54 protein-coding genes (2 of these 54 cut by a window edge) are annotated in these 56,409 nt (G+C 70.7%); 37 read left to right on the top strand and 17 right to left on the bottom strand.

Annotation, left to right across the window (positions count from 1 at the left end; translation table 11 throughout):
* Nucleotides 1-42 carry the 5' end (the start) of a TetR/AcrR family transcriptional regulator gene (locus tag OWR29_RS15635; protein ID WP_267563549.1) on the bottom strand. 714 nt of this gene lie to the left of the window's left edge, so 42 of the gene's 756 nt are visible here — the first part of the coding sequence; its start codon is at nt 40-42; the stop codon falls past the left edge of the window.
* A 72-nt stretch (nt 43-114) separates the two neighbouring features.
* Here OWR29_RS15635 and OWR29_RS15630 point away from each other — a divergent pair, with 72 nt between their 5' ends.
* The 9 genes from OWR29_RS15630 to OWR29_RS15590 all read left to right on the top strand — a co-directional run bounded on the left by OWR29_RS15630 (nt 115) and on the right by OWR29_RS15590 (nt 11,824).
* Nucleotides 115-1,221, top strand: coding sequence for an FAD-dependent oxidoreductase (locus OWR29_RS15630; RefSeq protein WP_267563548.1), 1,107 nt, complete (start codon nt 115-117; stop codon nt 1,219-1,221).
* A gap of 129 nt (nt 1,222-1,350) precedes the next feature.
* Nucleotides 1,351-2,292 (top strand): sulfite exporter TauE/SafE family protein, encoded by a 942-nt coding sequence (locus OWR29_RS15625; protein WP_267563547.1) that lies wholly within the window; start codon nt 1,351-1,353, stop codon nt 2,290-2,292.
* Between the two features lie 394 nt (nt 2,293-2,686).
* Nucleotides 2,687-3,277, top strand: a complete 591-nt coding sequence (locus OWR29_RS15620) for a TetR/AcrR family transcriptional regulator (RefSeq protein ID WP_267563546.1) — start codon at nt 2,687-2,689, stop codon at nt 3,275-3,277.
* Nucleotides 3,278-3,287: 10 nt separating this feature from the next.
* A complete protein-coding gene (locus OWR29_RS15615; RefSeq protein ID WP_267563545.1) occupies nt 3,288-3,485 on the top strand; it encodes a hypothetical protein in 198 nt (65 codons plus the stop codon).
* A 5-nt stretch (nt 3,486-3,490) separates the two neighbouring features.
* On the top strand, nt 3,491-6,193 hold the full coding sequence (locus tag OWR29_RS15610; protein ID WP_267563543.1) for an AAA family ATPase: 2,703 nt from the start codon (nt 3,491-3,493) through the stop codon (nt 6,191-6,193).
* 38 nt (nt 6,194-6,231) lie between these two features.
* Nucleotides 6,232-7,287, top strand: coding sequence for a M48 family metalloprotease (locus OWR29_RS15605; protein ID WP_267563542.1), 1,056 nt, complete (start codon nt 6,232-6,234; stop codon nt 7,285-7,287).
* A 47-nt stretch (nt 7,288-7,334) separates the two neighbouring features.
* Nucleotides 7,335-7,766, top strand: a complete 432-nt coding sequence (locus tag OWR29_RS15600) for a hypothetical protein (protein ID WP_267563541.1) — start codon at nt 7,335-7,337, stop codon at nt 7,764-7,766.
* Nucleotides 7,763-8,623, top strand: coding sequence for a tetratricopeptide repeat protein (locus tag OWR29_RS15595; protein ID WP_267563540.1), 861 nt, complete (start codon nt 7,763-7,765; stop codon nt 8,621-8,623). The genes OWR29_RS15600 and OWR29_RS15595 overlap by 4 nt, the downstream gene beginning before the upstream one ends.
* Nucleotides 8,624-8,680: 57 nt before the next feature.
* Nucleotides 8,681-11,824, top strand: a complete 3,144-nt coding sequence (locus OWR29_RS15590; protein ID WP_267563539.1) for a chemotaxis protein CheB — start codon at nt 8,681-8,683, stop codon at nt 11,822-11,824.
* Nucleotides 11,825-11,844: 20 nt separating this feature from the next.
* Here OWR29_RS15590 and OWR29_RS15585 read toward each other — a convergent pair whose 3' ends face one another.
* Complete coding sequence (locus OWR29_RS15585; RefSeq protein WP_267563538.1) at nt 11,845-12,801, bottom strand: alpha/beta hydrolase; 957 nt, start codon at nt 12,799-12,801, stop codon at nt 11,845-11,847.
* A 134-nt stretch (nt 12,802-12,935) separates the two neighbouring features.
* Between OWR29_RS15585 and OWR29_RS15580 the strand changes: the two genes are divergently transcribed.
* Both OWR29_RS15580 and OWR29_RS15575 read left to right on the top strand, forming a co-directional pair.
* The gene (locus OWR29_RS15580; RefSeq protein ID WP_267563537.1) at nt 12,936-14,123 is read left to right on the top strand and encodes a sensor histidine kinase; all 1,188 of its coding nucleotides are present in this window, start codon (nt 12,936-12,938) and stop codon (nt 14,121-14,123) included.
* Nucleotides 14,120-14,776, top strand: coding sequence for a response regulator (locus OWR29_RS15575; RefSeq protein ID WP_267563536.1), 657 nt, complete (start codon nt 14,120-14,122; stop codon nt 14,774-14,776). The genes OWR29_RS15580 and OWR29_RS15575 overlap by 4 nt, the downstream gene beginning before the upstream one ends.
* Before the next feature lie 265 nt (nt 14,777-15,041).
* Here the strand turns inward: OWR29_RS15575 and OWR29_RS15570 are convergent, their stop codons facing one another.
* Entirely contained in the window at nt 15,042-16,034 is a 993-nt protein-coding gene (locus OWR29_RS15570; protein WP_267563870.1) for a LacI family DNA-binding transcriptional regulator, read from the bottom strand.
* 218 nt (nt 16,035-16,252) lie between these two features.
* Nucleotides 16,253-17,248, bottom strand: a complete 996-nt coding sequence (locus tag OWR29_RS15565) for a LacI family DNA-binding transcriptional regulator (protein WP_438872604.1) — start codon at nt 17,246-17,248, stop codon at nt 16,253-16,255.
* A 386-nt stretch (nt 17,249-17,634) separates the two neighbouring features.
* Between OWR29_RS15565 and OWR29_RS15560 the strand changes: the two genes are divergently transcribed.
* The 8 genes from OWR29_RS15560 (at nt 17,635) to OWR29_RS15525 (ending at nt 27,868) form a co-directional block, all read left to right on the top strand.
* Entirely contained in the window at nt 17,635-18,624 is a 990-nt protein-coding gene (locus OWR29_RS15560; protein ID WP_267563534.1) for an ABC transporter substrate-binding protein, read from the top strand.
* 54 nt (nt 18,625-18,678) lie between these two features.
* Nucleotides 18,679-20,196, top strand: coding sequence for a sugar ABC transporter ATP-binding protein (locus OWR29_RS15555; RefSeq protein WP_267563533.1), 1,518 nt, complete (start codon nt 18,679-18,681; stop codon nt 20,194-20,196).
* Nucleotides 20,193-21,230 (top strand): ABC transporter permease, encoded by a 1,038-nt coding sequence (locus OWR29_RS15550; protein WP_267563532.1) that lies wholly within the window; start codon nt 20,193-20,195, stop codon nt 21,228-21,230. The genes OWR29_RS15555 and OWR29_RS15550 overlap by 4 nt, the downstream gene beginning before the upstream one ends.
* On the top strand, nt 21,227-22,246 hold the full coding sequence (yjfF, locus tag OWR29_RS15545; RefSeq protein WP_267563531.1) for a galactofuranose ABC transporter, permease protein YjfF: 1,020 nt from the start codon (nt 21,227-21,229) through the stop codon (nt 22,244-22,246). The genes OWR29_RS15550 and yjfF overlap by 4 nt, the downstream gene beginning before the upstream one ends.
* 2 nt (nt 22,247-22,248) lie before the next feature.
* Entirely contained in the window at nt 22,249-24,249 is a 2,001-nt protein-coding gene (gene araB, locus OWR29_RS15540) for a ribulokinase (protein WP_324291250.1), read from the top strand.
* Nucleotides 24,250-24,254: 5 nt separating this feature from the next.
* Nucleotides 24,255-24,938, top strand: a complete 684-nt coding sequence (locus OWR29_RS15535) for an L-ribulose-5-phosphate 4-epimerase (protein ID WP_267563530.1) — start codon at nt 24,255-24,257, stop codon at nt 24,936-24,938.
* Entirely contained in the window at nt 24,935-26,416 is a 1,482-nt protein-coding gene (gene araA, locus OWR29_RS15530) for an L-arabinose isomerase (protein ID WP_267563529.1), read from the top strand. The genes OWR29_RS15535 and araA overlap by 4 nt, the downstream gene beginning before the upstream one ends.
* Nucleotides 26,417-26,764: 348 nt before the next feature.
* Entirely contained in the window at nt 26,765-27,868 is a 1,104-nt protein-coding gene (locus OWR29_RS15525; RefSeq protein ID WP_267563528.1) for an epoxide hydrolase family protein, read from the top strand.
* Here the strand turns inward: OWR29_RS15525 and OWR29_RS15520 are convergent, their stop codons facing one another.
* The 4 genes from OWR29_RS15520 to OWR29_RS15505 all read right to left on the bottom strand — a co-directional run bounded on the left by OWR29_RS15520 (nt 27,869) and on the right by OWR29_RS15505 (nt 31,044).
* Nucleotides 27,869-28,738 (bottom strand): hypothetical protein, encoded by an 870-nt coding sequence (locus OWR29_RS15520; protein ID WP_267563527.1) that lies wholly within the window; start codon nt 28,736-28,738, stop codon nt 27,869-27,871.
* Entirely contained in the window at nt 28,710-29,075 is a 366-nt protein-coding gene (locus OWR29_RS15515) for a hypothetical protein (RefSeq protein ID WP_267563526.1), read from the bottom strand. Before OWR29_RS15515 ends, OWR29_RS15520 begins: the two co-directional genes overlap by 29 nt.
* A gap of 83 nt (nt 29,076-29,158) precedes the next feature.
* Nucleotides 29,159-30,028, bottom strand: a complete 870-nt coding sequence (locus OWR29_RS15510) for a substrate-binding domain-containing protein (protein ID WP_267563525.1) — start codon at nt 30,026-30,028, stop codon at nt 29,159-29,161.
* Between the two features lie 98 nt (nt 30,029-30,126).
* Nucleotides 30,127-31,044, bottom strand: coding sequence for a LysR family transcriptional regulator (locus OWR29_RS15505; RefSeq protein WP_267563524.1), 918 nt, complete (start codon nt 31,042-31,044; stop codon nt 30,127-30,129).
* Nucleotides 31,045-31,114: 70 nt separating this feature from the next.
* Between OWR29_RS15505 and OWR29_RS15500 the strand changes: the two genes are divergently transcribed.
* From OWR29_RS15500 to OWR29_RS15490, 3 genes are all read left to right on the top strand, one after another.
* On the top strand, nt 31,115-31,711 hold the full coding sequence (locus OWR29_RS15500; protein ID WP_267563523.1) for a LysE family translocator: 597 nt from the start codon (nt 31,115-31,117) through the stop codon (nt 31,709-31,711).
* Nucleotides 31,712-32,081: 370 nt separating this feature from the next.
* Nucleotides 32,082-32,558, top strand: coding sequence for a DUF6082 family protein (locus tag OWR29_RS15495; RefSeq protein WP_267563522.1), 477 nt, complete (start codon nt 32,082-32,084; stop codon nt 32,556-32,558).
* Between the two features lie 60 nt (nt 32,559-32,618).
* Nucleotides 32,619-33,200 (top strand): hypothetical protein, encoded by a 582-nt coding sequence (locus OWR29_RS15490; RefSeq protein WP_267563520.1) that lies wholly within the window; start codon nt 32,619-32,621, stop codon nt 33,198-33,200.
* A 59-nt stretch (nt 33,201-33,259) separates the two neighbouring features.
* On the opposite strand, the gene OWR29_RS15485 is transcribed toward OWR29_RS15490, so the two are convergent.
* Nucleotides 33,260-34,024: a GNAT family N-acetyltransferase gene (locus tag OWR29_RS15485; protein WP_267563519.1), complete on the bottom strand. Its 765-nt coding sequence runs from the start codon at nt 34,022-34,024 to the stop codon at nt 33,260-33,262.
* A 79-nt stretch (nt 34,025-34,103) separates the two neighbouring features.
* On the opposite strand from OWR29_RS15485, the gene OWR29_RS15480 reads away from it, so the two are divergent.
* Together OWR29_RS15480 and OWR29_RS15475 are read left to right on the top strand one after the other, a co-directional pair.
* Complete coding sequence (locus tag OWR29_RS15480) at nt 34,104-34,427, top strand: nuclear transport factor 2 family protein (protein ID WP_267563518.1); 324 nt, start codon at nt 34,104-34,106, stop codon at nt 34,425-34,427.
* Nucleotides 34,424-35,137, top strand: a complete 714-nt coding sequence (locus OWR29_RS15475) for a GNAT family N-acetyltransferase (RefSeq protein ID WP_267563517.1) — start codon at nt 34,424-34,426, stop codon at nt 35,135-35,137. The genes OWR29_RS15480 and OWR29_RS15475 overlap by 4 nt, the downstream gene beginning before the upstream one ends.
* A gap of 7 nt (nt 35,138-35,144) precedes the next feature.
* Here OWR29_RS15475 and OWR29_RS15470 read toward each other — a convergent pair whose 3' ends face one another.
* Entirely contained in the window at nt 35,145-35,741 is a 597-nt protein-coding gene (locus OWR29_RS15470) for a hypothetical protein (RefSeq protein ID WP_267563516.1), read from the bottom strand.
* A complete protein-coding gene (locus OWR29_RS15465) occupies nt 35,738-36,433 on the bottom strand; it encodes a PD-(D/E)XK nuclease family protein (RefSeq protein WP_267563515.1) in 696 nt (231 codons plus the stop codon). The genes OWR29_RS15470 and OWR29_RS15465 overlap by 4 nt, the downstream gene beginning before the upstream one ends.
* A 332-nt stretch (nt 36,434-36,765) precedes the next feature.
* On the opposite strand from OWR29_RS15465, the gene OWR29_RS15460 reads away from it, so the two are divergent.
* Nucleotides 36,766-37,197 (top strand): STAS domain-containing protein, encoded by a 432-nt coding sequence (locus tag OWR29_RS15460; protein WP_267563514.1) that lies wholly within the window; start codon nt 36,766-36,768, stop codon nt 37,195-37,197.
* Here OWR29_RS15460 and OWR29_RS15455 read toward each other — a convergent pair.
* Both OWR29_RS15455 and OWR29_RS15450 read right to left on the bottom strand, forming a co-directional pair.
* The gene (locus OWR29_RS15455) at nt 37,083-38,081 is read right to left on the bottom strand and encodes a nitronate monooxygenase (RefSeq protein WP_267563513.1); all 999 of its coding nucleotides are present in this window, start codon (nt 38,079-38,081) and stop codon (nt 37,083-37,085) included. The genes OWR29_RS15460 and OWR29_RS15455 overlap by 115 nt on opposite strands.
* Nucleotides 38,074-38,661 carry a TetR family transcriptional regulator gene (locus OWR29_RS15450; RefSeq protein WP_267563512.1) on the bottom strand — a complete coding sequence of 196 codons (588 nt, stop codon included), beginning with the start codon at nt 38,659-38,661 and terminating at the stop codon, nt 38,074-38,076. The genes OWR29_RS15455 and OWR29_RS15450 overlap by 8 nt, the downstream gene beginning before the upstream one ends.
* 71 nt (nt 38,662-38,732) lie before the next feature.
* Here OWR29_RS15450 and OWR29_RS15445 point away from each other — a divergent pair, with 71 nt between their 5' ends.
* Nucleotides 38,733-40,100 carry a TrpB-like pyridoxal phosphate-dependent enzyme gene (locus tag OWR29_RS15445; RefSeq protein ID WP_267563511.1) on the top strand — a complete coding sequence of 456 codons (1,368 nt, stop codon included), beginning with the start codon at nt 38,733-38,735 and terminating at the stop codon, nt 40,098-40,100.
* 25 nt (nt 40,101-40,125) lie between these two features.
* The gene (locus OWR29_RS15440; protein ID WP_267563510.1) at nt 40,126-40,839 is read left to right on the top strand and encodes a hypothetical protein; all 714 of its coding nucleotides are present in this window, start codon (nt 40,126-40,128) and stop codon (nt 40,837-40,839) included.
* Between the two features lie 15 nt (nt 40,840-40,854).
* On the opposite strand, the gene OWR29_RS15435 is transcribed toward OWR29_RS15440, so the two are convergent.
* Entirely contained in the window at nt 40,855-41,874 is a 1,020-nt protein-coding gene (locus OWR29_RS15435) for a LacI family DNA-binding transcriptional regulator (protein ID WP_267563509.1), read from the bottom strand.
* Nucleotides 41,875-42,034: 160 nt separating this feature from the next.
* The gene (locus tag OWR29_RS15430) at nt 42,035-42,547 is read right to left on the bottom strand and encodes a class-II aminoacyl-tRNA synthetase family protein (protein ID WP_267563508.1); all 513 of its coding nucleotides are present in this window, start codon (nt 42,545-42,547) and stop codon (nt 42,035-42,037) included.
* 168 nt (nt 42,548-42,715) lie between these two features.
* Between OWR29_RS15430 and OWR29_RS15425 the strand changes: the two genes are divergently transcribed.
* The 8 genes from OWR29_RS15425 to OWR29_RS15390 all read left to right on the top strand — a co-directional run bounded on the left by OWR29_RS15425 (nt 42,716) and on the right by OWR29_RS15390 (nt 52,809).
* Nucleotides 42,716-45,574 (top strand): beta-galactosidase, encoded by a 2,859-nt coding sequence (locus OWR29_RS15425; protein ID WP_267563507.1) that lies wholly within the window; start codon nt 42,716-42,718, stop codon nt 45,572-45,574.
* Between the two features lie 2 nt (nt 45,575-45,576).
* Entirely contained in the window at nt 45,577-46,506 is a 930-nt protein-coding gene (locus OWR29_RS15420) for a carbohydrate ABC transporter permease (RefSeq protein ID WP_267563506.1), read from the top strand.
* 97 nt (nt 46,507-46,603) lie between these two features.
* The gene (locus OWR29_RS15415; RefSeq protein ID WP_267563505.1) at nt 46,604-47,476 is read left to right on the top strand and encodes a carbohydrate ABC transporter permease; all 873 of its coding nucleotides are present in this window, start codon (nt 46,604-46,606) and stop codon (nt 47,474-47,476) included.
* A gap of 11 nt (nt 47,477-47,487) precedes the next feature.
* On the top strand, nt 47,488-48,807 hold the full coding sequence (locus OWR29_RS15410) for an ABC transporter substrate-binding protein (protein WP_267563504.1): 1,320 nt from the start codon (nt 47,488-47,490) through the stop codon (nt 48,805-48,807).
* Nucleotides 48,808-48,813: 6 nt separating this feature from the next.
* Entirely contained in the window at nt 48,814-49,197 is a 384-nt protein-coding gene (locus OWR29_RS15405) for a hypothetical protein (RefSeq protein WP_267563503.1), read from the top strand.
* A 13-nt stretch (nt 49,198-49,210) separates the two neighbouring features.
* Nucleotides 49,211-50,782, top strand: a complete 1,572-nt coding sequence (locus tag OWR29_RS15400; RefSeq protein ID WP_267563502.1) for an alpha-galactosidase — start codon at nt 49,211-49,213, stop codon at nt 50,780-50,782.
* A complete protein-coding gene (locus OWR29_RS15395; protein ID WP_267563501.1) occupies nt 50,704-50,877 on the top strand; it encodes a hypothetical protein in 174 nt (57 codons plus the stop codon). Before OWR29_RS15400 ends, OWR29_RS15395 begins: the two co-directional genes overlap by 79 nt.
* A 681-nt stretch (nt 50,878-51,558) precedes the next feature.
* A complete protein-coding gene (locus tag OWR29_RS15390) occupies nt 51,559-52,809 on the top strand; it encodes a flavin-containing monooxygenase (protein WP_267563500.1) in 1,251 nt (416 codons plus the stop codon).
* On the opposite strand, the gene OWR29_RS15385 is transcribed toward OWR29_RS15390, so the two are convergent.
* The gene (locus OWR29_RS15385; protein ID WP_267563499.1) at nt 52,798-53,298 is read right to left on the bottom strand and encodes a DUF3253 domain-containing protein; all 501 of its coding nucleotides are present in this window, start codon (nt 53,296-53,298) and stop codon (nt 52,798-52,800) included. The two genes, OWR29_RS15390 and OWR29_RS15385, sit on opposite strands and share 12 nt — an antisense overlap.
* Nucleotides 53,299-53,362: 64 nt before the next feature.
* On the opposite strand from OWR29_RS15385, the gene OWR29_RS15380 reads away from it, so the two are divergent.
* Nucleotides 53,363-54,829, top strand: coding sequence for a gluconokinase (locus OWR29_RS15380; protein WP_267563498.1), 1,467 nt, complete (start codon nt 53,363-53,365; stop codon nt 54,827-54,829).
* Here the strand turns inward: OWR29_RS15380 and OWR29_RS15375 are convergent.
* Nucleotides 54,826-55,956, bottom strand: coding sequence for an outer membrane protein assembly factor BamB family protein (locus OWR29_RS15375; RefSeq protein WP_267563497.1), 1,131 nt, complete (start codon nt 55,954-55,956; stop codon nt 54,826-54,828). The genes OWR29_RS15380 and OWR29_RS15375 overlap by 4 nt on opposite strands.
* Before the next feature lie 105 nt (nt 55,957-56,061).
* Here OWR29_RS15375 and OWR29_RS15370 point away from each other — a divergent pair, with 105 nt between their 5' ends.
* A protein-coding gene (locus OWR29_RS15370; protein WP_267563496.1) for a helix-turn-helix domain-containing protein crosses the window boundary here: on the top strand, nt 56,062-56,409 show its 5' portion. Its footprint extends 189 nt past the window's final position; only the first 348 of its 537 coding nucleotides appear in the window; it begins with the start codon at nt 56,062-56,064; its stop codon lies beyond the right edge, outside the window.

Raw genomic sequence — 56,409 nt, 5'->3', positions numbered from 1 at the left:
TATCCGCTCACGGGACAGCGCGTCGCTTCGCCTGGGTGTCATGCCTCCATCTTGACAGACTTGGACCGCCGGTCCAATACTGGACCAGTGGTCCAAACGACTGGTGGAGGACGCATGATCACGATCATCGGGGCCGGGCTCGGCGGCCTCACTCTGGCCCGGGTACTGCATCTGCGCGGCATCGCCGTAACCGTCTACGACGCCGAGGCCTCGGCCGCCGCTCGCACCCAGGGCGGGCAACTCGACCTGCACGAACACAACGGGCAGCGGGCGCTGCAGATCGCCGGGCTCACCGAGGAGTACCGCTCGATCATCCACGTCGGCGGCGGCGCCCAGAAGGTCGTCGACCAGCAGGGCGCCGTGCTGGCCGAGCTTGCTGACGACGGCTCGATGGCGCGTCCGGAGGCGCTGCGCGGCGATATTCGGCGCATCCTGCTCGAGTCGCTGCCGGCCGGGACCGTGCAATGGGGCAAGAAGCTGCTCTCGGCGAAGCCGCTCGGCGGGGGCCGTCACGAGCTGACGTTCGCGGACGGTACGACGGCCGTCTCCGACGTGCTGGTCGGGGCGGACGGAACCTGGTCGAAGGTGCGGCCGCTGGTCTCCGGTGCGAAGCCGGCGTACGCCGGACTGAGCTACATCGACCTGTACTCGCACGACGTCGACGCGCGCCACGCCGAGGCGGCCCGGCTGGTCGGGAACGGCGCGATGTACGCCCTGATCCCCGGCCAGGGATTCCTGGCGCACCGCGAGGCGGGCGACGTCATCCACACGTACGTGGTTCTCAGCCGTCCGCTCGAGTGGTTCACCGAGGGTGGCGTCGCGAAGGAGCGGATCGCGGCCGAGTTCGCGGGATGGGCGCCCGGTCTGGTCTCGCTGATCACCGAGGCCGACACCGAGCCTGTTCTGCGCAGCATCTTCGCGCTGCCCAACGGGCACCGCTGGCCCCGGACGGCTGGCGTCACGCTGCTGGGCGACGCGGCCCACGTGACGGTTCCCGGCGGCGAGGGGGCGAACCTGGCCATGCTCGACGGCGCCGAGCTGGGGGAGGCGCTGGCCGCCCACCCCGACGACGTCGAGGCCGCCCTGGCCGCGTACGAGAAGGTGATGTTCGACCGCAGCGAGGCCGAGGCCGTCGCCGCCCACGAGACGATCGACCTCATCTTCGGCGCCGGCGCCCCGCACGGCCTGGCCGGGCTGCTGAACGGCACCACCGCCGAATAGTGAGAGGCACCCCGGTGACGGCGCCGGGTCGACAGGATGGGATGCTCTTGCACGTTTTCCTATCGAAATGGTAGGCACGATAGGCGCACCCCACATTCGTCCCCCACATGCGCCTGGACTGGAGCGACCATGAGAAAGCTGATCCTCCTGGCCCTCGTCGGCCTCGGAGCGCAACTTGTCGATGGCAGCCTCGGCATGGCGTACGGCGTCACGTCGACCACGCTGCTGCTGGCCATCGGCACGAACCCGGCCGCCGCCTCGGCCACCGTGCACCTGGCCGAGATCGGCACCACGCTCGTCTCCGGCCTGTCGCACTGGAAGTTCGGCAACGTCGACTGGAAGGTCGTCCTCAAGATCGGTGTGCCGGGCGCGGTCGGCGCGTTCGCGGGCGCGACGTTCCTGTCCGGGCTCTCCACCGAGACCGCGGCGCCCCTGATGGCGGTCATCCTGCTGGCGCTCGGCCTGTACGTGTTCATCCGCTTCACCACGATGGGCCTGCCCAAGGGCCGCCTCGGCCTGCCGCTGCGCAAGCGGTTCCTGGCCCCGCTGGGCGTGGTGGCCGGCTTCGTCGACTCGACCGGTGGCGGCGGCTGGGGCCCGGTGGGCACCCCGGCCATCCTGGCCAGCGGCCGGCTCGAGCCGCGCAAGACGATCGGCTCGATCGACACCAGCGAGTTCCTGGTGGCCATCGCGGCCAGCCTCGGCTTCCTGTTCGGCCTGGGCACCGAGAACATCAACTTCGCCTGGGTGGTCGCGCTGCTGATCGGTGGCGTGATCGCCGCGCCGATCGCCGCCTGGCTGGTCCGGCACATCCCGCCGCGCGTGCTGGGGGCCGCGGTGGGCGGCGTCATCATCCTCACCAACAGCCGCACGCTGCTGCGCTCCGACTGGATCGACGCGTCGGACGGCGTCCGCTACAGCATCTACGCCGTCATCTACGCCGTGTGGGCGGCCGCGCTGGTCTACTCGTTCCGCGAGCACCGCAAGAACGCCGCCGAGGAGCGCCGCATCCTGGAAGAGGCCGACGCCCGCGCGGCCGCGGACGACCGCCGCGAGCCCGAACTCGCCTGACCGGACCGCGTGCCGGCTCGACCGAGCTTGCGGTGGCCGCGTCGACGAGGGTCGGCGCGGCCATCGCCGTCAGGCGCCTCCTGGCCTCGCCGCAGCCCCGCGTTATCGGTCGGACAAGTCCTGGGCCGGGTGCCGGCTGCCCCAGCCGGCCAGCAGCAGGCCGGCCGCCGTGAGCACCAGATGGCCGGCCAGCTGAACGCCGAAGCCGCCCGGCAGTCAGCCGAGCAGACCCGCGTTGTCGTGGTCGACGAGCTGCCGGACGGCGCCTTGCGCTCCCACGACCAGCAGCACCATGCCGAGAACGAGCATCGCTGTTCGCACGTCTACCTCCCCGTATTCTGGTACGTCTGAACCATAACACTTGGTGGTACGGGCGTACCAGAACGGAGAGCCGATGCCCCGGCAGGTCGACCATGACGAGCGGCGCCGCCACATCGCGACGGCCGTGTGGCGGCTGGCCGCGGCGGGCGGCCTCGAGGACGCGACGATCCGCCGGGTCGCCGCCGAGGCCGGCGTGCCCGCCCGCCAGCTGCAGTACTACTTCGGCACCCGCGAGGACCTGCTGCTCGGCGCGCTCGACCTGCTCAACCGCGACGGCGAGGCCGAGGCCCAGCAACGCGTCGCCGCGCTCGGCCCCCACCCGGAGCCGCGCGAGATCTTGCGCAGCGTGCTGCTCGAGCTGCTGCCGCTGGACGATGGACGCCGGCAGCGCCAGCTGGTGCAGGCCGCCTATTTCGTACGTTTCATGGCCGACCGGACCCTGCGGGACCGCATCCGCGACACCCCGCCCGAGCTGGAGCAGCTGATCGCCCTGCTGCTGCCGGAGGGTCGCCGCGACGAGGCCGACTTCCTGCTCGCGGGCGCGGCCGGCCTGCAGGGCCAGATGCTGCTCGGCCACCTGACCGCCGAGCGGGCCGTCGAGCTGATCGACCACCAGCTGAACCGGATCTTCGCCGGTGACGACGCGACCGGCGGCGGGGCCTAGGTTGATGGTCATGATGAACGAACTCGCCCAGCGGATCGCCGAAGCGCTCAACGAGGCGCTCGACCAGCGCGTGGCGACCGACTACTACGTGGGTCACGTCGAGCGCGGACTGGCCGCCGGCGGCCCCGACGAGCCGATCATCGCGCTCACCGTGGACGAGGTGGCCCGGATCGCCGCGCGCACCGCGCGGGAAGCGCCGAAGGAGTAGACGACGTGCCGATCGGGACGCTGCGGGGGCGCCGCCGTGAGCTGGAAGAACTCGACCGGCTGATCACCGGGGTGCGCGGCGGGCGCAGCCGGGTGCTGGTGCTGCGGGGCGAGGCCGGGGCGGGCAAGACGGCGCTGCTCGACCACTTGTGCGCGGCCGCGCCGGGGCTGGTGGTGCGTGCGGCCGGCGTCGAGTCCGAGACCGAGATCGCGTACGCGGCGTTGCAGCAGCTCTGCTCGCCGCTGATGACCCATCTCGACCGGCTGCCCGAGCCGCAGCGTCAGGCGCTCGCGGTCGGCTTCGGGCTGGCCGCGGGCGACGCGCCGGACGCGCTTCTGGTCGGCCTGGCCGTGCTGAGGCTGCTGGCCGAAGCGGCCGAGGCGGGTGAACCGGTGATGTGCGTGGTCGACGACGCGCAGTGGCTCGACCGCATGTCCGAGGTGATCCTGACGTTCGTGGCCCGCCGCCTCGACGCCGAGCCGGTGGCGCTGGTCTTCGCCGCGCGCACCCCGGGCGACGAGAAGCTGCTGACCGGCCTGCCCGAGCTGCGGGTCGGCGGGCTGCCCGACGCCGACGCCCGCGCCCTGCTCGGGTCGGCGCTGCCCGGCCCGGTCGACGAGCGCGTCCTCGACCGGATCCTGGCCGAGACCCGCGGCAACCCCCTCGCGCTGCTGGAGCTGCCGCGCGATCTCACCCCGGCCGAGCTGGCCTTCGGCTTCGGCGGCCCCGGCGAGATCTCCCTGGCGAGCCGCCTCGAGCAGAGCTTCCAGCGCCGCATCGCCGACCTGCCGCCCGAGACGCGCACCTTGCTGGTGGCGGCCGCCCTGGAACCGGTGGGCGACGTGCCGCTGCTGTGGCGTGCCCTGGAACGCCTCGGAGTGCCGCCCGGCGCCGAAGCGCCGGCCGAGGCGGCCGGCCTGGTCGAGTTCGGCGCCCGGGTCCGGTTCCGGCATCCCCTCGTACGCTCGGCGAGCTGGCGGTCCACCGAGGCCGCCGCCCTGCGCACCGTGCACCGCGCGCTGGCCGACGTCATCGACCCGCACCAGGAGCCCGACCGTCGCGCCTGGCATCGCGCGCACGCCGCGGCCGGTCCCGACGAGGCGGTCGCGGGCGAGCTCGAACGCTCGGCCGGCCGGGCGCTGCGCCGGGGTGGACGGTCGGCGGCCGCCGCCTTCCTCGAACGTGCCGCCGAGCTCACCCCCGACCCCAAGCCGCGGGCCACCCGGGCCCTGGCCGCCGCCCAGGCCCACTTCCTGGCCGGCTCGCCCGCCCGTGTGCCCGATCTGCTGGCCGCGGCCGAGATCGGCCCGCTCGACCCGCTGGCCCAGGCCGGCGTGGAGCGGCTGCGGGCCCAGGCCGCGTTCTGGCTCAACCACGGCCGCGACGCCGCCCGCGCCCTGGTTGCCGCGGCCCGCCGCCTCGAAGAACTCGACCTACCGGCTGCCCGCGAGACGTACCTGTCGGCCCTGGGCGCCGCCCTGCACACCGGCCGCCTGGGCGAGGACGACGCCCGCGTGGTGGCCGAGGCGGCGCGGGCGGTGGAACCCGGCGACGACGCGGCCGGCCTGCTGCTCGCCGGGTTGATCACCTGGACGCTCGACGGCTACCAGGCCGCGGTCGGGCCGCTGACCAGGGCCTTGGCCGCGCTCGACGCCCGCGAGCACCTGAAGCTCATCTGGATCGGGGTGCCGGTCGCGCACGAGCTCTTCGACGACGAGGCCTGGAACCGGCTGACCGGGCAGGCGGCCACGTTTGCCCGCGACACCGGGGTGCTCTCGGTGCTGCCGTCGATGCTCACGTTCCGGGCGGGCGCGCTGGTGATCGCGGGCCGGCTGGCCGAGGCGTCCGAGCTGATCGGCGAGGCCGAGACGCTGGGCCGGGCCACCGGGCTGGTCACGCAGCCGTCGGCGTCGCTCAACCTGCTGGCCTACCGCGGGGCGGAGCGGCCGGCGCTCGACGTGATGGAACCGGCCGAGCGGGACGCCCGGACGCGCGAGGAGGGCCGGCTGCTGGCGCTGGCCGCGCACACCCGGGCCGTGCTCGGCAACGGGCTCGGCCGTTATCCGGAGGCGCTGGCCGCGGCCCGGCAGGCCGTCGCGTACGAGGACCTTGGCTTCTGGCACTGGGGAGTCCTCGAGCTGATCGAGGCGGCCGCGCGGTCGGGCGCGACCGGCGAAGCCGCCGAGGCCGCCGAACAGCTGCGCCGGCGGACGAGTGCGGCCGGGACGAAATGGGCGGTGGGTGCTCAGGCGCTGGCCGACGCGCTGGCCGGGCCGGCCACGCGTACGGAGGAGCAGTTTCGCGCAGCGATCGAGGTGTTGCCGGCGGATCACCTCGGCATGGTGGTGGCTCGCACCCGGCTGCTTTTCGGTGAGTGGCTGCGCCGCGAGAACCGGCGCGCCGAGGCGAGGAACGAACTGCGGATCGCGTACGAGGCCTTCGCGGGCATGGGCGCGGCGGGCTTCGCCGAACGGGCCGGGCGCGAGCTGACGGCGACCGGCGAGACCGTCCGCAAGCGGGGCGCGGCCGCTCGCGAGGAGCTGACCCCGCAGGAGTCGCAGATCGCGCGGCTGGCCGTGGCCGGTCGCACCAACCCGGAGATCGGCGCGGCGCTGTTCCTGAGCCCGCGCACCGTGGAATGGCACCTGCGCAAGGTCTTCGCCAAGCTGGGCGTGACGTCGCGCCGCGAGCTGGCCGGTGCGCTCTGACGCTCCATCAAACCGCCCTGTACGAGGTCATCCGCGAAGTGGCGGACCGGCTCGGCCTGCCCGTGCCGAAGCGGATCGCGCTCGGGCCGGATGCCCAGGTGCGTGCCCGGGTCACGCTGCGCGGGACCGAGCTGCTGGTCGGCTTTCCGGCCGTACGGGTTCTCGACCGGGCCGAATTGGCGGTGCTCATCGCCCACGAGCTCGCGGGCGTCGCGGCCGCGCCCGGCCTGCTGGCCAACGCCCGCTATCGGGCCTGGTCGCGCGCGATGGACGCGGTGGCGCCGTACGACGATGACGAACAGCCACCCCGGGTGGCCGCGGCCCTCGTGCGCCGGCTGCGCGCCCGGGACGCTCCCGTCGAGGTCAGCACTGCCGCCGCCTTCGCCTTCGTCCGGCTCAGCCGCGCCGACGGTGACTTCCTCGAGTACAGCTCCATGCTGGAGGATGCGCTGACCCGCTTCGGCGGCCTGCGCTACCGCATCACCGACCTGCACGAGGCCTGGCCGGCGGCCGTCGACGACGAGCCGGTCGACCCCGACGAGGCGGCGGAAGTCGCCCGCCGTCACCCGAGCCTGGCCGCGGTGGCCGCCGAGATCGCGGGCCGGCCGATGCCGCCGGCCGACCCGGTGCCGCTCGAGCCGCTGAGCCGGCGCCGGCAGCGGCAACTGTCGGCGCAGGTGCTCTCGACCACCGGTCGCGTGCCGTGGCGGACGCTGGCCGCCGTCCCGCCGAAGTTCTGGCAGCGCGCCGCCGCGCGGGAGGTTCGTCCGTTGCAGCAGGCGATCGCCCACGTGCTCGGTCGTCCGGCCCACGACCCGGGCGAGGCGGCCGACGTGATCCGCGTCCGCCCGGCCGAGGTGGCCGCCTGCCCGCCCGAGGACCTGGAGACGGCCGTGTTCCAGGCGCACGCGTGGCTCGTGCTGGCCGACGCCACCCTGCTGGCCGGGGACGCCGGCTGGATCCGGGCCCACCCCGCGGTCACCGGCGTGCTGGTCGACGCGGCCGGCTCCCGGCTCGATCTGCCCGAGCTGACGGCGAAAGCCACGACCGACCCCTTCGCGTACGCGCGACTGCGCTCCCTGCTGGTTCGATAGCGCCCGCTACGCTGGCCAGCGCCGGGCGAACGAGAGCGGGGAAGCACATGCACGACGACCTGTTCCGCCCGACCATCCGGGAGCAGCCGCCGCCGGGCAAGCCGCCGTGGCGGCCCGAGTCGATCGTCTACCCCGCCTTCTTCGGCGGCCCGCTCGCCGCGGCCACGCTCGGCCTGCTCAACGGTCATCGGCTGGCCCTGCCGGCCGGGCAGTTGGCGGCCATCGCGGGCGCCGGCGTGGCCGGCGTCGCCGCTCGGATCACGGTGGGCGCCTTCACCGAGGGCAATTCCCCGGTACGGCTGGCCGGCACCGTCTGCGGCCTGCTGGTCTGGCTGGTCGTGCTTTCCCTGCAGCGCCGCCCGTTCCGCGTGGCCACCCTGCGCGGGCACGGCCCGGCCCGCCTGATCGGCCCGGGCTTGCTGGCCGCGATCGTGTGCGGTTTGTTCGAGGCCCTGCTGATCGTGGTGCTGGTGCGATGAACGCGACCCTGCACCACGCCCAGGCGCTGCTGGCGACCGGCCGCCCCGAGCAGGCCCTGACCGAGCTGTCGAGGCTGCCGGCCAACGAGGTCACCGGCTCGTTCGCGATGCAGCTGCGGTGTGCCGCGCTCAGCCGGCTCGACCGCTGGGCGGAGGTGGGCGACGCCGCCCGGGCCGGGCTGGCCGCCAACGGCCCCGACCCCGGCCTGCTGCTGTGGCTGGGCCGGTCCGAGCACGAGGCCGGGCGCGACCCGCAGGCCGAGCGCGCCCTGCTCGACGGGCTGGCGATGGCGCCCGAGGACGTCGACCTGTTGTGCGCCTACGCCGACCTGTGCGCCGCCGCCGGACAGCTCGACAAGGCCGGCAAGCTGGTGGATCTGGCCGCCGCCCGGGCGCCGCAGGCCCCGGTGGTCTACGCGACCCGCATCCAGCTGGCCCACGCCCGCGGCGACGACCGCGAGGCGCAGCGGATCAGCCGCGAGTTCGTCGGCGCCCACCCCGAGAACCCGGTGGCGCACGCGCTGCTCGGCGGCACGAGCGCCGCCCGTGGGCACGTCGACGCCGCGTACGAAGGCTTCCGCCAGGCCGCCGCGGCCCGCCCCACCGAGCAGCTGTTCGCCGAGTCGGCGATGGAGCTGCGCGTCGCCCGGCACCCGTTGATGCGGCCGCTGCGCCCGATCCTTCGGTTCGGGGCCCTCAAGACCTGGCTGGTCGCGGTCGCGCTGATCATCGGTCTGCGCGCGATCGGCCTGCCCGTGCTGGGCGGCCTGCTGGGCTTCGTCTGGCTGGCCTACTGCGTGTACTCGTGGGTCGTGCCGCCGCTGGTCCGCAAATGGGTCATGCGTTCCTGGCGCTGAAGTGATCAGGGCCCGCCGACCCGCGACAACCGGCGACCGGAGAGGCACAGTAGGGGTGTGATTCCCGAGGGCGGCTCCGGGCCGGTCGTGGTGGCGCTGGTCGCGTCGGCCGGTGGGCTCGGCGCGGTGACCTCGGTGCTCAAAGAGTTTCCGGGCGACCTGACGGCGGCCGTGGTCGTGGCCCAGCATCTGGGCAGCCACGGCAGCGCGCTGGTCGACATCCTGGGCCGCCGGTCGGCCCTGCCGGTCGCCTGGGCCACCGAGGGCGCCCTGCTCATCCCGGGCCGTGTGCTCGTCGCCCCGCCGCTGACCGCCCTCGAGGTGATGCCCGACGGCACCGTGTCGCTCAGCGAGGCGGTCAACACGACCGGAAGCGGCTCGCTCGACCTGCTGCTGCGCTCGCTGGCCGACTCGTTCGGGCCGGACGCGGCCGCGGCCGTGCTTTCCGGGATGGGCCGCGACGGCGCCGCCGGCGCGCGGGCGTTGAAGGAGGCGGGCGGCACTGTCGTCGCCCAGAGCGAGGATTCGGCCGAGCACCCCAGCATGCCGCGGGCCGCCGTCGACAGCGGCGCCGTCGACCTGGTGCTCGACCTGCGCGACATCGGCCCGGTGCTGATGGACGTGCTGCGCGGCGGCGAGCTGCCCGGCCGCCGGGACGACCGGACCACGGCCGAGCGGACCTTCGCCGGGCCGGGCGAGGTGGCCTCGCTGATGCGGGAGCTCGACTGGCGGCGCACCCGGCTCGGCCCGGTCGGCGGGTGGCCGGCCGCCCTGGTCTCGGTGGTGCAGACCGTGCTGGAGAGCCCCGTCGCCATGTGCGTGCTGTGGGGGCCCGAGCACCTGCAGCTCTACAACGACGCCTACCGCACGGTGATGGGCGCCAAGCACCCGGCCGGGCTGGGCCGGGCCAACCAGGAGTGCTGGCCCGAGGTGTGGCACCTCAACGAGCCGCTGTACGCCCGGGTGCGGGCCGGTGAGGCGGTGTCGCTGACCGACGCGCTCTATCCGATCACCCGGCACGGCGACCTCGAGGATGCGTGGTTCGACCTGGCGTTCAGCCCGATCCGCGCGCCCGGCGGCGAAGTGGAGGGCATCCTCGCCACGGTTATCGAGAAGACCGCCGAGGTGCTGAGCAGCCGGCGGCTGCGGTTGCTCAACCGGCTCGCGACCGGCCCGGCCGGGGCGGGCACCCGCCGGACCAGCCTGGAGCGGTCGCTCGCGGCCCTCGGCGGCGGCGACCAGGACGTGCCGTTCGCCCTGGCCTATCTGGTCGACAAGACCCGCGGCAGCGCCGAGCTGATCGCCGCGGCCGGGGTGGGCGCGGGCGGCCCGATGGCGCCGCACACGATCTCGCTGCTCGACAACGCGGCGGCCTGGCCGGTCGGCCGGGTGACCCGCACCGGCGAACCGGCCACCGTGGACCGGCTCGACGAGACGTTCCGCGGCGTCACCACGGGCCGCAGCGCCCTGGTCTTCCCGCTGCGCGAGCACCACGACGCCGGCACCACCACCGGCGGCGTGCTCGTCCTCGGGGTGAATCCGCGGCTGTCGCTGGACACCGGCTACCGCGAGCTGCTGGAACTGGTGGCCGTGCAGGTCGCGGCCTCGCTGGCCGAGGCGACCGGCCGGCAACGCCAGCGCGAGCGCATCGACCGGCTGGCCGAGCTCGACCGGGTGAAGACCGAGTTCCTGTCGAACATCAGCCACGAGCTGCGCACCCCGCTCACGTTGCTGCTGGCGCCGCTGGAAGAGCTCGGGGGAGCGGAGAACGAGCTCTCCGAGCGGCTGCGGGCCGAGGTGGCGGTGGCCGCCCGCAACGCGCGGCGGCTGCTGGTCATGGTCGAGAGCCTGCTCGACTTCTCGCAGATCGAGGCCGGGCGGCTGCGGGTGCGCCCGGAACCGGTGGACCTGGCCGCGCTCACCGTCGACGTGACCAGCGCCTTCCGCGGCGCCGCGCAGCAGATGGGCATCGAGCTGCGGGTCACGTGCCCGCCGCTGAGCGCGCCGGTGATGCTCGACCCGCTGATCTGGGAGAAGGTTGTCGCCAACCTGCTCTCCAACGCGCTCAAGTTCACCTTCGAGGGCGCGATCACCGTCGAGCTGCGGGAAAGGCCCAAGCACGCCGAGCTGATCGTGACCGACACCGGCGTGGGCATCCCGGCCGACCAGTTGCCGCGCATCTTCCAGCGCTTCCACCGGGTGCCCGACGTGAAGGCGCGTAACCACGAGGGCGCCGGGATCGGCCTGGCCCTGGTCGACCAGCTGGTGCGGCAGAACCTGGGGCGCGTACGGGCGCAGAGCGAGCCCGGCCACGGCAGCCGCTTCACGGTCTGGCTGCCCAAGAAGCCCGCGGCCCCGGACGACAAGCCCGCCACCGGCGTGGACCACCCGGTGGCGTCCGCGCTGGCCGAGGTGGCGCGGTTCTGGGACGCGCCGGCCGGCCCGGCGGCCGAGGCCCCCGGCCCGTCGTCCCGCGCCCGGGTGCTGGTGGTCGACGACAACGCCGACATGCGCGCCTATCTGACCCGGCTCTTGTCGTTCGCCTGGGACGTCGAGGCGGTCGGCACGGGCGACCAGGCGAGGACGGCGGCCCGGCGGCACCCGCCCGACCTGGTGCTGACCGACGTCATGACGCCCAATGTGGACGGCCTGCAGCTGATTCGCCAGCTGCGGGCGGAGAGCGCCTTCCGCGGGATCCCGATGATCGCGCTGAGCGCCCGGGCCGGCGAGGAGGCGGCCGTCGAGGGCCTCGGCGCGGGGGCCAACGACTACCTGGTCAAGCCGTTCGCCGCCCGCGAGCTGCTGGCCCGGGTGGGCGCCCAGCTCGAGCTGGCCCGGGTGCGGCACGAGGCCGACCGGCGCTTCCGGGCGCTGGTCAGCGCCAGCTTCGACGTCGTCTACCGGATGAACCCGGACTGGTCGCAGATGCGGGCGCTGGACGGGCGGGGCTTCATCGCCGACACGGCCGAACCGAGCGGCACCTGGCTCGACACCTACATCGATCCGGCCGATCAGCCCGACGTGCTGGCCGCGATCGCCGAGGCGGTGCGCACCCGAAGCGTCTTCGAGCTGCGCCACCGCGTACGCCGGCCCGACGGCACCCTCGGCTGGACCCAGTCGCGGGCCGTCCCGCTGCTCACCGAGGACGGTGAGGTGATCGAGTGGGTCGGCACCGCGACCGAGCTGCCCGGCCCGGGCTGAGAGGACGCGCCCGCCGCGGGTCATCGGCAGGCCAGCTCGTCGAGGATGTCGACGGTGGCGGCCCAGCCGGCCTGGTTGGCCGCGTGCGACGTGGCGATCGAGCGCACGTCGAACTTGTTGCGCGGGGTCAGCCGGTCGGCCTCGGCGATCATCCGGTTCTGCAGGGGGAGCGGGATCATCCGGTCGCGGGTGTGCCGGATGAAGGTGCGCGGGATCGTGCCCCACGTGTCTTTGTGGCCGCGGGCGTCGGCCAGCGGCACCTGCGTCGACTCGTCGGGATGGGAGGCGTTGAGCATGGTCATGAACTCGGCCTCGGTGGCGTCGGCGCACAGCGCCTCTTTCATCTTGGCCAGCACGGCGGCGTCGTTCGTGCGGAAGTTGGTGCGGGTCGCGCCGATCACCGCCGCGTCGGCCAGCGAGGCGCCGCCCAGCTCGAGGATCAGCGTGCCGGCGGCCTCGGGGGTCTGCAGATAGTGGCCCATGGTCGGCAGGTCGACGCAGCAGAACGCGGAGCTGTAGACCAGCCGGTCGATCAGCCGCGGCACCGCGTTGGCGACCCGGCTGACCGTGGCGCCGCCCATGCTGCCGCCCCACAGGATCACCGGGCCGAGCCGGGCCGCCCGGCGGACCACGGCCACGGTGGCCTCGACGTAGTCGTCGAGGGTGATGCCGGCCATGGGGGACCGCTCGGTGGCCAGCGCGGCCAGGTTCTGCGGGGACTGGTAGGCCCGGCGGAACTGGCCCGAGGCGGGCCCGTGACCGGGCAGCTCGATCCCGACCGTGCGGTGGCCGCGCAGGGTGAGCTCGGCGTCGCCGCTGGGCGAGCCGTTCGCGCCGGTCACCAGCACGATGGTGGTGACCTCACGGTGGTGGCGCTCGGAGACGGGCCTGGCCTGGGCGGCCGCGGCCGGCGTGGTGATCATCGCCGCGGCGCTGGCCGCCGCACCCAGGAGCCCGCGCCTTGTCATCGTCGTCATGGCCTTCTCCCTTCGCTGTTTGTCGACTCCCATTCAGCCCGAGGGGGACCGGTCGGCGGCAGCGGAGAAAGTAGGTGACGGGCACCTACTTTGGTAGGGTCCGCCCCCGGCTCGGCCCCGGTAGCGTCGGGCCCATGAAGCGGCGTGACGTGCTGGTCGACGGCGTGCTGCTGACCGCGCTGGTCGCGGCGGCGGCGCTCGGCGGCGTGCTCGCCGTGCTCAGCATCGGCTCCACCACCGGCCTCGCGTACGTGTGGGTCTTCGTCGCCCTTCAGGTCTGCACCTCGGTCGTCGTGCTCGTGCGGCGGCTCCGGCCCACGGCCGCCGCCCTCGCAATCGTGCTGTCGGCGATAGCGCAGACAGCGGTGGCATTCGCTGCCCCGCTGCCGGTGGCCGAGGCGCTGCTCTCGGTCAGCCCGTGGATCCCGATCGCCCTGTCCGTCGTGGTCGAGAACATCACCGAGCGCGACGTGCCGCCGGCGTGGACGGCCGCCATCTGGTCGTTGATCGCGCTGCTGACCGTGCTCAGCGTCCGGCCCTGGGCTCCGACGACCAGCTTTGTCGTCAACGGGCTGCTGCACAGCGCGGTGGCGCCACTGTTCGCCCTCTACCTGGCCGCTCGCCGCCGCAAGATGGCGCTGCTGGGCGAGCGCGCCGAGCGGGCCGAACGCGAGCAGTGGTTCCGGGCCGAGCAGGCGCGGGCCGAGGAACGCGCACGCCTGGCGGCCGAGCTGCACGATCTGGTCGCGCACCGCGTCACCCTGATGACTCTGCAGGCCGGCGCGCTGTCGGTGCGGGCCCCCGACGACGAAACCCGTGACGCCGCGGAAGAGCTGCGGGCGCACGGCGCTCTGGCCCTCGACGAGCTGCGCGAGCTGGTCGGCGTGCTGCGCCGGGGTGGCCGCCCGGCCGAGGCCCCGCTCGACGAGGGGCCCGAGCCGCAGCTGGCCGAGCTGGTCGACGAGGCGGGCCGGGCCGGGCAGCGGGTCGAGCTCGTGCTGGCGGGCGAGCCGTCGGGCCTGTCCCGGGTGACCGGCCGCACGGCCTACCGGGTGGTGCGCGAGGCCCTGACCAACGCGCGCAAGCACGCCGGCGGGGCAGCGGTCCGGGTCGACGCGCAGTATTTTCCCGAGCAGGTGCGCATCATCGTCCACAACGGCGCCGGGCGCGCGTCGCAGTCCGCCCGGGGCAACGGCGCCGGGCTGGCCGGCCTGCGCGAACGGGTCGAGTCGATCGGCGGCACCCTGCGGGTCGGGCCCGACGGCGCGGGCGGCTTCCGGCTCGAGACAGTGATGCCGGCGAAGGTCAGGGGAGGGCCTTGAGCAGTCTCCGGGTGCTCATCGTGGACGACGAGCCGCTGGTGTGCCGGCACCTCGCGACGATCCTGTCGGCCGCGCCCGGCATCGAGGTGGTCGGCACGGCGTCGGACGGCGCCGAGGCGGCCGAGGCGGTCGTGCGGCAGACGCCCGATCTCGTCCTCATGGATCTGCGCATGCCGGGTGTCGACGGGCTTGCCGCCACCCGACGCATCCGGGCGCTGCCGCGGCCGCCGGTGGTGCTCGTGCTGACGACTTTCGACGCCGACGGGTACGTGATCCGCGCGCTGCAGGCCGGGGCCGCGGGCTATCTGGTCAAGTCGACGCCGCCGGCCGAGCTGATCGACCTGATCCGGGTGGCCGCGCAGGGGCACACGGTTCTCTCCCCGGTGGCGAAGGACGGTCTGGTGGCCGCCTCGGCCACGGCCCACGAGGAACGCGAGGCGGCCCTGGCCCGGGTGGCCGAGCTGACCGACCGCGAGCGGGACGTGCTCACCGCGATCGGCGACGGCTTGCCCAACGCCGAGATCGCGCGCCGCCTGTTCCTCACCGAGGCGACGGTCAAGGGCTACGTGTCGCACCTGTTCGAGAAGCTGGGCTGCGCCAACCGCACCCAGGCCGGGCTGCTGGCCCAGTCGGCCGGGCTGACCTCGAGCTGAGCGCGGCGGCCAGCGCCCCGCGGCGGCAATCAGCGGCAGCACCCGCCGGGAAGCATCCAGCGGCGATCAGCGGCAACACCCGCCGGAAAGCACTCAGCGGCAGCACCCAGCGGGGCCATCCTCCCCTTGATGGCCCCGACCGGGTCCTCTCTTCCGATGTCAGCGCCACAGGCCTAGGAATACCCGTAGTGAGACCTGTTAACGCTAACAGACATTGATGCACCTAAGCCAGAGCGGTGAGCAAATTGCTTGAGCGCGGCGCCGGTCAGCGGGTGGGCGGCGGGGCGACGCTGTCCCGCGTGACCAGGGTGGGGGCTATCGTGCGGCGGGCCGCCCCGTCGGGAGCGCCGGATTCGATCTGGGCCAGCAGCAGCTCGACGCCGGCCCGGGCCACCGCGTCGAAGTCGGGCCGGACCGTGGTCAGCGGGGGCGTGTAGTAGGCCGCCTGCGGCACGTCGTCGAAGCCGACGATGCTGATCTCTTCGGGCACCCGGCGGCCGTGCTCGCTCAGCGCCCTCAGCAGGCCCAGCGCAATGTGATCGTTCGCCGTGAAGACGGCCGTCACCTCGGGCAGGCGGGCCAGCAGCTTCCCGTTCTTGTAGCCCGACTCGGCGCTCCAGTCGCCCGTCAGCAGGGGCGGTTGCTCGGCCCCGGCCGCCCGCAGTGCCTCTTCCCAGCCGTGCACCCGGCCCGCGGCGTCGAACCAGTCGGCCGGGCCGGAGATGTGCCAGACGGTGGAGTGGCCGGCCGCCAGCAGATGCTCGGTGGCCGCGCGGGCGCCCGCCACCTGGTCGACCGTGACCAGCGTGCTGGCCCGCTCGGGGTCGCCGTCGATCGTGACCAGAGGAACGTCCTCGGGGAGGCGGGCCAGGGCCGGTCCGGCGCCGGCCACGGGCGCGATGACCACCAGGCCGGCCACCCGCTGGTCGAGGTGACGCTCGACGGCGTCGGCGATCGAGCGCTCGTTGAGGCTGCGGACGCTGCCCACGTTGACTGCGAAACCGCTCTCCTGAGCGGCCTGCTCGAAGGCCGTCAGCATCGACGCCGGGCCGTACAGCGCGGTGTTGGGCGCGACGACCCCAATCACCTTCGACGTGCCGGTGACCAGAGCCCGGGCCGTGCGGTTGGGGCGGTAGCCGAGTTCGGCGATGGCGGCGCGCACCTTGAGGCGGGTCGGCTCGCTGACGTTGGGGTGCTCGTTGAGCACCCGGGACACGGTCTGGTGCGACACCCCTGCCAGCCGGGCGACGTCCATCATGCCCGGCGGCCGTCCGCGTTTGACGCTCACCCGCACCCCGATCCACTGGTTGCGGGCAGGATATCCCCTTGCCGCCCACCTCGTTGACGTGCGGGTACGCCGCGCCGCCGAAATCACAGGCGGCCGACCGGCGGGAGCGTTCCCAGGCGAACTAAGGCTTGATACAAGTGCGGCCAAAGGGATCGCCGCGAGGGTCGAGGCATCCGGACGTCAGAGAGCTAGCGGGGACCGCTGCTCGTGCGGATCACGAGTTCGGGCGTCAGCAGAACCCGGTGCGGCGGCGGGGGATCGGTGGCCGGAGCGGTCGTCATGTGTTCCAGCAGCAGAGCCAGGCTGCGTCGCCCGAGCTCGCCGAAATCCTGATGGACCGTGGTCAGGGGCGGCACGAAGAAGCCCGAGTCCGGCATGTCGTCGAAGCCGACCACGCTCACGTCCTGCGGCACCCGCTTGCCCGCCTCGTGCAGCGCCCGCAACACGCCCAATGCGATCCGGTCATTGGAGCAGAAGATCGCGGTCACGTTCGGATCGTCGGCCATCGCCCGGCCCTGTGCGTAGCCCGATTCGGCGTCCCACCAGCCGTGCTCGACCCTCGGCACCACCGCGCCCGCCGCGTACAGGGTGCGGCGCCAGCCCTCGATGCGCTCGGCCGACTCGGGCCAGTCGGCCGGGCCGGCCGCGTGGTGCACCGTGGCGTGACCCAGGTCGAGCAGGTGCTGGGTGGCCAGGCGGGCGCCGGCCGCGTTGTCGATCGAGACCGTGGGCGCGGCGTCCGACTCGCCCGACCCGCCCACGGCCACGCACTGCAGCGACGGCGGGGCCTGGGCCAGGGCGTGGGTCACCGACTGCTTGGGGGCGATGGCGATCACGCCGTCCACCGAGTGCTGGGTCAGCCGGTCGACCGCCTCGAGCACCTGGCGGCGGTCGAGGTCGCGCACCGACGCGATGCTCACCATGTAGCCGGCGTCCCGGGCCGCGCTCTCGATGCCGTACAACATGGACGCGGGACCGAACAACGTGGTCTCGAAACCGATGATGCCCAGCGTGTCGGACTGCCGCGTGACCAGCGTGCGGGCGGCCAGGTTGCGGCGGTAATTGAGCGAGCGCATGGCGTCGAGCACCCGCTCGCGGGTCTCGGCGCGCACGTTGGGGTGGTTGTTGAGCACTCGCGACACCGTCTGGTGCGAGACGCCGGCGAGCTTGGCGACGTCGCGCATCACGGTCAGGCGGGGCCGGACCGTCGCGGCCGGAACGCCGTCGGCTGCGGGCTTTCTGGATGCCAAGTGGTACCCCCGAGTCCGCGGTGACTATGCCCGATGTGAGCGCGCACAGTGTACGGCTGAAGCGAGCCGTGTCCATCGATCTCACCGGGGTCTTGCTGCACCGGGCGGGAATCGGCAATCCGTCGGTAACAAACCGGTGTTGAGGCCTTGACTCGCGTGATGAGAACGGTAACACTTCCGGAACGCGAGTCCTGAGGGTGACGCCCCCGCGACTCGCCGCAACGGCACACTTCAACCGCCGGTCGCCCGTCGTCCCCGCGAGGCGCCGGAACTTTGCTCTGTGAACGTTAACAGGCGCGCCTTCACATCAGGAGGATCCAGTGCTCAGAAGACTTTCCATCGCGGTGGCCGGCGGGCTCCTGCTCGCCTCGGCCGTCGCGGGGTGCGGTGACAGCAGCGACAGTGGCTCCGGCGACGGCGGAGGCGGCGGCGACAAGATCACGCTCGGCTTCTCGCAGGTCGGCGCCGAGAGCGGCTGGCGTACGGCCAACACCAAGTCGATCCAGGAGTCGGCCCAGTCCTCGGGCATCGACCTCAAGTTCTCCGACGCCCAGGGCAAGCAGGAGAACCAGATCAAGGCCATCCGCAACTTCATCACCCAGCGGGTCGACGTCATCGCCTTCTCGCCGGTGGTCGAGAGCGGCTGGGGCACCGTGCTCAAGGAGGCCAAGGACGCCGGCATCCCGGTGATCCTGACCGACCGCGCGATCGACGACCCGGACACCTCGCTCTACAAGACCTTCATCGGCTCGGACTTCGTCGAGGAGGGCAAGAAGGCCGGCGACTGGCTGGTCAAGGAGTACGAGGGCAAGAGCGACCCGGTCAACATCGTCGAGCTGCAGGGCTCGCCGGGCGCCGCGCCGGCCAACGACCGCAAGTCGGGTTTCGCCGACGTCATCAAGAACGAGACCAAGTTCAAGGTCGTCGCCTCGCAGACCGGCCAGTTCACGCGGACCGACGGCAAGGCCGTGATGGAGACCTTCCTCAAGTCGCAGCCCAAGATCGACGTGCTCTACGCGCACAACGACGACATGGGCCTGGGCGCCATCGAGGCGATCGAGGCGGCCGGCAAGAAGCCCGGCACCGACATCAAGATCATTACGGTCGACGCGGTCAAGGACGGCATGACGGCGCTGTCCGAAGGCAAGATCAACTTCATCGTGGAGTGCAGCCCGCTGCTCGGGCCACAGCTGATGGACCTGGTCAAGAAGGCCAAGGCCGGCGAGACGATCCCGCAGCGCGTGCTCACCGAGGAGGGGACCTTCACCCCGGAGCAGGCCAAGGAAGCTCTCCCGTCCCGCAAGTACTGAGTCACCGGCCGGTGGGCCGCCCCTCGGGGCGGCCCACCGCTGAACGGAGCCCGCATGGCCGAGCAGTTGAAGATGACCGGCATCAAGAAAGTCTTCCCCGGCGTCGTCGCCCTCGACGACGTCGACTTCCGGCTGTTGCCCGGCGAGATCCACGCGCTGATGGGTGAGAACGGCGCCGGCAAGTCGACGCTGATCAAGGTGCTGACCGGCGTGTACGACATCGACGGCGGCGACATCGAGCTGGCCGGGCAGAAGGTGCGGTTCACCGGGCCGCTGCAGGCCCAGCAGGCCGGCATCAGCACCGTCTACCAAGAGGTCAACCTCTGCCCCAACCTCTCGGTGGCCGAGAACATCTTCATCGGCCGCGAACCGCGCAAGTTCGGCCGCATCCAATGGTCCGAGATGCGCAAGCGCGCGCAGGTCAGCCTGGCCCGGCTCGACCTCGACATCGACGTCTCGGCCCAGCTCGACAGCTACTCGCTCGCCATCCAGCAGATGGTCGCGATCGCCCGCGCGACCGACGTGGGCACGACCAAGGTGCTGATCCTCGACGAGCCGACCTCCAGCCTGGACGCCTCCGAGGTCGAGCAGCTGTTCACGATCATGCGGCGGCTGCGCGACGAAGGGGTGGCAATCCTTTTCGTGAGCCACTTCCTCGACCAGGTCTACGAGATCGCCGACCGGATGACCGTGCTGCGCAACGGCCGGCTCATCGGCGAGTACCGCACCGCCGAGCTGCCCCAGATGCAGCTGGTCAGCAAGATGATCGGCAAGGAGCTGGAGGCGCTCGAGCAGATCGAGGAGCACGCTCGCGAGGCGACGGTGACCGAGCGCGGCACGCCGATCGTCGACGCGCGTGAACTCGGCCGCACCGGCGCGATCGCGCCGTTCGACCTGACCATCCACGCCGGCGAGGTGGTCGGCCTGGCTGGATTGCTGGGATCCGGGCGTACGGAATTGGCGCGTCTGCTGTTCGGGGCCGACCGGCCCGACCACGGGGCGCTGCTGATCGACGGCAAGCCGCACACGGTCAAGGCGCCGCGGGAGGCGATGGCCGAGGGGATCGCCTTCTCGTCGGAGAACCGGCGCACCGAGGGAATCATCGGCGAATTGACCGTACGGGAAAACATGATCCTGGCCATGCAGGCCGCACGCGGCTGGACCCGGCCGATCCCGCGCCGCAAGCAGGACGAGCTGGTCGACCGGTACGTCAAGGCGCTGCAGATCCGCCCGGCCGACCCGGAACGGCTGGTCCGCGACCTGTCCGGCGGCAACCAGCAGAAGGTGCTGCTGGCCCGCTGGCTGATCACCGAGCCCCGGCTGCTGATCATCGACGAGCCCACCCGCGGCATCGACGTCGGGGCCAAGGCCGAGATCCAGCGGCTGGTGGCGCAACTCGCCGACGGCGGCATGGCCGTCCTGTTCGTCAGCGCCGAGCTCGAGGAGGTGCTGCGGCTCAGCCACAAGATCGAGGTGCTGCGGGACCGGCGGCTCGTCGAGGAGCTCGAGAACGGCGACGACGTTGACGCCGACCGCATCATGCAGACCATCGCCGGTGGAGCCACGACATGACCAACCTGGTAAGACATCGCCTGTTCTGGCCCACCGTCGTGCTGGTGGTGCTGCTGGTCAGCAACCTGATCTTCTCGGACAACTTCTTCCGGATCACTCTGCAGGACGGGCACCTCTACGGCTCGCTGATCGACATCCTGCGCCGCAGCGCCCCGCTCGTGCTGGTGGCGCTGGGCATGACGCTGGTCATCTCGACCGGCGGCATCGACCTCTCGGTGGGGTCGGTCATGGCCATCTCGGGCGCGCTGGCCTGCCTGCTGATCGGCGACCTGAGCAACCCGGACGCGGTCGGGCCGGTGCTGCTGGTGATCGGCGCGGCCATCGCGCTGTGCCTGGTCTTCGGTCTGTGGAACGGGTTCCTGGTGGCCGTGCTGGGCATCCAGCCGATCATCGCGACGCTGATCCTCATGGTGGCCGGGCGCGGCGTGGCCCAGCTGATCACCGACGGGCAGATCCTCAACGTGCACTCGGCGCCGTACCGGGTGATCGGGGCCGGCTACTTCCTGGGCGTCCCGGTCTCGTTCCTCATCGCTGCGGTTGCGGTCGGCCTGACTGTCGCGCTCACCCGGCGTACGGCGTTGGGGTTGCTCTTGGAATCGGTCGGCGGCAGTCCGACTGCCTCGAGACTGGCGGGCATCCGGGCGCGGCGAATCACGATCATGGTGTACGTGTTCGCGGCAGCGTTCGCGGGCGTGGCGGGCCTGATCTACAGCTCCGACGTGTCCAGCGCGGACAGCAACGCGGCCGGCAACCTGATCGAGCTGAACGCCATCCTGGCCGTCGTCCTCGGCGGGACGGCGCTCACCGGCGGCCGGTTCTCGATCGCGGGCAGCGTGCTGGGCGCGGTCATCATCACCACGCTCGACATCACGGCGGTCAGCGTGGGCGTGCCGGTCGAGACAACGCTCCTGTTCAAGGCGGTCGTCGTGATCATCCTGTGTCTGGCCCAGTCGGCCACGTTCCGGGCCAAGGTGTTCGGCCGGTTCGGCTCCGGCTCCCGGTCCGGCTCTCCGCGGGCGGAGGTGGCGGCATGACCGTCGTGACCACTCCACCGACACCCCAGCGGAACCGCTCGCTTCTGGGCGGGCGGCGCGTCTACCGGCCCAACACCAAGCACATCCCGGTGCTGGCCACGCTGGCCCTGCTTATCGTCATGTACTCGATCGGCGTCTACAACTACGACAGCTTCGGCGACACCCAGGTCTTCCTGAACATCTTCGTCGACAACGCGTTCCTGCTGGTCGTGGCCGTCGGCATGACGTTCGTGATCCTGACCGGCGGCATCGACCTGTCGGTCGGCGCGGTGATCGCCCTGACCACCACCGTGGCCGCCACCCTGCTGACCGCGGGCTGGCCGGCCGGGGTGGTGCTGCCGCTGGTGCTGCTGATCGGCACGGTGCTCGGGCTCGGGATGGGCGCGGTCATCCACTTCTTCAAGGTGGAGCCGTTCATCGCCACGCTGGCCGGCATGTTCCTGGCCCGGGGCCTGGCGCTGCTCATCAACCGCAACTCCATCCCGATCACGAACGACTTCTGGACGCAGATGGCCCAGAAGAGGTTCCGGTTCGACGACGGGGTGTTCATCTCGCTCAACGTGGTGATCGCGGCCGTCGTCGTGCTGATCGCGGCGCTCGTGCTGGCCTGGACGCGGTTCGGGCGCAACGTGTACGCGATCGGCGGCAACGCGGACTCGGCGCTGCTCATGGGTCTGCCGGTGGGGCGTACGCGCATCGCCGTCTACACGTTGAGCGGGTTCTGCGCGTCGCTGGGCGGCGTGCTCTACAGCTTCTACACCTCGTCGGGATACAGCCTGCACGGGCAGGGCCTCGAGCTCGACGCGATCGCCGCCGTGGTCATCGGCGGGGTGCTGCTGACCGGCGGATCGGGCTACGTGCTGGGCACCGTGCTCGGCGTGCTGGTGCTCGGTCTCATCCAGACGATCATCACGTTCCAGGGCGACCTGAACTCGTGGTGGACGCGGATCGTCGTCGGGATCCTGCTCTTCGCGTTCATCGTCCTGCAGCGGCTCGTCACGAGAAAGGCCAAGTGAACATGTCCGCGTACACCATTGGCGTCGACTTCGGCACGCTGTCCGGCCGGGCCGTCGTCGTGCGGGTCAGCGACGGCGAAGAGGTCGGCGCGGCCGTGCACGAATACGAGCACGGAGTGATCGAACGGACGTTGCCGGCCACGGGGGAGAGGCTGCGTCCGGACTGGGCGCTGCAGGATCCGGCGGACTACGTCCAGGTGCTGAAGACGGCGGTGCCGCAGGCGGTGGCGGCGGCGGGCATCGACCCGGCCGACGTGATCGGCATCGCCACCGACTTCACGGCCTGCACGGTGCTGCCCACGCTGGCCGACGGCACGCCGCTGTGTCAGCTCTTCCCGTTCACGGGGAGGCCTCATGCGTACGCGAAGCTCTGGAAGCACCACGCGGCACAGCCGCAAGCCGATCGGATCAACGAGCTCGCGCACCGTCGCGGCGAACCGTGGATCGACCGGTACGGCGGCAAGATCTCGTCGGAGTGGCAGTTCGCCAAGGCGTTGCAGGTGCTCGAGGAGGACCCGGAGATCTACGGGCGCACCGAGCGCTGGATCGAGGCGGCCGACTGGATCATCTGGCAGCTCTGCGGTCAGGAGACGCGCAACGCGTGCACGGCCGGATACAAAGGCATTTACCAGGACGGTACGTATCCCGCGTCCTCGTTCCTGGCCGAGCTCAACCCGGCATTCGCCGACTTCGCCGAGACGCGCCTCGCGCACCCGATCTCGGCGCTGGGTGACCGCGCGGGCGGGCTGACGGCGCAGGCGGCCGGGTGGACGGGGCTGCCCGAAGGAATTGCGGTCGCCGTCGGCAATGTGGACGCGCACGTCACCTCGCCCGCGGCTCAGGCCGTGGCGCCGGGCCAGATGCTGCTGGTGATGGGGACGTCGACCTGCCACGTCATGAACTCGTCGTCGCGGGCCGCGGTGCCGGGCATCTGCGGGGTGGTCGACGGGGGGATCCTGGCCGGGCTGTACGGCTACGAGGCCGGCCAGAGCGGCGTCGGCGACATCTTCGGCTGGTATGTGGACAACGGGGTTCCGCCGTACGTGCATGAGGAAGCGCGATCGGCCGGCCTCAGCGTGCACGACCTGCTGTCCCGCCAGGCGGCCGCGCAGGCGGTCGGAGGGCACGGTCTGGTCGCGCTCGACTGGCAGAGCGGCAACCGCTCGGTGCTGGTCGACCACCACCTCTCGGGCGTGATCGCCGGCCTGACTTTGGCGACGCAACCGTTCGAGATCTACAAGGCCCTCATCGAGGCGACGGCCTTCGGCACCCGCAAGATCGTTGAAACGTTCGAGGCAGCCGGCGTGCCCGTGACCGAGTTCGTGGCGGCCGGCGGCCTCAAACGAAACCCCTTGGTCATGCAGATCTACGCCGACGTGCTGCGCCGGCCGATCAGCGTGGCCTCGTCGGAGCAGGCGCCCGCTCTGGGTTCCGCGATCCACGCCGCCGTGGCGGCCGGCGCCTACCCCGACGTGGCCACCGCAGCCGAGGCGATGGGCCGAGTCGAGAAAGACGTGTGGCAGCCGAATCTCGACGACGCCGCTGTCTACGACCGCCTCTACAACGAGTACACGCTCCTGCACGACTACTTCGGCCGAGGCGAGAACAAGGTCCTGCACCGCCTGCGAACAATCCGCGACGAAGCTTTCCGCTCAGACCGGCCCGCGCAACAACCGACGCCAAACGACGCCCAAGCGCCAACCCCGCGCACCGAACCGACCGAAAACCGCGCGACCGTGAGCGATCCCGCCGCCGAAGTGAGCGTTTCGCGCGCGAAGTTGAGCGAGTCAGCCGGGCAAGTGAGCGAGTTGCGCGCGGGAGTGAGCGATTCGGCCGACGGAGTGAGCGAGTTGCGCGCGGGAGTGAGCGATTCGACCGGCGGAGTGAGCGAGTCGCGCACTGGAGTGAGCGAACCGGGCGCTGCGGTGAGCGAAGCGCGCGCGGGAGTGAGCGAGTTGCGCGGTGGAGTGAGCGGGTCTGGTGTTCGGGAGGCGGGGGCGTGACGGTCATGCGCGTTTCTCAGGCGATCGCTCAGGTTCGGGCGGAAGTTTGCGATCTGCACGCTCACCTGACGCGGTGGGGGCTGGTCACCTGGACTGCCGGAAACGTGTCGGCTCGGGTGCCGGGGGAAGATCTGCTCGTCATCAAGCCGTCGGGGGTCGAGTACGACTCGCTCACTCCGGAAGCGATGGTGGTCTGTGACCTCGACGGCAAGTTGGTCGAAGGTGAGCACAGCCCGTCCAGTGACACCGCTTCGCACGCGTACGTCTATCGGCACATGCCCGAAGTGAACGGTGTCGTGCATACGCACAGTCCGTACGCCACGGCCTGGGCGGCGCTCGGTGAGCCCATCCCGTGCTCGTTGACCGCGATGGCGGACGAGTTCGGCGGGGACATTCCGATCGGGCCGTTCGCGCTCATCGGCAGCGACGACATCGGGCGCGGGATCGTCGAGACGCTGCGCGGGTCGCGGTCGCCGGCTGTGCTGATGCGTCAGCACGGGCCGTTCACGATCGGCCCCTCGGCCAAGGCCGCCGTGAAGGCCGCCGTCATGTGCGAGGACGTCGCCCGCACGATGCACCTGGCCCGCCAGCTCGGTCCGATCGACCGGCTGCCCGCAACCGCCGTGGACCGGCTCTTCGACCGGTACCAGAACGTCTACGGCCAAGCACCTGATGGAGGAAAGCAATGAGTGAGCACGAGGTCTGGTTCCTGACCGGCAGCCAGGGACTGTACGGCCCCGAGACCCTTGAACAGGTGGCCGCGCAGTCGCGGCGGATCTCCGAGACGCTGGACTCGGCCCTGGACATCAAGGTCGTCTGGAAGCCCGTGCTCACCTCGGCCTCGTCGATCCTGGAGCTGGTGCACGAAGCGAACGCGGCGCCCGAGGTGATCGGCGTGATCACCTGGATGCACACGTTCTCGCCGGCCAAGATGTGGATCGCCGGCCTGGACGCGCTGCGCACCCCGCTGCTGCACCTGCACACGCAGGCCAACGTCGAGCTGCCGTGGTCGTCCATCGACATGGACTTCATGAATCTGAACCAGGCCGCGCACGGCGACCGCGAGTTCGGCTACATCGAGGCGCGGCTGGGCGTCGCGCGCAAGACGGTGGCCGGACATGTCACCAACCCGCGCGTTGTTGAGCGAATCGCCACCTGGGTGCGCGCGGCGCGCGGTCTGGCGGCGCTCAGAACGCTCAAGCTTGCGCGTTTCGGCGACAACATGCGCGATGTGGCGGTGACCGAAGGCGACAAAGTCGAGGCCCAGCTCCGCTTCGGCGTCTCGGTCAACACGTACGGCGTGAACGATCTCGTGCAGGTGGTCGACCAGGTGCTCGACACCGAGATCGACAAGCTGGTGGGGGAGTACGCCGACATCTACGACATCGCCCCCGAGCTGCGCGACGGCGGTGACCGGCACGACTCCCTGCGGTACGCGGCGCGCATCGAGCTCGGCCTGCGCGTGTTCCTCGAGGCCGGCGGGTTCAAGGCGTTCACCACCAACTTCGAGGACCTGGGCGGCCTGCGCCAGCTGCCCGGCCTGGCCGTGCAGCGCCTGATGGGCGACGGCTACGGCTTCGGCGGCGAGGGCGACTGGAAGACCTCGGTGCTGCTGCACACGCTGAAGTCGATGGCCCCCGGCGGCACGTCCTTCATGGAGGATTACACGTACGATCTCACGCCCGGCCAGGAGCGGATCCTCGGTGCGCACATGCTCGAGGTGTGCCCGTCCATCGCCGACGCCACGCCGCGCCTCGAGATCCACCCGCTCGGCATCGGCGGCCGCGAGGACCCCGTCCGCATGGTCTTCGACGCCGCCCCCGGCCCCGCCGTCGTGGTCGGCCTGACCGACATGGGCGAGCGCTTCCGCCTGGTGGCCAACGAGATCGAGGTGGTCGCGCCCAGCGAGCCGCTGCCCAAGCTGCCGGTGGCCCGCGCGGTCTGGAAGCCGGCCCCCGACTTCGCCACGTCCACCGAGGCCTGGCTGACCGCCGGCGGCCCCCACCACACCGTCCTGTCCTCCGCGGTAGGCACGGAAGAACTGACCGACCTGTCGGAGATGCTCTCCACCGAGCTGCTGGTGATCGACGAAGCCACCTCGATCCGCCAGTTCGCCAAGGAAATCCGCTGGAACCAGGCCTACTACCGCCTGGCCCGCGGCTTCTGACGGACGCCGGTCCCCGCTCGCGCCCGAACCGCCTCCACACGGTCCGGGCGCGAGCGGCAGGCCCACGGCCCCATGTACGGTGCGCCCGCGCGCGGTCGACCGACCATTTGGTCCGGCATGGCTGCCTGCTCGCGCCCGGCGTGCTTTCGTCGTGCGGGCGTGAGTGATGGGCCAACGTCCTGAGCGCGGTGGGCAAGCAAGCGGTTGACCGACCGTTTGGTTTGGTGTGGCTTGCTGTTCGCGCCTGGCGGTGTTGGCGCGGTGCGGGGGCGAACAAAGCCGCGCGGTCGGGCGCACGTTTCGGATCAGCGGTCAGGAAGTGACCGCATGTCTTTCTAGCGTTTGGCCATGACCGACATCCGTTCGTTCCGTATTGACGTTTCCGATGACGAGCTGGCCGATCTGCGGGACCGCCTGGCCCGCACTCGGTGGGCCGACCAGCTGCCTGGGCCTGACTGGGAACGTGGCGTGCCCACCGCGTTTCTGCGCGAGCTGGCTGACTACTGGGCGACCAAGTACGACTGGCGGGCGGCCGAAGCCGGCCTGAACGCCTACCCGCAGTTCGTTACCGAAGTTGGCGGGCAGACAATTCACTTCCTGCATGTGAGGTCGGGTCGGCCGGGCGCGCTTCCGCTGGTGCTGCTGCACGGGTGGCCGGGCTCGGTGGCCGAGTTTCTTGATGTGATCGAGCCACTGACCGGTGGCGATGAGCCGTTCGACCTGGTCATTCCGAGCCTGCCTGGGTTCGGGTTCTCGGCGCCGCTGGCCGGGCCAGGGTGGGACAGCCGGCGGATGGCCACCGCTATCGCCGAGCTGATGGGGCGGCTCGGCTATGACCGGTATGGCGCGCAGGGCGGCGACTTCGGGGCGTTCGTGGCCCCGGATCTCGGCCGGGTCGATGCGGAGCACGTCGTCGGGGTGCATGTGAATGCGGCCACCGTCGGGTTCATCCCGTTCGGCGACGTGGATCTCGACAGTCTGGAAGACTTCGAGCGGGTTCGTTACGAGCGGATGCAGAAGTTCCAGAGCGACGGCAACGGCTACTTCCAGATCCAGGCCACCCGGCCGCAGACCCTGGCCCACGCGCTGACCGATTCGCCGGTGGGGCAGCTGGCCTGGATCGCCGAGAAGTTTCAGGAGTGGAGCCACGGCGGGTTTCCCGACCGAGACCGGGTGCTCACCGACGTCTCGCTGTACTGGTTCACGCGTACGGCGGGATCGGCCGCCAACCTGTACTACGAGAGCATGCACGGCGGGAACTGGCCGACCAAGAGCTCCGTCCCGACCGGTGTCGCCAACTTTGCCGAGGATGTCGCTATCCGTCGCTTCGCGGACCAAACGAACACCATCGTGCACTGGTCGGAGTTCGACCGCGGCGGCCACTTCGCGGCCATCGAGGCGCCGGACCTGCTCGTGCAGGACGTGCGGGAGTTCTTCCGCCCGCTGCGCTGACTAGAAGTTCCACCAATTCAGGACGGTCAGGGCGCGGGTGGTGTTCCATCGGCTGTCGCCCGGCGGCTCTATCCGGAACCACTGCTTGCCCGCGTACGGCGCATACGTCGACCAGCGTCCGTTCTTCTTGCGCGCTTGTTGCACGATGCTGATCGCGTCGCTCAGTCGCTCGTCCCTGACCCCTGAAGAGCGGAAGTATTCGAGCCCGCGCAACACGTCGAAGTGCCACTCGGGGAAGGCCGGGAAGCGCACACTGGCCGGGATGGCGACGGCGCCCGTACGGTGTGACTGGTACAGCTTGTGACGCAGGAAGAACTCGCGGCCGCGCTCCGACGCCTCGCCCGTGCGCACCGGTCCGTCGTACGCGGAAAGGGCTTCCAACGCCAGGATCGTGGTGTGGAATGAGCCGTGCAGGTCGACGGCGGCGGATTTGCTCTTGCAGTTCCAGCCGCCGTCGGACTGCTGCCGTTCGAGCAGGTGCATGACCAGCTCGTCGAGCCGGGGCGCCGGAAAGCGGAAATGACTGGTGATCCGTACGAGCAAAGACACGATGCACGTCTCCGGCGCGCGCCAGCCGGATTGCCACTGCCAGAGCTGTTCACAACCGCGCAACGCAGCCGGATGGCCCGGCGGCAACCCCAGCCAGATCAACCGCAGAAGCGTGTACGTGGTCGACGTCCACTTCGGAGAATAGACGCCCTCGCCCCACCCGCCGTCGGGGTTCTGCACGGCCAGCAGCCGAGCGCCCCAGCCCTCGGTGGCGACCCGTTGCCGCTCGCGATCGACCGAAGCGGCCGGCGCGCCGGTCAGATCCCGCAGCACCCGCCACCGGACCGCCGGATCACCCTCGAGCAGCCACTGCTCGGTCATCCCCCGACTTTAAGGCCCGATGCGACATCCAGGCAGCGGCGACGAGGCCGGCCAGGGTGAGGGCGAACAAGCCCGCGTGCACCCAGCGTCCGGTGGCCAGGCACAGCGCCAGAAACGCGCCGAACACCGGCACGCCGACCGCGAGCCCGATGGTGATGCCGCGGCGGCGGTCGGCCGTGGTGAGAGCGCGGCGGCCCTGTTTGTTGACCTTGTCGATCAGCCACGGAAACAGTCCCCAGATCGCACCGTAGAGGCCGCTGTTGGCCAGGATCGCGAGGATCGGATCGCCGTGGTCGAGCCACAGCCGCAGGGGGAACCAGAACGCGATCAGCGCCACCGCGGCCACCGCGTAACGGCCGGGAGGGCCGCCCAACCGGTCAGTCCAGTGCATGGCAGGCACGTGCCCGGCCGCGCCGGGATTTACACCCGCAGAGCCGCCGAGACCGTGCCTCGCGTCATCAGCACCGGCTCGAGGCGCACCGATTCGGCCTCCCGGTTGGCCGCACCCAACTGGCTGAGCAGCAGCCGCAACGCCTCCCGCCCGACGTCGGCGAATTCCTGCCGTACGGTCGTCAGGGCGGGATTGATGTAGCCGGCCTCAGGCACGTCGTCGAACCCGACCACGCTCACGTCCTCGGGGATGCGCCGGCCGCGCTCGGTCATCGCGCGCATGACGCCCAGCGCGATGTCGTCGTTGGCCGCGAAAACAGCAGTGCACGACGGGTTCTCGGCCAGCAGCCGGCCGCAGCGGTAGCCCGAGGCGGCCGACCATTCGGCGCGCACCGTCGGGGGAGCGGGCACCCCGGCCTCGGCCAGGGCGGCCCGCCAACCGGCCTCGCGCGCCCGGCTGCCGTGCCACTGTTCGGGCCCGGCCACGTGCCACACCGTGCGGTGGCCGTTGGCCAGCAGATGCCGGGTGGCCAGCAGCCCGCCGGCGTGCTGGTCGATCGAGACGTTCGGGGTGGGGCAGCTCGGCGGCCCGTCCACCGTCACCACCGGCATGCCGGTGGGCACCGCGTCGAGCACGGCCGCCGCCGCGTCGACCGGGGCGACGACGATGAGCCCGGCCACGCCCTGCCCGGTCAGCCGGACCACGAGCCGGCGGGTGGCCGCCGTCGAGTCGTAGCCGCAGACGTGCCCGACGGTGACCGGCAGGTCGGCGTCCAGCCCGGCGTCCCCGATGGCCTGGACCATGCTGGCCGGGCCGTAGAGGGTGGTGTTCTGGGCGACCACGCCGATGACGGGGGTGGCGCTGCCGCGGGAAGTGGGCGGCGCAGGACGCGTCCTCATACAACTGGTCCTTTGCTCCGGAGGCCCCCACGAAACCTCGGCCTGGGAGGTGGTGAACGCAAACATGCTTGCTTCCGGCGTATCCGGTCAAGCCCTCGTTACGTCCTTGTTACGTCATCCGAAAAAGGGCCGCTCCACTGCTCGGACAGATCGGCCGCCACCTCGCTCAGCAACCCGATGAAATCGTCGGCCAGCGGGTCCGGGCCGACCGAGACAGCAGCGATCTCGCGGCTCAGCCGGGGCGACACGAGTTCACGGTGGACGGCGCCGGGCGTGGGCCGCACGGTCAGCCGCGACAGCATGGTCACGCCGATACCGGTCCCGACCAGCGACTGAGCCACGTTGTAGTTCTCCGTCTCGAACTGCACCCGCGGCGTGAACCCGGCCGCCTCGTCGAGCTGCCGCCGCGCCGCGTGCCCCGAGATGATCACAATCCACGGCTCGTCGGCCATCTCGGCCAGCCGCAGCCGCCGCCGGCGGGCCAGCCGGTGGTCGTCCGGCAGGCAGATCACCATCGGGTCGGTCAGCAGGGGTTTTCGGGAGACCGCGGACGAGGGCGGCTCGCCGTACGAGGCGACCACGGCCACGTCCAGCTCGCCGGCGGTCACCATCGGCACGCCGCGGTGCGACGGGATCTCGACGATGGTCAGCTCGGCGTCGGGCCGCTGGTGGCGCAGGGCGGTGAGCGCCGGCGGCAGCAGGTGCTCGGCCGCGGCCTGGAACGTGCCGATCCGCAGCCGCCGCGAGAGGGGGCCGATCGCCGCCCGGAATTGCTGCTCGGCCCGCTCGCTGTGCTCGATGACGGCGTCACCGGCGTCGGCCAGGATCACGCCCGCGTCGGTCAACCGGGCGCCCCGTGGCCCGCGTACGACAAGTGCCGTTCCCCAATCGGCCTCGGCCCGCGTCACCTGGCCCGACACCGCCGCCGGGGTGACGCCCAGCTCCTGCGCGGCGGCGGCCAGCGAGCCGTGCGCGCGGATCAACGCCAATAGCCGCAACTGACCGGGATCGACCATCAAGAGATGCTAACGCTCGCCGTAATGGCATTAACTTCTTTTGTCACAGCGGGCGAACCAGGCTGGCGTTATGCCAACTCACTTCGCCGCCTTCGTCGCCACGGTCGCGCTTTTGGCCGTCCTGCCCGGCGCCAACAACGCCTCGATAACCCGGCAGACCCTGTCGTACGGACGTCGGGCCGGCCTGGCCGCCGTGGCCGGATCCTCGACCGGCATCGTCGTGTGGGCCGTGGCCGCCGCGGCCGGGCTCTCCGCCGTGCTGCTGGCCAACCCGGACGCGTACCTCGTCCTGCGGCTGGCCGGCGCGGCCGTGCTGGCCGGACTCGGCCTGCAGACCCTGCTGACGGTGAACCGGCCGGCCGAGCCCGGGGCGCGCCGCAAGGGCTTCCTGGTCGGCGTGCTCACCAGTCTGGGCAACCCCAAGGCGGGCGTCGTCGCCGTCTCGTTGATCCCGCAGTTCGTCACGCCCGGCGGCCCGGTGCTGCTGTCGTCGATCGCTCTGGGTGTCGTCTGGGCGGCTGTTTCCGGTACGTGGTTCGCGTTCTATGTGTGGGTCGTGGACCGCGGGCGGGCCCGCATCGCGAGCCCGGCCACGCGTAAGGTCGTGCGGGCGGCGACCGGTGTGACCATGCTCGGGCTGGGCGTCGCGGTGGCCATAGCCGCGTGAATGTCCGATTCGCAGAGAACTGGCCATTCGCCGTTTTCGGCGGTCACGGTGACAGAAGGTGTGTGGATCGCCGCACGGGGCATCGAAACAGGCGTGGACCTCTCGTCCTACGCACGAAGGCCTAAGCATCGTGACCTGCGCATGCACACCTCGGCGGGGCTGACAATACTCCGACCGAGCGACCGGATCACGCGTCTGTCCAGTACGGAATACATCGCAACTGCTGACGTACCAGCGGTGCCAGACTTCGTTGTCGAAGTCTTCGAGCACGTAAGAGCTATGGGAAACCGCGCCCCCTGATCGTCAGCGCGCACCCGCCGGCGGCCCCCTGACCGCGGCCGGTTCCGCGCACAAGGAACAGAGAGTGATGATGACCGATCTACCCACCGTCGTGTCGATTGCCGCGCTCCTCGCCGTCGTTATTGCCCTCGTCGTGCAGCAGCAGCAGGCGCGCACCGCGCAGATGGTCGACGTCCGCGAGCGCCACTTCGAGCTGATCAAGCTCATGCTCGACCACCCCGAGCTGGACTACAACGCGACCGACCGCCCGCCCTCGGACGAGCGGAAGACCGCGATCGGCATGAGCCTGTGGATGGCCCACTGGAACACCCTGTGGCACATCGGCAAGCTCGACGAGAAGGCCCTGCGCTTCAACCTGGAGGACCTGTTCGCCAACCCCGAGGCGCGCAGCTGGTGGCGCCGAGTGTCGAGCGCCTGGTCGTCCAAGGGCACGCGCAAGGAGCGCCGCTTCCTCGTGATCGTCGGCGAGGAGTGCGAGGCCGCCCGGGCCAAGCCGTCGGCCCAGCGCCGCGAGCCGGTCAACAGCGGTTCCGGCGTACGCGACTAAGCCTCAACCGGGCGCCGGGCTTGCCGATCAGGCAGATCCCCCCTGATCGGCAGGTGCAGCATGAGCATGGTCCGCTACGCCCTGAGAACCGCCGGCTTCGCCGCGCTCTACCTCCTGGCCACGGTGGCCGGGCTGGCCACTCCTGCGTCCAGTTCCGGCGTACGGCTGTTCTGGCCGGCCGCGGTCGTCGGCGCCCTGTGGCTCGTGGCGCAGGCCCGCTTCGGGCGGCGCAACCTCGACGTGATCGCGCTCGCCGTGGTGGCCGTGCTCGCCCCGGGCAGCGGGGACGGTCTGCTGCACTCGTTCGTTCAGGCTGTGCCCCAGGTCGTGCCGGCGCTGTTGTTCGCGTGGCTGTTCGACCGCTGGCTGCCCGGCTACTGGCTGGGCCACGGTGACCGATTCCGGCGGGTCGGGCCGTCGCTGGCGCGGCTGGCCGGAGTGGCGGCGCTCGGCGGTCTGTCGGCGGCGGTGCTGCTCAAGGTGGTCAACACCGAGCTGGGCTTCGGCGAGGCCGGGTACGTGCTGGTGCGGGACGCGGCGGCGTTGGTGCTGGTCGTGCTGGCGGCCCGGGGCGTACGCCGGCTGACCACCCGCCGCGGCGCCAAGCCGGCCGACCGGCCGGGCCTGACGCTGGTCCGCTGAGCGCAGTCCGCTGAACGCCGGCCGCGGCTGGCGGGCTCACGCCGTACGCGGGAAAGCAGTTAAGCGCCCGCGGCGAACACGGTCCAATTCTCGGCCAGCTCGAAGCCCATCGCCTGGTACAGCGGCAGGCCGTCGGGCGTGGCGTGCAGGAACGCGGTGCGCGCGCCGGCTTTGTAGGCGTCGCTGAGCACAGCAGCGGTGGCCAGGCGGCCGTAGCCCTTGCGGCGGAACGCGGGCGGCGTGGCGATGTTGAAGACTCCGACCTGATCGCCCACCTGCAGGCCGAACGAGGTGGCCACGGGCACGCCGTCCACCTCGAGCAGGTAGCCGGTCGCGCCCGGCAGCTCGATGACCGCGGGCTCGGCGAAGATCGTGAACAGCGGCTCCGGCGCCTCGAAGCCGGCCGCCATCGTGCGCTGGTAGGCGACGCTGTCGGCGTTGGTGATGCGGCGCGCGGCCGGGACGTCAGCCGCGTCGGCCTCGGTCAGCTCACGGATCATGAAGGGCAGCGGCATGCTGCCGGTGAGGCCGTGCTTGGCGGCGACCTCGACGATCCGCTCCTCGACGTCGTCGCCGCGCACGTGGATCGTCCAGGCCACCTCGGCCAGCCGGGGCGAGGCGGCCAGCTCGGCGATCTCGTCCGGCGACGGGTCGCGGGTGACGGCGGCGACGCCGTTCAGCGAGGGGAAGGGCGCGCCGGTGACGATCTCGGCGGTGCCTCCGGGCGTCTGGCGGAAGTAGCCGTTGCGCTGCGAGCCGGCGAGCAGTTTCAGGGCGCCCAGCCAGGCGCTCGCCGCGGTGTCCGCGGCATCAACCAGAGTCACCCTCTAAACGTAGGAGTTCACCGGCCCGACAAGGGCTGGTTATGGGCAGGCTCACGCGGGACGTGGCAGTCTGGCCGACGTGACGGCAGAGCTCGATACACCGACCAGGCGGCTGCTCGACGCGGCCAACGCCAACGACACCGATGCCTTCCTGGCCGCCTTCACGGCCGACGGCGTGGTCGATGACTGGGGCCGCGAGTTCCGCGGGGCCGAGGCCATCCGCGGCTGGAGCGACCGCGAGTTCATCGGCAAACAGGTCACCCTCGCGGTCGAAGAGGTGACCCGCGACGGCGACGAGACGGTGGTCACCGCCGCGGTCGGCGGCAACGGCTTCAACGGCCCGAGCCACTTCACCTTCCGCACCGCCGGCGACCGCATCGCCCGGATGACCATCCGAGCATGATCGAGGCCGTCCTAGCGGCCAACCGGGCGTACCTGCTCGGCTGGAACGACGGCCCCGCCGAGGGCGACATCTACCGCAGCGGGCTGCCCCACGCCCCGCTCAACGGCGTGGTGCGCCTGACCGGGCAGGATCCGGCCGACGCGTACCCGCAAGCAGTCGACCGACTCGAGGGCGTGCCCCGGGTGTGGTGGGTCGGCGAGGACAGCGACCCCGGCACCGCCGAAGCCCTGAGGTCGCTGGGCGCACGGCAACTGACCCGCATGCCGGTCATGGTGGCCGAGGTGGCGGCCGCCCCGGTGGTCCCCGAGCCGTCGGGCGTCGTCATCGAGGAGGCCCGAGACATCACCGAGTTCGTCACCGCGTACGCGAAAGCCTTGGGAATCCCCGACGAGGCGGTGCTCCGGGCTGCCGAGCGCGAGAAGACGTTCGGCCACACCGTGCTGCGGCTGGCCGCCCGCCTCCCCGACGGCCCGATCGCCGGCACCGCCGAGGCCTACCTCAGCGACGGCCTGGTGACCCTCTACTTCGTCGGCACGCAGCCGCCCTTCCGCCGCCGCGGCATCGGCGCCGCCCTGACCCAGGCCGTCCTGCGCCACGCCGCCGTCCGCGGCATCCCGATGGCCGCGCTCACCTCGACGCCGGTCGCCCTCCCCGTCTACCGTCGCCTCGGCTTCACCGAAGTGAGCCAGTACGAGCTCTTCACGTTCTGATCGTCGCTCAGACGACCTCGTCGATGACTCCGGAGCAGACGTCCCAGCACTTCCAGGCCGCTGCTCGCGCCTCAGCCAGCAATGACCCCTCATCGAGCGTATCGCCGTCCTGCAGAATCCAGCGCCACACCGGGAACGATTCCGACTCCGCTTCCCACGGTTGGCCGAGCGTTCTGCGGAGCTGCGGGGCCAGCCCACTCAGCCGGTCGGCGACGCGCTCGTCGCGTACACCGCGGTCGCCCACGCGAACACCCACATACATCGTGAACTCGCCGTGTCTGTTGATCGAGGGGTTGTGCCATTCGATCACGATCGCTGCGGGCGCTTGACCGGCGGCGTTCTGCCACCCGTGCTTCGACATGACAATGCGGGGTTTACGCGGGTTCGTCTCTTCGTCGGCGCGAACATCGATGTCCTTATGCCCTCGGGCAAGCACCTCTTGAGCAAGGGTGTCGACTTGATTGAGGAAGAGATTGTGCAGTTCTTCGTTGGCTTCGCCGCGTATCGCTGCCCATTCCTCGATGATCTTGAAATGGTCGAGGTAAAACCGGACTCGATCGTTGTGGATCGGGCGGAAGGCGGGTCCTGTCGCATCCTGAGTCATGAGTGTCGTGGTCTCCGTCCGACGAGTGCTTGAAGAGTCCGTCGGTATTCCTGGACGGCCGGGGCGATGACGGTGTCGTCCTGGCTCCTGATCGCGTCGTCGAGGAGGTCGGCGATCTTGGACCATGCCATTCCACGCCAGGCCTCCTGAGCCTGCGACGTGGTAGCGGTGATTGGGTTGCGGCCCGAAAGCGTCAGGAATACGAAGCGCGTCCCTGGGTCGCCGCGCCAGTCCTCGAAGACCCGTTGGCACTGGTCTTTCGATTCGCTCGCGTCGACCTTCAGCTCGGCTATCAAGCGCCAGCCGTTGCCGCTGATCACGATGTCTGCACGGGATCTCTCGCGAACGACCTCGGTGAAGGTCCGCGCGTCGGTCAGCGTCTCAGGAACGTCACCGGTCTCCTTGAGCAGCCGTTCGAGGAAGGCCTCACCCAGCGCATGACTGCCCGACGGATCGCACAGCCAACGGAGAACGGCGCTGTGCGCCAGCTCCCGGCGGTGAACGCGGGCGACGCTCATGAGATCGGCAGGTTCTCGCGTCCACCGACCCAGTTGGACGAGCCTGTCTCGCTCCGCCCTCATCACTTGGAATTCAGCTTCCCAAGCGACCACATCTCCACGGTCGGCAGCTCCGATCCGTTCCCACGCCTGCGCCATCTCGGCAAAGATTTCAGACCACTCGTTCGTCTGCACGGTCCCGCCTTCGCTCCAGGTCGGGCAAGGCTATGGGAGTGCCTGTTGATTGGGCGTCGTCCGAACGAACGAATTCGATTGATGTAGGGATGGCTGCGAAGCGGGGTTCCCTCGCGGGCCCCCTTCCCTGAGCGTGTGACGCTGATGACGTGTCGGGGTGTGTAGTGGTCCCTGCACAACCCCAGATACCTGCTCAGCGGCTGGACGTTAGTGCTTTCGGGCAAGGGAGGCGGGGTTTCCGGGATCCGGAGTCACACATCCGCGCGATGTGTCACGGGTGGGATGCGGGGACGGTCGTCATGTCAAGAGTTGTTGCGAGGGGGAGACGCACGATGCTCAAGAACATGGGGACTACCGCGCCGGGCTGGCAGCTGGAGGTCACGGCGATGGCGGCGCCGGCCGGGGCGCGGGTGGCGGGGGAGATCGACATGGCGACGATGCCGATCTTCGACCTGGCGCTGGAGTTGCTGGCCGGATGCGCCGGTGATGTGGTGATCGATCTGTCGGGGGTCACGTTCATCGACATAGGCGGCGCGCGGGCGCTGGCTCACGCCACCACGCAGGTGCGCGACGCCGGGCGTCGCCTGTGGATGCGGGAGCCGTCGCCCGAGGTGCGGCACCTGATCGACATGCTGGGGTGGGCCTCGCTCTACGACTGGGAGCCGGGCATGAGCCTGGCCACCAGCGCGGCCGTCGTGCCGCTGCGGGCCGAGCGGAAGCCGGTGCCCGCCCACAGGTTGATGCCGTCGGCGTCGGCGGCCTGAGCGGCGGCGGCCCGGATCGGCGCCGTCAGGTGGTGCACGGCCGGGTAGCCGATCGGCGCCGAAGCGGAGTAGGTGTCGGTGAACCGGTTGCGCAGCGCCCGCGCCGGGTGGCCGGTGAAGGCGCGGGTGATCACGGTTGAAGTGCCGCGGCCGGACAGCATGAAGTCGCGCTGGGCGGGGCGGGTGCCGGCCTCGTCGGCCAGCAGGAACGCCGTGCCGCACTGCACGGCCACGGCGCCCGCGGCGAGCAGCTGGTCGACGTCCGCGGCCTCGGCGACACCACCGGCCGCGATCACCGGGAGGTCGCCCTTGACCGCGGCCAGAACTTCCAGCGCGGTCGTGTCGCCGGTGAACCCGGCCGGGCTCGTGGTCGCCGAGTGGCCGCCGGCCGAGCCGCCCTGCGCGATCAACCCGTCCGGCCTCACGGCGGCCGCTCGAGACGCCTCGGCGGCCGACGTCACGGTGATGAGCACGCGCGAGCCGGCCTGCTGCAGCGCCCGCACAACCTCAGCTGACGGAGCCCCGAAAGTGAAGCTGACCAGCGGAACACCGTACGAGATCGCCAATTCGACCTTGGCCGGGAAGTGGTCGTCGTCGTTCAGCCGTACGGCCGGCAACTCGACGCCGTACCGCTCGGCCTCGGGCCGCAGCAGCTCGCGATAGCGCTCCACCGCTCGCGCGTCTTTTAAGAGACCGGGAACGAAAATGTTCAGCCCGTACGCCCCGCCGACCGCCCGAATCTCGTCCTCCACAGCCTGCGGAGTCTTGTAACCGGCGGCCAGAAAGCCGGTCGCTCCGGCCCGAAGAGCCGCGTTGACCAGGGCCGGCGTCGACGGCTCACCGGCCATCGGCGCGACCACCACGGGCCGGATCAGGTCACGCACGACGCCCCAGCACGCCCTCGATCAGGTCGGTCAGGGGGCCGACCAGGTCGTCCTTGGTGGCCGAGGCGAGCGGCTCGAGCTTGGTCTTCGAGCGCAGCATGGCGATGCCGAGCGAGGCGGCGATGGTGACCTGGGCCCGCAGCAGCAGCTCGTCGTCGCCCTCCTGCCAGCCGGCCAGGACGGCCAGATTCTGCGCGTACGACCGCAGGATGCCGGCCCGGATCTCGTCCGCCCGCGCGTCGCCCGAGGAGCGCAGCAGCAGCACCAGCTGGCGCGGGAAGCCGTCGGAGTCGATGCCGGCCGCCTGCTCGGCGATCCTTTCCGGCACCTCGGCCAGCGTCGCCGACCCGGCCGCCCGGCGCATGTCGTCGACCGCGCTGGTCAGGCAGGCCTCGAACAGTCCCTCTTTCGACTGGAAGTAGCGGCTGATCAGCGCGACGTTCACCCCGGCGTCGTCGGCGATGTCCCGCACCGTCGTGGCCGCGTACCCGTCGCTGGCGAACCGGTGGCGGGCGGCGTCGAGCAGCAACTGGCGCGTGCGGGCCGCGTCCCGGCGGCGGGTGGGCGAAGGACTGGTCACCCGACCAGCGTACCGGCGTTTCGCGGGAAGTAAACGGCCGTTGACGCTCCGTCGAGGTGCATGATCAGGGCATGAGCGATGACGCCACGAAGATCCTGCTGTCCGAATCGGAGATGCCGACCAGCTGGTACAACATCGTGCCGGATCTGCCCAGCCCACCGCCGCCCGTGCTGCACCCCGGCACGCTGCAGCCGGTCGGACCGGACGACCTGGCGCCCCTGTTCCCGATGGCCCTCATCGAGCAAGAGGTCACCACCGAGCAGTACGTGACCATCCCGCCCGAGGTGCTCGAGATCTACCGGCTGTGGCGCCCGTCGCCGCTCTACCGCGCGCACCGGCTCGAGAAGGCGCTGGGCACGCCCGCCAAGATCTATTACAAGTACGAGGGTGTCTCGCCGGCCGGTTCGCACAAGCCCAACACCGCGGTGCCGCAGGCCTACTACAACGCCTCGGCCGGAATCCGCCGGCTCACCACCGAGACCGGCGCCGGCCAGTGGGGCACCGCCCTGGCCTTCGCGGCCGCCCAGTTCGGGATCGACTGCGAGATCTGGCAGGTCCGAGCCTCGTACGACCAGAAGCCGTACCGCAAACTCATGATCGAGACGTTCGGCGGCACCATCCACCCGTCGCCCTCCGAGCTGACCGAGGCCGGCCGCAAGGTGCTGGCCGGCGACCCGGACTCGCCCGGCTCCCTCGGCATCGCCATCAGCGAGGCGGTCGAGGTGGCCGCCCAGCACCCCGACACCAACTACGCGCTCGGCAGCGTGCTCAACCACGTCCTGCTGCACCAGACGGTCATCGGCGAGGAGGCGTTGCTGCAGCTGGCCAAGGTCGGCGCCGTGCCCGACGTGATCGTCGGCTGCACCGGCGGCGGCTCCAACTTCGCCGGGCTGGCGTTCCCGTTCCTGCGCGAGAAGATGGCCGGCCGGATGGCGCCGGTCGTGCGCGCGGTCGAGCCCGCCTCCTGCCCGTCGCTGACCAAGGGCGTCTACGCGTACGACTTCGGCGACACCGCCGGGATGACGCCCCTGATGAAGATGCACACGCTGGGCCACGACTTCATCCCCGACCCGATCCACGCCGGCGGCCTGCGCTACCACGGCATGGCCCCGCTGATCTCGCACGTCTACGAGCTCGGCCTGATCGAGGCGGTGGCCAAGACGCAGCGCGAATGCTTCGAGGCCGGGGTCACGTTCGCCCGCTCCGAGGGCATCATTCCCGCCCCGGAACCAACGCACGCGCTGGCCGCCTGCATCGAGGAGGCGTTGCGCTGCAAAGAGACCGGCGAGTCGAAGGTGATTCTGACGGCGCTCTGCGGGCACGGGCATCTCGACCTTCCCGCGTACGGGAAATTCCTGTCCGGTGAGCTGGCCGACCACGAGCTGTCCGGCGAGGCGGTGGCGGACGCCCAGACCCGGCTGCCCGCCGTGCCGGCCTAGGAGCGGGCGCGGATAGAGTCGATCGGTGTCCCAAGGTCCCCGGAGGCTGAGCGCGCACCGCATGGCCCTGGCGCTGGCCCTGGTCGCGGCGGGACCACCCCTGGTCATCCACAACGGCTGGCCGGGGCTGGTCGTGGCCGTCGCCGGTCTTCTCTATGCCGCCTGGCTGCTGCTGGGCAAGCGGCTCCCGCAGCGGCGTCCGGCGGAAAGGCCCAACGCGATGCTGTCGGCTTGTGCGCGCGCGTTCGGCCGGCTGGTGGCGGGGGACGGGTTCGAGCGTGACCGGTACGTGTTCCGGCGGCACAACGAGGCCGGGGACGCCCTGATCATCGACTTCGAGCCGCTCGGCGCGGACCGGTTCGCCGTGCGGGTGGGCTTCCTGCTCGCCCCGTACTGGCAATGGGAGAAACACTCGTACGGCTATCCGCCCGAGAAGCGGCCGGACATGTCGCACGTCAACTGGGTGCAGCAGGTGGACGCCGAGTGGGTGATCACCGACGATCCGGCGGCTGTGGCTTCGCAGGTGTACGAACGGCTGCCGGATCTGTCGTTGTGGCTCGACCGGGATCTGTTGTGGCGGGCGGCCGCGGGCACGCCGACCGAGCTCGGCGCCATCTCCGACCAGCTCAAGCTGTGGTTGCTGGTCGAGCGGGGCCAGTCCGAGGAGCTGCGCCAACTGCTGGACGACGACGAGACCGACCGCGAGATCTGGGACTTCGCCAAGCGTCAGGCGGAGTGATCTTTTTCCGAGCGCTCAGGCGGAGTGACGCCATACGACGGGAGAGTCCAGGACCACGCTCAGTTCCACCGGCTCGGTTCCGGCGATCTGACGCAGCACCAGTTCGGCGGCGTGCCGGCCGACCTCGCGGGCCGGCTGGTGCACTGTGGAAAGCGGCGGCTGCGTGCGCAGGGCCCACGAGCTGTCGTCGAAGCCGACCACGCCCACATCCTCGGGCACCCGTCGCCCCGCCTCGCGCAGCGCCTCGAGCGCGCCCGCGGCCACCGCGTCCGAGGCGGCGAACACCCCGTCCACGGCCGGCTCGCGGTCGAGCAGCGCCCGCATACCCTTCACGCCGTACGTGTAGTCGTAGAGCGGCACGTCGGCCACCAGCCCCGGATCGAACCGGTCGCCCAGCGCCTCCTTGAACCCGGTGAGCCGGTCCGCCCCCGAGTCCCGGTCCAGCGCCGCCGCGATCATGCCGATCCGCGTACGCCCGGTCTGCATCAACCGCCTCGTGATCTCCCGAGCCGAGCCGATGTTGTCGATTCCCACGTACGGCATATCGCGCGCAAGATCGGGCGGGTGCCCGACAAAGGTGGTCGGCAGCCCGATCTCCCCGATCAGCCGGATGATCGGATCGTGCGACCGGGCCGACACGATGATCGCCCCGTCGACGAACCCGCCGCTCAGATACCGCCCGACCCGCTGCATGTCCCGGTCGGAGTCGATGACCAGGCTGACCATCTGATGGTCGGCCAGCGACAACGCCGAGTTCGCGCCGAGCATGATGGCCCCGATGTTGGGGTCCTCCAGCAGCAGCGAGTGCGGTTCCAGGGCCAGGAACCCGACCGCCTGCGACCGCTGCCGGGCCAGCATGCTCGCCGCCCGGTTCGGCACATAGCCCACCTTGGCGATGGCGGCTTCGATTGCCGTACGGGCGTCGGCCGACACATAGCCGCCGTTGAGCACCCGGTTGACCGTGCCGCGCGAGACACCGGCCGCCGCCGCCACGTCATGCACGGTGGCGCGGCGCGCTCTCCTGGGCCCGGTCACGGCCAACACTGTACGGGCATCGGGCCTGCTGACGCCGCTCAGTGCCACCCCGCGCGGCGCATGATCGGCCGTCGCACCGGGTCGCCGGCGTCGCTCAGGGCCGTGCCGCGCAGCGCATGATCGGCTGCCGCTCCGGGGCAGCCGGCGTCGCTCGCCCGGCTCAGTGCCGCTCCAGGCCCCGCATGATCAGCTGCTGCATCGAGCCCATGCCGTAGTGGTCGGTGTCGCTCGAGATCGCGGACACCTCGCGCAGCACCGGCCCGACGTCGATCCCGAGTCCGCGGGCCCGCTCGCACGCTCCCCAGAGGGCCACCAACTGGTCCCGGGCGTCAACCCCCTGGTCCACGGCCGAGATCCGGAGCACCTCACGACGGAACTCGGCGGGAGTGGTCCAGTCGTGCGGCAACCCCACGTCGCCGGCGAAACGTGTGTGCCGGTGGAGGATCTCACGCACCTGGTGCCGCGTCTCTTCCGGCCCAGCCTCGTACGCGTCGAGCAGCGCCCCGAGAGCGGCGGTGGCCTCGGCCCGTACACCGGCCCGATCGATGCTCGGCGGCTCGGCCCGCAGCTTCTCCCAGACGCCGGGGTCGCTCAAGTCCAGCTCCGGATCCGGCAGCTCGCTCAGCGCCAGCTCGACGAAGGCCACCTCGTCGCGGATCTGCCCGATGTCCACGGCCGACAAGCTACCAACGCCGCGCCGGGCGACGCCGGTCCCGCGTTCTGCGAATTCGCTATTGACCCTCGGAGCAGGGCCGCCCTAGTGTGTGCCCGTTCACACAATCGTCATCGGCGGTTGCTTGTGGCGAAGTGTGTGCACGTGCACACACGATGAGGAGAATCGATGCTGCGGCTGGGGTGCGACTACAACTTCGAGCAGTGGTCGCCTGCCGTCTGGCGCGAGGACATGGCGCTCATGCGCGAGGCCGGCGTCGACCTCGTGGCCGTCAACGTGTTCGGCTGGTCGCAGATCGAGCCGCGGCCGGGGGAGTACGACTTCACGGCGCTGGACGAGATCGTCGGCCTGCTGCACGAGGCGGGCATCAGACTCAACCTGGGCACCGGCACGGCGAGCGCGCCGCCTTGGCTGACCCGCCGCCACCCCGAGATCCTGCCCGTGGCGGCCGACGGCACCACCCGCTTCCCGGGCGGACGCCAGGCCTGGTGCCCGAGCTCGCCGGTCTTCCGCGAGCACGCCCTGCGCCTGGTCGAGCAGGTCGCCCGGCGGTACGGGCAACACCCGGCGCTCGACCTCTGGCACGTGTCCAACGAGCTCGGCTGCCACAACGCCCACTGCTACTGCGAGGCGAGCGCGGCCGCCTTCCGGGTCTGGCTCGAGCGCCGGCACGGGACGGTCGAGGCGCTCAACAAGGCCTGGGGCACCGCCTTCTGGAGCCAGCGCTACTCGAGCTTCGACGACGTGCAACCCCCGCGCGCCGCCCTGTCGATGCGCAACCCCGCGCAGCTGCTCGACTTCCAGCGCTTCTCGTCCGACGCCCTGCTCGACTATTACCGCGCTGAGGCCGAGGTCATCCGCCGCCACTCGCCGGCCCCCATCACGACCAACTTCATGGTCACCGCGCACATCCGCACCCAGGACTACTGGTCGTGGGCGGCCGACATGGACGTCATCGCCAACGACCACTACCTGGACCACCGCCTGCCCGACCCGGCGGCCGAGCTGTCCTTCGCCGCCGACCTGACCCGCGGCCTGGCCGGTGGCCGCCCGTGGATGCTGATGGAAACCTCCACCGGCGCCGTCAACTGGCAGCCCTGCAACGTGGCGAAAGAGCCCGGCCAACTCGTACGCGATGCCCTCACCCACGTGGCCCGCGGCGCCGACGCCATCTGCTTCTTCCAGTGGCGCGCCTCGACCCAGGGCGCCGAGAAGTTCCACTCCGCGATAGTTCCGCACGCAGGAACAGACACCGCCGTCTGGCGCGAAGTGCTCGAGTTGTCGGCAACGCTCAAAAAACTGAGCGAAGTTGCCGGAACGACGGTCAACGCCGACACCGCGCTCATCTTCAGCTGGGAATCCTGGTGGGCCACCGACACCGAGGCCCGCCCGTCCCAGGATCTGCGCTACCTGGACCAGGTCCACGCCGCCTACAACGCCCTGCGCGACCTGGGCATCACCACCGACATCGTCCGCCCCGGCGCCGACCTCAGCCGCTACCGCTCAGTCGTGATCCCGTGCCTGCACATGGTTTCCGACCAGGAGGCCGCCACCATCACCGACTTCGTCGAGGCCGGCGGCCACGCAGTAATCACCTTTTACAGCGGCATAGTCGACCCCGACGACCGCGTACGCCTGGGCGGCTACCCCGGCGCCTTCCGAGAACTGCTGGGCGTGTCCAGCGAGGAGTTCGCCCCCTTACAACCCGGCGCAGTTGCACCGTTGGCCGACGGCACCCAAGCCACCCTATGGACCGAACGCCTACGCCTCACCACAGCCAAACCCGAACTGACCTACGCCAACGGCCACCCAGCCGTAACAAGCAACCTTTCCGGCGCTGGCCAGGCCTGGTACATCGCCACAGCCCTACCAACCCCCACCCTGCGCGACGTACTAAATCGCGCACTCAGCCCGAATCAAGCAACCCCAACCATCCAACCCGCCCACCAAACCGCCGCCACCACCCACCCAACGACGGCGATCGCTCAGCCCGACCCCGCAATCGCTTACTCGCCGACGCCAACCGCCCAGTCCGCGCACTCAGGGCGCGACCTCGCCCAGCCCGCGACGGCAGTCGCTCAGTCCGCTCACTCGCTGAGCGGGGTTGCCCGGTCGGACGCCGCGACCGCTCAGTCGGCGACGGCAGTCACTCAGCCTGCTCACTCGCTGAGCGGGGTTGCTCGGTCGGACGCCGCGACCGCTCAGTCGGCGACGGCAGTCACTCAGCCTGCTCACTCGCTGAGCGGGGTTGCTCGGTCGGACGCCGCGACCGCTCAGTCGGCGACGGCAGTCACTCAGCCCGCCCACTCGCCGAGCGGGGTCGCTCGGTCGGACGCCGCGACCGCTCAGTCGGCGACGGCAGTCGCTCAGCCCGCCCACTCGCCGAGCGACGTCGCTCAGTCGAATGCCGCAATCGCCAAGTCGGCGACGGCGGTCGCTCAGTCCGACGCCGCAAACGCTCACCCAGCGACGCCAATCGCTCAGTCGGTCGGCGCGATCGCTCACTCGCCGGCGTCGATCGATCAATCTGCCCGCTCAGCGAGCCACGTCGCTCAGTCGGACGCCGCAACCGCTCACTCGCTGGCGCCAATCGCTCAATCCGCCCGCCCAGCGAGCGACATCGCTCAGTCGAACGCTGCAATCGCGCAGTCGGCGACGGCAAACGCTCAGTCGACGAGCGAGATCGCTCACTCTGACGCTGCAAACGCTCACTCGGCGACGGCAAACGCTCAAGCGAGTGCCGCGGCCGTTCATCTCGGCGCCGGCGGCGCTCAGGTGGATGGCGAAACTGCTCGTTTGGCGTCGGCGGGCGTCGGATCACGTGACGAAGGTGCGCGTTTGGTGCACGAGGCTGCGCGTTTCGGGGCCGAGGTTGTTCGGCGCGGGCCATTCGTCTTCGTGATCAATCACGGGAGCAAAGACATCGAATATCCGGTCACCGGGCGGGAGCTGGTGACCGGACAGGCGGTCGCCGGGTCGGTCGTCGTGCCCGGGGGCGCGGTCCGGGTCGTCCGGGAGGAGGCGTGACCATGACACAGACAATGACCACCGTTGACGTGCCTGAGGGGACGGAAGCGCGCACCAAACGTGCAAGAGCTGTTCGTTACGGGCGGGCGGTGCCGTTCTTCGTCGTGCCGTTCGGGGTTCTGTTCCTGCTCTTCTATGTGCTGCCGATCGGGTACGCGATCGTGCAGTCGCTGTACACGGTTGAGCGGTCGGGGACGTTCGGGCCGGCTCGGGAAGTGTTCGGCGGGCTCGTGCAATACCAGCGGGTCTTCGAGAACGGGCCGTTCTGGAGTTCGATCGGGCGGGTGCTGCTCTTCGGCGTCGTGCAAGTGCCGGTGATGCTGGGGCTGGCGCTGCTGCTGGCTCTGCTGCTCGACTCGGGCCTGGTCAAGGGGCGCCGCTTCTTCCGGCTGGCCTTCTTCGTGCCGTACGCGATCCCGGGTGTCATCGCCGCGATCATGTGGGGCTTTCTCTACTCGCCCAACCTGTCGCCGCTCAAGCCGATCACCAGCGCGGTCGACTTCCTCTCGGCCGGCTTCGTGCTGTGGGCCATGGCCAACGTCGTGACCTGGGTCTACGTCGGCTACAACATGCTGATCATCTATTCCTCGCTGCTGGCCATCCCGGCCGAGGTGTACGAGGCGGCCCGGATCGACGGCGCCGGGCCGGTGCGGATCGCCTGGTCGATCAAGATTCCGCTGGTCATGCCCGCGATCGTGCTCACCACCGTCTTCTCGATCATCGGCACGCTGCAACTGCTGGCCGAGCCGCAGGTCTTCCGCAGCTTCAGCTCCGCCGTCTCCAGTACGTACACGCCCAACCTGACCGTCTATTCGACGTCGTCCATCCCGAACTTCAACCTGGCCGCGGCTTTCTCGGTCGTGCTGGCCCTGGCCACGTTCGTCCTGTCCTTCGCCTTCCTGAAATTCACCCAGCGAAGGGGTGTCCAGTGAGCGTCCCAGCGCCGATGAAGAACGAAAAGTGCACGCAGCGAATGAGCGTCCCAGCGTCGGCGAACAACGAAATGTGCACGCAGCGGAAGGGTGCCCGATGAGCGTCCTCGCGCCGGAGAAGCCGAAGAAAATCCAGGAAAGCCTTCTTTCCCGTACGGGCGCCATGCTCATCATGGCCGTCTGCACCGTCTACTTCCTGACGCCGATCTGGTGGCTCTTCGTCGGCGCCAGCAAGAGCTCTGATCAGTTCACCAGCACCAATCCCCTCTGGTTCGCGGACTTCAACCTGTTCGCCAACATCGGCGACCTGTTCGCGTACCGGGACGGCGTCTTCCTGCGCTGGATGCTCAACAGCGTTCTTTACACCGGCGGCGCCGCCCTGATCGGGACTCTGCTCGCCGCCATGTGCGGCTACGCGCTGGCCAAGTACCGGTTCCACGGCCGTGAGCTGATTTTCAACGTGGTGCTCAGCGGAGTGCTCGTGCCGGCCACCGCGCTCGCTCTGCCGCTGTTCCTGTTGTTCAGCAAGGTGGACGCGACCAACACGTTCTGGTCGGTTTTCCTGCCCAGCCTGGTCAACCCGTTCGGCGTCTATCTGGCCCGCATCTACGCCACCGCAAGTGTCCCGGACGACCTGCTCGAGGCGGCCCGCATCGACGGGTCGGGTGAGATCCGTACGTTCTTCAAGGTCTCGACCCGCCTGATGACGCCGGCCCTCATCACCATTTTCCTGTTCCATTTCGTCGCCGTCTGGAACAACTTCCTGCTGCCGCTGATCATGCTCGGCGACGAGCGCCTGTTCCCGGTGACGCTCGGCCTCTATTCGTGGAACACCCAGGTGAACCAGATTCCCGAATTGCGCGGCCTGGTCATCATCGGCGCCCTGCTCTCGATCACGCCCCTTGTGGTCGCGTTCCTCTTTCTCCAACGGTTCTGGCGCAACGGCCTCGGTGCCGGCGCCGTCAAGTGAAGGAATCAGCCATGCGGAAAAGACTCAGCGTCCTCCTGATATCAGCACTCGCATTGTCGGCCTGCGGCTCCGGAGGGGACGACACCGGCGACACCACCAGTGCCGCCTCGTGCGCGCCGTCGTCCGGCCCGGTCAATCTCACCTACACGACCTGGATTCCCGGGATCGAGAACGTTGTGAAGGTCTGGAACGACAAGAACCCGAACATCCAGGTGAAGGTGCAGACCGGCCCCAACGGCAACGGCGGCACTTACCAGAACTTCTTCAACCAGCTCAAGGCGGGAAACACCCCGGACCTGGGCCACATCGAGTACGACGCCCTGCCCAGTTTCCGCGTACAGGACGGGCTCTTCGACGTCGCCGGCTGTGACATCGTGGCCAAGGCGAAGGACCAGTTCATTCCGTGGACCTGGAACCAGGTCAGCTTCGGCGACGAGAAGTCGGCCTGGGGCATTCCGCAGGATTCGGGCCCGATGGCGCTGTTCTACCGGGCCGACCTGTTCGAGAAGAACAACATCGCCATTCCGAAGACCTGGGACGAGTACGCGGCGGCGGCCGAAAAGGTGAAGGCGGCCGGCGGCTACATCACCAATTTCTCGCAGAGCGACATCAACCAGTTCGCGGGCTTCACCTGGCAGGCCGGCGGCCGCTGGTTCGCCAACGACGGCCAGCAGTGGACGGTCAATCTGACCGACGACAAGACCAAGAAGGTCGCCGATTACTGGCAGGGGCTGCTCGACAAGAAGCTCGTGTCGACCGTGCCGCCGTGGACCACTGAATGGGACAACGCCTACAATTCCAGCTCGGCCTGGACCTGGGTGTCAGCCGTGTGGGGCGCCAACTCGATTATGAGCGGTGCTCCGAAGACGGCCGGCAAATGGCGGGTCGCGCCCATGCCGCAATGGAGTGCGGGCGAGGACATCGCCGGCAACTGGGGCGGCTCGGCCACCGCCGTTTTCAAGAACTCGAAGCACCCGTACGAGGCCGCGCAGTTCGCCCTGTGGCTGAACACCAGTGAGGAAGCCCTCGCGCTGCTCAACAAAGAGGCGCAGCTCTACCCGGCCACCACGGCCGGAACCAAGTATTCGTACCTGGGCAACCCGGTCGAGTTCTATGGTGACCAGAAGATCTACGAGGTCTTCGCCGAAGCCGCCACTAAGGTCACGCCCGACTTCACCTGGGGCCCGACGATGACTTCGACGTACGCCAATGCCTCGGACGGTTTCAAGGCGGCGGTGTCCGGCCAGGGCACCCTGACCGACGCCCTCGCGGCGACCCAGAAGTCGACGGTCGAGACCCTCAAGTCCCAGGCCATCCCGGTCAAGGAGTAACCAACGTTGTTGATCCACCTGCAGGCCGCGGGCACCAGTTTCGTCCTGGACGCCCGCGGCCCGCAGCCGCCCTCGGTCGTGCACTGGGGCGCCGCGCTCGGTGACCTCACCGACGACGACCTGGCTGCGCTTGTCTCGTCCGCCGTGCCGGCCGTGCCGCCGAGTTCGCTCGACACTCCGCCGCGACTGTCTCTGCTGCCGACGCTGGGCGACGGTTGGAGCGGCCGTCCCGCCATCGGCAAGCCCGTCAGCCTCTCCGACGTCTCGCGACCCTCGCCCGCGGAAGTAAGGATCACCTCCGGCGCGGCCGGGCTCGAGGTCGTTACCGAGATCGAGATGAGCCCGCAGGGCGTCCCTGCGCGTGCGGCACCGGCTGACCAACACCGGTGAGCAGGACTTTGACGTGAGCCCGCTCGGTGTCGTCCTGCCCGTCCCGGCGCAGGCCACCGAGCTGCTCGATTTTGCAGGGCTTTGGGCGTACGAACGGAAACCTCAACGTACGTCGATGCGGCAGGGCATCTGGAGCCGGGAGACCCGCCACGGCCGCCCCGGTCACGACGACCCGTTCCTGATGATGCTGGGCACGCCCGGGTTCTCGTTCCGTGCGGGCGAGGTGTGGGCCACGCACCTGGCCTGGAGCGGCGACAAGCAGTTGTGGGCGGAGCGCTCAACGCTCGGGCCGACCGTGCTGGGCGCGGGGGAGCTGCTTGCGCCGGGCGAGGTGCGGCTGGCCCCGGGCGAGTCCTACGAGACGCCGTGGACGGTCGCCGTCTGGTCGTCCGAGGGCATCGACGGACTGTCCGCGCGATTGCACGAATATGTTCGTTCGTTGCGCGCACCGCTCAAACCACGGCCGATGGTGCTCAACACCTGGGAGGCCGTCTACTTCGATCAGTCACTCGAGCGTCTGATGCCGCTCGTCTCGGCCGCGGCGTCGGCCGGAGTTGAGCGTTTCGTGCTCGATGATGGCTGGTTCCTCGGTCGTACGGACGATCGGCGTGCACTGGGCGACTGGACTGTCGACCCCACCCGGTGGCCGGACGGTTTGACGCCGCTGATCGAAGCTGTCCGTTCGCGCAGCATGGAGTTCGGGCTGTGGCTCGAACCCGAGGTGGTGTCGCCCGACTCGCAACTGGCCCGGGCCCACCCCGACTGGATTCTCGGCGGCCCGGACGCGCCCACCTGGCGGCATCAGCTCGTGCTCGACCTGTCGATTCCGGCGGCGTACGACTATGTGCTCAAGAGCATCGCGGCGCTGCTGACCGAGTACGACATCGCCTTCATCAAGTGGGACCACAACCGCGACCTGCTGCAGGAGGGCAAGACCCACGGCCAGACGACCGCGCTCTACCGGATGCTCGCCACGCTCAAGCAGCGCTTTCCCGAGGTCGAGATCGAGAGCTGCGCGTCCGGCGGCGCCCGCATCGACCTGGGCATCCTCGAGCACGTCGACCGGTTCTGGACGTCCGACACGAACGACGCCCTGGAACGGCAGCAGATCCAGCGCTTCACGAGCATCCTGATGCCGCCCGAGCTGCTGGGCTCGCACGTGGGCGCGCCGACGGCGCACATCACCGGCCGCCAGGGCGACCTCAGCTTCCGCCTGGCCACCTCGCTGTTCGGCCACGCCGGCATCGAATGGGACCTGACGACCGCCCCGCCGGACGACCAGACCCGGATCGCCGAGTGGGTCGCGGAGTACAAGAACCGACGCGCGTTGTTGCACGGCGGCACCATCGTGCGCTCGGACGGCGACGATCCTGTTCGTTTGGTGCACGGTGTTGTCGCTTCGGACAAACAAACGGCCATCTACGCGCTGGTGAACTTGCGCGCGCCCGAAGCGGCCATTCTCCACCGGTACGTTTTCCCGGCCTCGATCCCGCACGGAGTTACACGGTGCGCCCGCTCGTCCTCGGCGCCCCGCCCCGCACGCTCCAGGACGCCCCACCACCGTGGCTGGCCGCCGGCGAGGTGACGCTGCCCGGCCGCGTGCTGATGGAAGTGGGCTTGCCGGTCCCGCTCCTGACCCCCGAACAAGCGCAGCTCTTCACAGTCGACGCCGCACCCTGAACCAGCCAACGCGGCGCCTAGGGCGGCCGACGCGGCGCGGTGGATGAGCCGGGCCGTCGCGGTGGACGAGCCGGGGCGTCGCGGTAACTGAGCCTGGGTGGCGTGGTGGATGAGCGGGGGCGTCGCGGTAACCGATCCTGGGCGGCGTGGTGGATGAGCCTGGGTGGCGTGGTGGATGAGCGGGGGCGTCGTGGTAACCGATCCTGGGCGGCGTGGTGGATGAGCCTGGGTGGCGTGGTGGATGAGCGGGGGCGTCGTGGTAACCGATCCTGGGCGGCGTGGTGGATGAGCGATGGCATCGCGGTGGACGAGCGGGGGCGTCGCGGTAACCGATCCTGGGCGGCGTGGTGGATGAGCGATGGCATCGCGGTGGATGAGCGGGGGCGTCGCGGTAACCGATCCTGGGCGGCGTGGTGAATGAGCCGGGGCGGCGTGGTGAATGAGCCGGGGCGTCGCGGGTGGATGAGCTTGTGCGGCGCGGTGGACAGGCTGGGCGGCGCGGTAAGAGGGCCGGGGGCGGCGCGGGTAGAAGAGTCGAGGCGGCGTCGTAGCGGAATCGGCGTGGCACGGGAGTTCGGGAGACGTCATGGGGAGTCGACGCGGCAGCCCGAGAAGTGTCGGCGCCGAATATTAGAAAGTTTCGTATTTTCAGAAGAGGTGCGGAGCTCTAGGCTCCACGGCGTGCAGAAAGTGACAGTGCTTGGCGCCGGGGCGGCTGGGCTTGCGGTGGCGGCCCAGCTCAAGACGCGCGGCGTGGACAGCGTCGTGCTCGAGCGGGGGCCCGGCGTGGCTACCAGCTGGCGCGGCCGGTACGACCGGCTGCGTTTGCACACCACCCGCCGGCTGTCGGGCCTGCCCGGGATGCCGATTCCACGGTCGTACGGGCGGTGGGTGCGGCGCGACGACCTGGTGCACTACCTCGAGGCGTACGCGGGCAATTTCGGTCTTGACGTTCGGACCGGCACGACCGTGCAGCGCATCCTGCCGGCGGACGGCCGCTGGACGCTCAAGCTCGGCGACGGCGACGGCGACGGCGACGGCGACGGCGACGGCGACGGCGGCAGCGGCAGCGGCAGCGGCAGCAACGGCGCCAACGGCGGCAGCGACAGCAATGGCGGCGGCAGCAACGGCAGCGGCGGCGGCAGCGGCAGCAACGGCGGCGGCGAGCTCACGACGGACATCCTGATCGTTGCCACCGGCTATCTGCATACGCCGCTCGTGCCGCGATGGCCCGGGCTCGAGGACTGGACCGGCACGCTTGTGCACTCCTCGCAGTACCGCAACGCGGAACCGTTCAAAGACAAGCACATGCTGGTGGCCGGCGTCGGCAACAGCGGCGCTGAGATCGCGACCGACCTGGCCGAGGGCGGCGCGGCTTCCGTCACGATCGCGATCCGCACGCCGCCGCACATCGTTCGCCGCGAGGTCGGCGGCTGGCCGGCCCAGATGAACGGCGTGCTGCTCGGCCGCCTACCGGCTCGTGTCTTCGATCCGGTGGCGGCGACGATGGCCCGCCTCGAGGTTCCCGACCTTCGCCCGTACGGTATTCAGCGGCCCACCGTCGGCCTGATGACGCGCCACCGGACCTCCCGCTACGTCCCCCTGCAGGATGTGGGCATCGTCCGCGACGTCATGGCCCGACGCGTCCGCCCGGTGGCCGCCGTCCGGAGCTTCACCGCCACCTCCGTGCAGTTGGCCGACGGGTCGACCGTCGAGCCCGACGCCCTCATCGCCGCCACCGGCTACACCTCGGGCCTGCGCGAGCTGTTCCAAGATCCGTCCCTGCTCGACGAGACCGGTGTCCCACTCGTGCACGGCGGCCCGCCCGCACGCCCCGGCCTCTACTTCACCGGCTACGACGTCAACCTCGGCGGCATGCTGCGCCAGGCCGGGATCGAGGCCGTCCGCATCGCCCGTCGCCTAGCTTCCTGACCATTCGGGGCCGCGGGCCAGGCGAATGGGCCCGGTCGCGGTCGCCACGTCGACGTCGGCGCCGCGCTGGCGGACGGTGACTATGCCGTCCTTGGCGAGTTCGGCGGCCACCTCGCGGGCCGTGCCCATCAGGTCGCGCCACGAGTCGCCGCCGGCCACCCGGGCCGCGTCGCTGGGGCAGATGGTGGATTCCGGTTTGCGGTGCCGCAGCAGCGCGCGCATCGCCGCCGCCAGCCGCACCCGCTGCCCGTCCGGTGTCGGCTCCCACCATTTGTCGCCGCGTTCGCCCAGCGCCACCTTGGCGTCTTGCACCCGGGGCCGGGCCGTCGCGGGGTCGGTGCGGACCAGCCGGCGGGCCGCCATCAGCTCGTTCACCAGCTCTTGGCGCAACTTCTCGGGGATGGCCGGGTCGGTGGCCCGCCACCGCCGGCCGTTGACGACGAGGTAGCGGCCGTCCTCCGTCAAACTGCCTTCGTCACCCGAGCTCACCAGGCCATTATCCCTCTGATGGAGCAGTGATTGGGTCCGGCCACGGCGGGCAAAGAGGGGTGTCATGAGCACGGCTGACGACGACGTCCACCTCGACGCGGCGACGGACCCCCTGGTCCTCGCGCTCGACATCGGGTCCACCGCCACCCGCGGCGGCGTGCACGACGCGTCCGGCCGCCGCGTGCACGGCCTGCAGCACAAGGTGCCGCACGCGTTCACGGTCGCGCCCGACGGCACCTCGGTCATCGACCCCGACCAGGTGACCGCCGAGGTCGAGCAGGTGATCGACGCCGTGACCGGTGACCCGCGGCTGGGCACCCGGATCGCGGGCGTCGCCATGGACACCTTCGCCGCCTCCCTGATCGCGGTCGACGCGTCCGGGCGTGCGCTGACGCCGTGCCTGACGTACGCCGACTCGCGCTGCGCGGCCGAGGTGACCGCCCTGCGCGAGGAGCTCGACGAGCACGCGGTGCAGCAGCGCACCGGCACCCGCCTGCACACGAGCTACCACGCCCCGCGGCTGCGCTGGCTCGCTCCCACCCAGCCGCAGGCCACCGGCTGGTGGTCGCTGGGCGAGTACGTCTGGAACCGCCTGATCGGGCAGCCCCTGGCCGGCACGTCCACGGTCGCCTGGACCGGCCTGCTCGACCGCCGCACGGGCGAGTTCGACGCCGAACTGCTGACCGCCGCCGGCCTGAGCGCCGACCAGCTCTCGCCACCCCGCGACCTGTCCGAGCCCGTCCCGGCCGCTGATTCGCGGTGGCCGGCGCTGGCCCGGGCCGCCTGGTTCCCGATCATCACGGACGGCTTCGCCAGCAACATCGGCGCCGGGGCGACCGACGCCACCGTGCTCACCGCGGCCACAGCCACCAGCGGCGCCCTGCGGGTGCTGCTCGACGGCCCGGCCGATCCCTTGCCGTTCGGCCTGTGGAACTACCGGGTCGACGGCGGCCGCACGCTGCTCGGCGGGGCCATCAACGACGTCGGCCGGGCCGTCAGCTGGGCCCAGAGCACGCTCCGGCTCAGCCCGGCCCTGGCCGATGTGCTCTCCGCGCCACCGAGCGCCGCCACACCCCTGGTGCTGCCGTACCTGACTGGGGAACGCGCGCCGGGCTGGATCGGCGGGGCGCGCGCCACCCTGACCGGCGTGTCGGCGGCCACCGACGCCGACACCATGTTCCGCGGGATCGTCGAGGGCGTGGCCATGACGTACGCGCGGGTGGCCGACGAGCTGCACCCGGCCGCCCCGCAGGTGGTGGAGGTCGCGGCGTCGGGCCGGGTCAGCAACGACCAGCCCGAGTGGCTGCAGGTCCTCGCCGACGTGCTGGGCCGCCCGGTCACCCACGTGACTCGGCACCGGGCGACCCAGCGGGGCACAGCCCTGCTGGCGCTCGACGTGCTGGCTCCGGATGCACCCCGCGCACCCCGCGCCACCGGAACGACGTACGAGGCACGGCCCGAACACGTCGAGCACTACGCGGAACGCCGAGCCCGGTTCGCCGAGGTCTACGACACCCTCGTCCGCGCCTAGGAAACGGTGTAGCCGCGGAGGGTCGTGCCGTCGGAGGTGTAGAGCCAGCCGCCGACGACCACCGGGGTCTGCCTGATGCCGGTGAACGTGGCCACGGCCCGGCCGGTCCGGGCGTCGAGGACGGCGGTCGGCTTCTTCTCGAGCGTCAGATAGAGCAACCCACCGGCGCGCACGGGCTGGCCGCCGCGAGCCGCCGTCGGGGTCACGCGCACGAGTCGGCCGCTTATTGCGTCGTACGTCTCGACAGTCTCGTGATAGGGCAGGAACACATGGCGGCCGTCGTCGGCGAGGGCGCCGTCGTGCCTCGTGCTCCACCGCACCCGGCCCGTGGCCGCGTCGACCGACGTGACACCGTCCCCGTCGGTGCTGACCAGGAACCGGGAGCCGTCCGGCGAGGCGGCGAGCGACGCCCACGGCTGGGCCTTGGCCCACACCAGCTTGCCGGTCGTGCTCGACACCGTACGGGTCGTCTTGTTGTCCGAGCTGCGCAGCAGCACCCGTCCGCCGGCCGCGACACCCCGGTCGAGGCGGTAGCCGGTGACCCGCCACAGCTGGGCGCCGTCGCTGACCCGGTAGCCGGTGGTGGTGTCCGGCTCGTCGCCGAAGCCGCCCCAGTTGCCGACCACGGCCACCCCGCGGTCGATCACCATGATGTTGGTGAACTGGTTCATCGTGACCCGCCAGCGCTGGGCGCCGGTCGAGGTGTCAAGGGCGGTCAAGTACGCGGCCTTGCCCCGGCCGGGGGTAGGGTCGCACGGGTTGGTCAGCGCGATGGCCCGGTCGCCGTCCAGCGCCAGCTGCCCGAAGTGCTCGTGCGGCACGCGGAAATCCCAGTGCCACAGCCGTTTGCCGGTGGCCGGGGCGAACGCGGTGACGCCGCCCGGGTCGGTCGTGATCAGCCGGCCGCCGGAGGCCAGGGGCGCGCTCTGGAACGTGCAGGTGCCGGGCTTGGCCGGCGTGGTGACCGCCCAGCGTGGCCTGAGCCGGCCCACGCTGGACGCGTTGATCACCGACTCGTCGGGGTTGTAGAAGTTGTGTCCCGGCCCGTAACCCTCCTGGGCCCAGGTCGGCGTCGCCGCGGGCGCGGGGACGGGCAAGGCCAGCAATGCGGCCAGAAGAAGCTTCACGCCAAGATCAACGTACGGCGCGATCCCCGGCTACGGGTCGGCGGGCTCTTTGCTGGTCCGGCAAACAAGCTTGCGGTTACGGCAGAGATGCGTAGCTTGGCGGGGATGGCGGAGATCGAGATCTCGGACGTCGTCCGGCGGCGGGTGCGCGAGGCGGGGCGGGCCCGCGGGTGGAGTCTGGACGCGCTGGCGGCACGCTGTCACATCAGTGCCTCGACATTGAGCCGGATCGAGACGGGGCGTACGCGGATGGACCTCGACCAATTGGCCCGGCTGGCCCGAGCCTTGGACGTTCCGGCTACGCGGCTGGTGCAGTTCGATGCCGCGCCCCTCCGGCCGATGCCCCGGCAGGAGGCGGGCCTGACCACCTGGCTGCTCTCGAACGACGGCGGCCGGCGGGTGTCGAAGATGCGGATCACCGGCGAGCGGCTCGGGAGTCCGGCCGTGCATCGG

Source organism: Paractinoplanes pyxinae (assembly GCF_026626335.1).
Taxonomy (GTDB): domain Bacteria; phylum Actinomycetota; class Actinomycetes; order Mycobacteriales; family Micromonosporaceae; genus Actinoplanes; species Actinoplanes pyxinae.
This window is presented reverse-complemented; position numbering and strand designations above follow the sequence as displayed.

What these genes read in the sequence shown, in the direction of transcription:
- OWR29_RS15535 (WP_267563530.1), top strand. Translation starts at nt 24,255, where the DNA reads ATGCGCGTTTCTCAGGCGATCGCTCAGGTTCGGGCGGAAGTTTGCGAT.
- OWR29_RS15595 (WP_267563540.1), top strand. Translation starts at nt 7,763, where the DNA reads ATGAACGCGACCCTGCACCACGCCCAGGCGCTGCTGGCGACCGGCCGC.
- OWR29_RS15380 (WP_267563498.1), top strand. Translation starts at nt 53,363, where the DNA reads ATGAGCACGGCTGACGACGACGTCCACCTCGACGCGGCGACGGACCCC.
- OWR29_RS15630 (WP_267563548.1), top strand. Translation starts at nt 115, where the DNA reads ATGATCACGATCATCGGGGCCGGGCTCGGCGGCCTCACTCTGGCCCGG.
- OWR29_RS15410 (WP_267563504.1), top strand. Translation starts at nt 47,488, where the DNA reads ATGCGGAAAAGACTCAGCGTCCTCCTGATATCAGCACTCGCATTGTCG.
- araB (WP_324291250.1), top strand. Translation starts at nt 22,249, where the DNA reads ATGTCCGCGTACACCATTGGCGTCGACTTCGGCACGCTGTCCGGCCGG.
- OWR29_RS15525 (WP_267563528.1), top strand. Translation starts at nt 26,765, where the DNA reads ATGACCGACATCCGTTCGTTCCGTATTGACGTTTCCGATGACGAGCTG.
- OWR29_RS15470 (WP_267563516.1), bottom strand. Translation starts at nt 35,741, where the DNA reads ATGACTCAGGATGCGACAGGACCCGCCTTCCGCCCGATCCACAACGAT.
- OWR29_RS15555 (WP_267563533.1), top strand. Translation starts at nt 18,679, where the DNA reads ATGGCCGAGCAGTTGAAGATGACCGGCATCAAGAAAGTCTTCCCCGGC.
- OWR29_RS15500 (WP_267563523.1), top strand. Translation starts at nt 31,115, where the DNA reads ATGCCAACTCACTTCGCCGCCTTCGTCGCCACGGTCGCGCTTTTGGCC.
- yjfF (WP_267563531.1), top strand. Translation starts at nt 21,227, where the DNA reads ATGACCGTCGTGACCACTCCACCGACACCCCAGCGGAACCGCTCGCTT.
- OWR29_RS15495 (WP_267563522.1), top strand. Translation starts at nt 32,082, where the DNA reads ATGACCGATCTACCCACCGTCGTGTCGATTGCCGCGCTCCTCGCCGTC.
- OWR29_RS15625 (WP_267563547.1), top strand. Translation starts at nt 1,351, where the DNA reads ATGAGAAAGCTGATCCTCCTGGCCCTCGTCGGCCTCGGAGCGCAACTT.
- OWR29_RS15415 (WP_267563505.1), top strand. Translation starts at nt 46,604, where the DNA reads ATGAGCGTCCTCGCGCCGGAGAAGCCGAAGAAAATCCAGGAAAGCCTT.
- OWR29_RS15460 (WP_267563514.1), top strand. Translation starts at nt 36,766, where the DNA reads ATGCTCAAGAACATGGGGACTACCGCGCCGGGCTGGCAGCTGGAGGTC.
- OWR29_RS15505 (WP_267563524.1), bottom strand. Translation starts at nt 31,044, where the DNA reads ATGGTCGATCCCGGTCAGTTGCGGCTATTGGCGTTGATCCGCGCGCAC.
- OWR29_RS15445 (WP_267563511.1), top strand. Translation starts at nt 38,733, where the DNA reads ATGAGCGATGACGCCACGAAGATCCTGCTGTCCGAATCGGAGATGCCG.
- OWR29_RS15490 (WP_267563520.1), top strand. Translation starts at nt 32,619, where the DNA reads ATGAGCATGGTCCGCTACGCCCTGAGAACCGCCGGCTTCGCCGCGCTC.
- OWR29_RS15620 (WP_267563546.1), top strand. Translation starts at nt 2,687, where the DNA reads ATGCCCCGGCAGGTCGACCATGACGAGCGGCGCCGCCACATCGCGACG.
- OWR29_RS15425 (WP_267563507.1), top strand. Translation starts at nt 42,716, where the DNA reads ATGCTGCGGCTGGGGTGCGACTACAACTTCGAGCAGTGGTCGCCTGCC.
- OWR29_RS15510 (WP_267563525.1), bottom strand. Translation starts at nt 30,028, where the DNA reads ATGAGGACGCGTCCTGCGCCGCCCACTTCCCGCGGCAGCGCCACCCCC.
- OWR29_RS15600 (WP_267563541.1), top strand. Translation starts at nt 7,335, where the DNA reads ATGCACGACGACCTGTTCCGCCCGACCATCCGGGAGCAGCCGCCGCCG.
- OWR29_RS15550 (WP_267563532.1), top strand. Translation starts at nt 20,193, where the DNA reads ATGACCAACCTGGTAAGACATCGCCTGTTCTGGCCCACCGTCGTGCTG.
- OWR29_RS15570 (WP_267563870.1), bottom strand. Translation starts at nt 16,034, where the DNA reads ATGATGGACGTCGCCCGGCTGGCAGGGGTGTCGCACCAGACCGTGTCC.
- OWR29_RS15420 (WP_267563506.1), top strand. Translation starts at nt 45,577, where the DNA reads ATGACACAGACAATGACCACCGTTGACGTGCCTGAGGGGACGGAAGCG.
- OWR29_RS15520 (WP_267563527.1), bottom strand. Translation starts at nt 28,738, where the DNA reads ATGACCGAGCAGTGGCTGCTCGAGGGTGATCCGGCGGTCCGGTGGCGG.
- OWR29_RS15475 (WP_267563517.1), top strand. Translation starts at nt 34,424, where the DNA reads ATGATCGAGGCCGTCCTAGCGGCCAACCGGGCGTACCTGCTCGGCTGG.
- OWR29_RS15565 (WP_438872604.1), bottom strand. Translation starts at nt 17,248, where the DNA reads ATGCGCGACGTCGCCAAGCTCGCCGGCGTCTCGCACCAGACGGTGTCG.
- OWR29_RS15615 (WP_267563545.1), top strand. Translation starts at nt 3,288, where the DNA reads ATGATGAACGAACTCGCCCAGCGGATCGCCGAAGCGCTCAACGAGGCG.
- araA (WP_267563529.1), top strand. Translation starts at nt 24,935, where the DNA reads ATGAGTGAGCACGAGGTCTGGTTCCTGACCGGCAGCCAGGGACTGTAC.
- OWR29_RS15585 (WP_267563538.1), bottom strand. Translation starts at nt 12,801, where the DNA reads ATGACGACGATGACAAGGCGCGGGCTCCTGGGTGCGGCGGCCAGCGCC.
- OWR29_RS15580 (WP_267563537.1), top strand. Translation starts at nt 12,936, where the DNA reads ATGAAGCGGCGTGACGTGCTGGTCGACGGCGTGCTGCTGACCGCGCTG.